General features: G+C 59.9%; 53 protein-coding genes, 1 tRNA gene, 1 other RNA gene and 1 pseudogene (1 of these 56 running past the window's edge). 27 read left to right on the top strand and 29 right to left on the bottom strand.

Annotated features, from left to right (window positions below; translation table 11 throughout):
- The 5 genes from NW858_RS00490 to sppA all read left to right on the top strand — a co-directional run.
- Positions 1-15 carry the end of a PIN/TRAM domain-containing protein gene (locus NW858_RS00490; protein WP_414335111.1) on the top strand. It extends 1,119 nt beyond the left edge of the window, so the window shows 15 of its 1,134 coding nt (coding positions 1,120-1,134); the start codon falls outside the window, past its left edge; the stop codon is at positions 13-15.
- A gap of 45 nt (positions 16-60) precedes the next feature.
- Positions 61-1,806, top strand: a complete 1,746-nt coding sequence (locus tag NW858_RS00485) for a sensor histidine kinase (RefSeq protein WP_414519287.1) — start codon at positions 61-63, stop codon at positions 1,804-1,806.
- 37 nt (positions 1,807-1,843) lie between these two features.
- Entirely contained in the window at positions 1,844-2,674 is an 831-nt protein-coding gene (rsmA, locus tag NW858_RS00480) for a 16S rRNA (adenine(1518)-N(6)/adenine(1519)-N(6))-dimethyltransferase RsmA (protein WP_414335109.1), read from the top strand.
- An 82-nt stretch (positions 2,675-2,756) separates the two neighbouring features.
- The gene (fabG, locus tag NW858_RS00475) at positions 2,757-3,461 is read left to right on the top strand and encodes a 3-oxoacyl-ACP reductase FabG (RefSeq protein ID WP_414335108.1); all 705 of its coding nucleotides are present in this window, start codon (positions 2,757-2,759) and stop codon (positions 3,459-3,461) included.
- A 73-nt stretch (positions 3,462-3,534) separates the two neighbouring features.
- Positions 3,535-4,341, top strand: a complete 807-nt coding sequence (sppA, locus tag NW858_RS00470) for a signal peptide peptidase SppA (protein ID WP_414335107.1) — start codon at positions 3,535-3,537, stop codon at positions 4,339-4,341.
- A 532-nt stretch (positions 4,342-4,873) separates the two neighbouring features.
- Here sppA and NW858_RS00465 read toward each other — a convergent pair.
- The 6 genes and pseudogenes from NW858_RS00465 to NW858_RS00440 all read right to left on the bottom strand — a co-directional run.
- Positions 4,874-5,860 (bottom strand): annotated as a pseudogene (locus tag NW858_RS00465) (chlorophyll a/b binding light-harvesting protein); the annotation flags it as partial.
- A 30-nt stretch (positions 5,861-5,890) separates the two neighbouring features.
- Positions 5,891-6,376: an allophycocyanin subunit beta gene (locus tag NW858_RS00460; protein WP_414349198.1), complete on the bottom strand. Its 486-nt coding sequence runs from the start codon at positions 6,374-6,376 to the stop codon at positions 5,891-5,893.
- 254 nt (positions 6,377-6,630) lie between these two features.
- Complete coding sequence (apcD, locus tag NW858_RS00455; protein ID WP_414337776.1) at positions 6,631-7,104, bottom strand: allophycocyanin subunit alpha-B; 474 nt, start codon at positions 7,102-7,104, stop codon at positions 6,631-6,633.
- Positions 7,105-7,485: 381 nt separating this feature from the next.
- Positions 7,486-11,220, bottom strand: a complete 3,735-nt coding sequence (locus NW858_RS00450) for a PAS domain S-box protein (RefSeq protein WP_414519285.1) — start codon at positions 11,218-11,220, stop codon at positions 7,486-7,488.
- Positions 11,221-11,366: 146 nt separating this feature from the next.
- Positions 11,367-11,918: a hypothetical protein gene (locus tag NW858_RS00445; RefSeq protein ID WP_414337780.1), complete on the bottom strand. Its 552-nt coding sequence runs from the start codon at positions 11,916-11,918 to the stop codon at positions 11,367-11,369.
- Positions 11,919-12,111: 193 nt separating this feature from the next.
- Positions 12,112-13,404 (bottom strand): serpin family protein, encoded by a 1,293-nt coding sequence (locus tag NW858_RS00440; protein WP_414367927.1) that lies wholly within the window; start codon positions 13,402-13,404, stop codon positions 12,112-12,114.
- A 227-nt stretch (positions 13,405-13,631) separates the two neighbouring features.
- On the opposite strand from NW858_RS00440, the gene NW858_RS00435 reads away from it, so the two are divergent.
- The 8 genes from NW858_RS00435 (at position 13,632) to NW858_RS00400 (ending at position 22,269) form a co-directional block, all read left to right on the top strand.
- On the top strand, positions 13,632-14,174 hold the full coding sequence (locus tag NW858_RS00435) for a DUF192 domain-containing protein (protein ID WP_414335919.1): 543 nt from the start codon (positions 13,632-13,634) through the stop codon (positions 14,172-14,174).
- Positions 14,175-14,433: 259 nt separating this feature from the next.
- A complete protein-coding gene (locus NW858_RS00430; RefSeq protein ID WP_414333212.1) occupies positions 14,434-15,702 on the top strand; it encodes a bifunctional sterol desaturase/short chain dehydrogenase in 1,269 nt (422 codons plus the stop codon).
- Between the two features lie 185 nt (positions 15,703-15,887).
- Positions 15,888-16,670 (top strand): DUF4397 domain-containing protein, encoded by a 783-nt coding sequence (locus NW858_RS00425; RefSeq protein WP_414333210.1) that lies wholly within the window; start codon positions 15,888-15,890, stop codon positions 16,668-16,670.
- Between the two features lie 45 nt (positions 16,671-16,715).
- Positions 16,716-17,516: an FAD-dependent thymidylate synthase gene (gene thyX, locus NW858_RS00420; RefSeq protein WP_414347198.1), complete on the top strand. Its 801-nt coding sequence runs from the start codon at positions 16,716-16,718 to the stop codon at positions 17,514-17,516.
- Between the two features lie 158 nt (positions 17,517-17,674).
- Positions 17,675-18,424, top strand: a complete 750-nt coding sequence (locus tag NW858_RS00415) for a class I SAM-dependent methyltransferase (RefSeq protein WP_414519282.1) — start codon at positions 17,675-17,677, stop codon at positions 18,422-18,424.
- A gap of 154 nt (positions 18,425-18,578) precedes the next feature.
- Positions 18,579-20,015, top strand: coding sequence for a sugar transferase (locus NW858_RS00410; RefSeq protein ID WP_414519280.1), 1,437 nt, complete (start codon positions 18,579-18,581; stop codon positions 20,013-20,015).
- A gap of 9 nt (positions 20,016-20,024) precedes the next feature.
- Positions 20,025-20,822 carry a phosphoribosylaminoimidazolesuccinocarboxamide synthase gene (gene purC / locus NW858_RS00405; RefSeq protein ID WP_414519278.1) on the top strand — a complete coding sequence of 266 codons (798 nt, stop codon included), beginning with the start codon at positions 20,025-20,027 and terminating at the stop codon, positions 20,820-20,822.
- A gap of 7 nt (positions 20,823-20,829) precedes the next feature.
- Positions 20,830-22,269: a DUF2157 domain-containing protein gene (locus NW858_RS00400; protein WP_414519276.1), complete on the top strand. Its 1,440-nt coding sequence runs from the start codon at positions 20,830-20,832 to the stop codon at positions 22,267-22,269.
- A 12-nt stretch (positions 22,270-22,281) separates the two neighbouring features.
- On the opposite strand, the gene hemC is transcribed toward NW858_RS00400, so the two are convergent.
- Positions 22,282-23,268 (bottom strand): hydroxymethylbilane synthase, encoded by a 987-nt coding sequence (gene hemC, locus NW858_RS00395; protein WP_414337793.1) that lies wholly within the window; start codon positions 23,266-23,268, stop codon positions 22,282-22,284.
- A 270-nt stretch (positions 23,269-23,538) separates the two neighbouring features.
- Between hemC and NW858_RS00390 the strand changes: the two genes are divergently transcribed.
- The 4 genes from NW858_RS00390 to serS all read left to right on the top strand — a co-directional run bounded on the left by NW858_RS00390 (position 23,539) and on the right by serS (position 28,084).
- On the top strand, positions 23,539-24,000 hold the full coding sequence (locus tag NW858_RS00390; RefSeq protein WP_414333200.1) for a YlqD family protein: 462 nt from the start codon (positions 23,539-23,541) through the stop codon (positions 23,998-24,000).
- A gap of 186 nt (positions 24,001-24,186) precedes the next feature.
- A complete protein-coding gene (locus NW858_RS00385; protein WP_414367915.1) occupies positions 24,187-25,644 on the top strand; it encodes a glycosyltransferase in 1,458 nt (485 codons plus the stop codon).
- Positions 25,645-25,734: 90 nt separating this feature from the next.
- A complete protein-coding gene (gene ilvC, locus NW858_RS00380; RefSeq protein ID WP_414333196.1) occupies positions 25,735-26,727 on the top strand; it encodes a ketol-acid reductoisomerase in 993 nt (330 codons plus the stop codon).
- 34 nt (positions 26,728-26,761) lie between these two features.
- Positions 26,762-28,084, top strand: a complete 1,323-nt coding sequence (gene serS, locus NW858_RS00375) for a serine--tRNA ligase (protein ID WP_414337797.1) — start codon at positions 26,762-26,764, stop codon at positions 28,082-28,084.
- A gap of 19 nt (positions 28,085-28,103) precedes the next feature.
- On the opposite strand, the gene NW858_RS00370 is transcribed toward serS, so the two are convergent.
- The 12 genes from NW858_RS00370 to NW858_RS00315 form a co-directional block, all read right to left on the bottom strand.
- Positions 28,104-28,517: a hypothetical protein gene (locus NW858_RS00370; RefSeq protein ID WP_414333194.1), complete on the bottom strand. Its 414-nt coding sequence runs from the start codon at positions 28,515-28,517 to the stop codon at positions 28,104-28,106.
- Positions 28,518-28,597: 80 nt separating this feature from the next.
- Positions 28,598-28,695, bottom strand: an RNA gene (gene ffs / locus NW858_RS00365) — signal recognition particle sRNA small type.
- Positions 28,696-28,767: 72 nt separating this feature from the next.
- Positions 28,768-29,484 carry a carbon dioxide-concentrating mechanism protein CcmK gene (locus tag NW858_RS00360; protein ID WP_414333192.1) on the bottom strand — a complete coding sequence of 239 codons (717 nt, stop codon included), beginning with the start codon at positions 29,482-29,484 and terminating at the stop codon, positions 28,768-28,770.
- Positions 29,485-29,516: 32 nt separating this feature from the next.
- The gene (locus NW858_RS00355; protein WP_414333190.1) at positions 29,517-30,158 is read right to left on the bottom strand and encodes a hypothetical protein; all 642 of its coding nucleotides are present in this window, start codon (positions 30,156-30,158) and stop codon (positions 29,517-29,519) included.
- Positions 30,159-30,221: 63 nt separating this feature from the next.
- Entirely contained in the window at positions 30,222-32,204 is a 1,983-nt protein-coding gene (locus NW858_RS00350; protein WP_414519273.1) for a ribulose bisphosphate carboxylase small subunit, read from the bottom strand.
- A gap of 63 nt (positions 32,205-32,267) precedes the next feature.
- Positions 32,268-32,567 carry a EutN/CcmL family microcompartment protein gene (locus tag NW858_RS00345; RefSeq protein WP_414519271.1) on the bottom strand — a complete coding sequence of 100 codons (300 nt, stop codon included), beginning with the start codon at positions 32,565-32,567 and terminating at the stop codon, positions 32,268-32,270.
- Positions 32,567-32,908 (bottom strand): carbon dioxide-concentrating mechanism protein CcmK, encoded by a 342-nt coding sequence (locus tag NW858_RS00340; RefSeq protein ID WP_011433395.1) that lies wholly within the window; start codon positions 32,906-32,908, stop codon positions 32,567-32,569. Before NW858_RS00340 ends, NW858_RS00345 begins: the two co-directional genes overlap by 1 nt.
- Before the next feature lie 74 nt (positions 32,909-32,982).
- Complete coding sequence (locus NW858_RS00335) at positions 32,983-33,291, bottom strand: carbon dioxide-concentrating mechanism protein CcmK (protein ID WP_011430450.1); 309 nt, start codon at positions 33,289-33,291, stop codon at positions 32,983-32,985.
- A 528-nt stretch (positions 33,292-33,819) separates the two neighbouring features.
- Positions 33,820-34,545 (bottom strand): energy-coupling factor ABC transporter ATP-binding protein, encoded by a 726-nt coding sequence (locus tag NW858_RS00330; RefSeq protein ID WP_414333183.1) that lies wholly within the window; start codon positions 34,543-34,545, stop codon positions 33,820-33,822.
- Positions 34,546-34,552: 7 nt separating this feature from the next.
- Complete coding sequence (locus NW858_RS00325; protein ID WP_414519269.1) at positions 34,553-35,398, bottom strand: cell division protein FtsQ/DivIB; 846 nt, start codon at positions 35,396-35,398, stop codon at positions 34,553-34,555.
- A gap of 49 nt (positions 35,399-35,447) precedes the next feature.
- Positions 35,448-35,666, bottom strand: a complete 219-nt coding sequence (gene ndhO / locus NW858_RS00320; protein ID WP_414333180.1) for an NAD(P)H-quinone oxidoreductase subunit O — start codon at positions 35,664-35,666, stop codon at positions 35,448-35,450.
- A gap of 94 nt (positions 35,667-35,760) precedes the next feature.
- Complete coding sequence (locus NW858_RS00315; protein WP_414333179.1) at positions 35,761-36,165, bottom strand: hypothetical protein; 405 nt, start codon at positions 36,163-36,165, stop codon at positions 35,761-35,763.
- 1,589 nt (positions 36,166-37,754) lie between these two features.
- On the opposite strand from NW858_RS00315, the gene petE reads away from it, so the two are divergent.
- Positions 37,755-38,147: a plastocyanin gene (petE, locus tag NW858_RS00310; protein WP_414333219.1), complete on the top strand. Its 393-nt coding sequence runs from the start codon at positions 37,755-37,757 to the stop codon at positions 38,145-38,147.
- 199 nt (positions 38,148-38,346) lie between these two features.
- Complete coding sequence (locus NW858_RS00305; RefSeq protein WP_414333177.1) at positions 38,347-38,577, top strand: hypothetical protein; 231 nt, start codon at positions 38,347-38,349, stop codon at positions 38,575-38,577.
- 39 nt (positions 38,578-38,616) lie between these two features.
- Here the strand turns inward: NW858_RS00305 and NW858_RS00300 are convergent, their stop codons facing one another.
- The gene (locus NW858_RS00300; RefSeq protein WP_414333176.1) at positions 38,617-38,829 is read right to left on the bottom strand and encodes a DUF2997 domain-containing protein; all 213 of its coding nucleotides are present in this window, start codon (positions 38,827-38,829) and stop codon (positions 38,617-38,619) included.
- Positions 38,830-38,919: 90 nt separating this feature from the next.
- Here NW858_RS00300 and NW858_RS00295 point away from each other — a divergent pair, with 90 nt between their 5' ends.
- Positions 38,920-39,966 (top strand): potassium channel family protein, encoded by a 1,047-nt coding sequence (locus tag NW858_RS00295; RefSeq protein ID WP_414519267.1) that lies wholly within the window; start codon positions 38,920-38,922, stop codon positions 39,964-39,966.
- Between the two features lie 28 nt (positions 39,967-39,994).
- On the opposite strand, the gene NW858_RS00290 is transcribed toward NW858_RS00295, so the two are convergent.
- From NW858_RS00290 to NW858_RS00260, 7 genes are all read right to left on the bottom strand, one after another.
- The gene (locus NW858_RS00290; RefSeq protein ID WP_414519264.1) at positions 39,995-40,663 is read right to left on the bottom strand and encodes a PHP domain-containing protein; all 669 of its coding nucleotides are present in this window, start codon (positions 40,661-40,663) and stop codon (positions 39,995-39,997) included.
- 143 nt (positions 40,664-40,806) lie between these two features.
- Positions 40,807-41,967: a pyridoxal-phosphate-dependent aminotransferase family protein gene (locus tag NW858_RS00285; protein WP_414333171.1), complete on the bottom strand. Its 1,161-nt coding sequence runs from the start codon at positions 41,965-41,967 to the stop codon at positions 40,807-40,809.
- Between the two features lie 30 nt (positions 41,968-41,997).
- Positions 41,998-42,069 (bottom strand) — tRNA-Cys (locus NW858_RS00280).
- 157 nt (positions 42,070-42,226) lie between these two features.
- Positions 42,227-43,393, bottom strand: a complete 1,167-nt coding sequence (locus tag NW858_RS00275; RefSeq protein WP_414519262.1) for a CO2 hydration protein — start codon at positions 43,391-43,393, stop codon at positions 42,227-42,229.
- A gap of 54 nt (positions 43,394-43,447) precedes the next feature.
- A complete protein-coding gene (locus NW858_RS00270) occupies positions 43,448-44,965 on the bottom strand; it encodes an NADH-quinone oxidoreductase subunit M (protein ID WP_414347188.1) in 1,518 nt (505 codons plus the stop codon).
- Positions 44,966-44,978: 13 nt separating this feature from the next.
- Positions 44,979-46,814: an NAD(P)H-quinone oxidoreductase subunit F gene (locus NW858_RS00265; protein ID WP_414347190.1), complete on the bottom strand. Its 1,836-nt coding sequence runs from the start codon at positions 46,812-46,814 to the stop codon at positions 44,979-44,981.
- Positions 46,815-46,906: 92 nt separating this feature from the next.
- Positions 46,907-48,124 (bottom strand): lipid-A-disaccharide synthase-related protein, encoded by a 1,218-nt coding sequence (locus NW858_RS00260; RefSeq protein ID WP_414519260.1) that lies wholly within the window; start codon positions 48,122-48,124, stop codon positions 46,907-46,909.
- A 60-nt stretch (positions 48,125-48,184) separates the two neighbouring features.
- Between NW858_RS00260 and NW858_RS00255 the strand changes: the two genes are divergently transcribed.
- The 3 genes from NW858_RS00255 to NW858_RS00245 all read left to right on the top strand — a co-directional run bounded on the left by NW858_RS00255 (position 48,185) and on the right by NW858_RS00245 (position 51,332).
- Entirely contained in the window at positions 48,185-48,520 is a 336-nt protein-coding gene (locus tag NW858_RS00255; protein WP_414333165.1) for a hypothetical protein, read from the top strand.
- Positions 48,521-48,568: 48 nt separating this feature from the next.
- The gene (locus NW858_RS00250) at positions 48,569-49,615 is read left to right on the top strand and encodes a thiamine phosphate synthase (RefSeq protein WP_414333163.1); all 1,047 of its coding nucleotides are present in this window, start codon (positions 48,569-48,571) and stop codon (positions 49,613-49,615) included.
- 163 nt (positions 49,616-49,778) lie between these two features.
- Positions 49,779-51,332 carry an AAA family ATPase gene (locus tag NW858_RS00245; RefSeq protein ID WP_414333217.1) on the top strand — a complete coding sequence of 518 codons (1,554 nt, stop codon included), beginning with the start codon at positions 49,779-49,781 and terminating at the stop codon, positions 51,330-51,332.
- A gap of 13 nt (positions 51,333-51,345) precedes the next feature.
- Here the strand turns inward: NW858_RS00245 and NW858_RS00240 are convergent, their stop codons facing one another.
- The gene (locus tag NW858_RS00240; RefSeq protein ID WP_414333161.1) at positions 51,346-52,314 is read right to left on the bottom strand and encodes a 30S ribosomal protein S1; all 969 of its coding nucleotides are present in this window, start codon (positions 52,312-52,314) and stop codon (positions 51,346-51,348) included.
- A gap of 217 nt (positions 52,315-52,531) precedes the next feature.
- On the opposite strand from NW858_RS00240, the gene obgE reads away from it, so the two are divergent.
- From obgE to NW858_RS00220, 4 genes are all read left to right on the top strand, one after another.
- Positions 52,532-53,569: a GTPase ObgE gene (gene obgE, locus NW858_RS00235; RefSeq protein ID WP_414333215.1), complete on the top strand. Its 1,038-nt coding sequence runs from the start codon at positions 52,532-52,534 to the stop codon at positions 53,567-53,569.
- Between the two features lie 60 nt (positions 53,570-53,629).
- Positions 53,630-53,998, top strand: a complete 369-nt coding sequence (locus tag NW858_RS00230) for a hypothetical protein (RefSeq protein ID WP_414333159.1) — start codon at positions 53,630-53,632, stop codon at positions 53,996-53,998.
- 21 nt (positions 53,999-54,019) lie between these two features.
- Complete coding sequence (locus tag NW858_RS00225) at positions 54,020-54,715, top strand: L-threonylcarbamoyladenylate synthase (RefSeq protein ID WP_414333157.1); 696 nt, start codon at positions 54,020-54,022, stop codon at positions 54,713-54,715.
- A gap of 73 nt (positions 54,716-54,788) precedes the next feature.
- Positions 54,789-55,394, top strand: coding sequence for a PAP/fibrillin family protein (locus NW858_RS00220; protein ID WP_414333155.1), 606 nt, complete (start codon positions 54,789-54,791; stop codon positions 55,392-55,394).
- Positions 55,395-55,399: 5 nt separating this feature from the next.
- Here the strand turns inward: NW858_RS00220 and NW858_RS00215 are convergent, their stop codons facing one another.
- Positions 55,400-56,230, bottom strand: a complete 831-nt coding sequence (locus NW858_RS00215; protein ID WP_414337825.1) for a hypothetical protein — start codon at positions 56,228-56,230, stop codon at positions 55,400-55,402.
- Between the last annotated feature and the right edge of the window lie 259 nt (positions 56,231-56,489).

Below are 56,489 nucleotides of genomic sequence, written 5' to 3'. Positions count from 1 at the left end.
TCAGGGAAAACCTGAGCTCTGGGCCTGTGTTTCCCCGACGCGATGGTGGCCTCTTCCCACATGGGCGTGCTTCGACCCACTCCGATTTTCTACACACAGGATCGCCAGAGGCGCTTCTGGGGTTTTTATTGGGAAGAGGCTGAGAAATATGGCATCCACCCTCAGCACATCGTGAGTGGACAGCAAATCTGGGAGGTGGCCAACGCCGGGGAGTACGAAGCCCAGCTCAACCAGGTGTTTGAGACTGGGGATCCCCTTTCCTACCAATGTCAGGTGAACTCGCCCCGCTACAAGTTGCACTTGCATCTCTCCCTCAACCCGGTACGGGACATGGAAGGGGCGGTGGTAGCCGTCTCGGTGGTGGGCAAGCTGTTGGGGGCAACGCCTTTCAACTTGGCCGGCGGAGCCAGCAGCCCCACTGCCCAGCCCCATCCCCTCTTGGCTGATCCGGTGCAGGGGATCACGGCCCAGTTGCTGCGCAACATCGGCCACTCCCTAGACATTCGCGAGCTGTGCCAGCAGACGGTGGAGCAGTTGGGGCAATTGTTTGGGGTGGATCGCTGCCTGCTGGCCCTCTACGAAGTGGGGCAGGATTCCCTCACGGTTAACGCCGAGTACCGCCGCAACCCAGGGGATCCCTCGCTGCTGAACCAGACCTTGCGACTGGCGGATTATCCCCATCTGCTGCAGGCCCTGAGGCAGGAAGAGCCGGTGCTGATGGAGCGCCGTCTGGCCATCGCCATGTCCTATCGCGGCTATGCCAACAGCCTGCTCTGGCTGGAAGTGTTGCCCCCCAACGAAGCCCCCGTCTGGCAGGCCGGCCACCTCCAGGTGCTGCAGAGCATTGCCACCTATCTGGGCACGGCGATTGCCCACGCCATCTTGCTGGATCAAAGCCGCCAACTGGCCACCCGCCTGCAGTTGGCCAACCAGACACTGCGTCAGAAAAACAAAGAGCTGGAGCAGGCCCGTGCCCAAGCGGAATCGGCCAACCAACTGAAAAGTCAGTTCTTGGCCAATACTTCCCATGAGCTGCGCACCCCTCTCAATGGGATCATCGGCTTTATCAAGCTGGTGCTGGACGGGATGGCCGAAAGCCGCGAAGAGGAGCTGGACTTTTTGCAGGAGGCCTATCGCTCGGCCCTGCACCTGTTGGCCTTGATCAACGACGTGCTGGACATCGCCAAGATCGAGGCGGGCAAAATGCAGTTGGAGTTTCAGCCCTGCGACCTGCAAGCTTTGTTTAAGGATGTGGCAGCCAAAACCAGCCTGCAGGCCAGCCAAAAGGGCCTACAACTGAGCTTTCAGTTGCCCAACACCTCAGATCAGATTTTGCTCTTGGGCGATTACCAACGCCTGTTGCAGGTGATGCTTAATTTGGTGGGCAATGCCATCAAGTTCACCCCCAAAGGCTCGGTGACCGTGCGGGCGGATATCCTTCCCGGCAACCCGGGTTTGGCCCGCATCCGCGTCATCGACACCGGCATCGGGGTGTCGCTGGAAAAGCAGCAAAAGCTGTTTCAGGCTTTTACCCAGGTGGATGGTTCCACCACCCGCCAATATGGGGGAACGGGCTTGGGCCTGGCCATCAGCCAGCGGCTGGTGGAGGCGATGGGGGGGGAGATCAATTTCTACAGCTTGGGCGAAGGGCTGGGATCCACCGTTACCTTTACGGTACCCCTCTACCGCCGGCCGCTGCTGGGCGGGGATGCAAGCCCAGAGACAATTGCCGCCGGATCAACCCAAGATAGACCTGAGGATACCGATCCCACCTTGATTTCTGTTCCCCACCCGGCCCAGCGATGATCCGTCCGGCCATTTCTTCTCGATCATTCGCCTAACTATGCCCCATCCTCGCAAACGGTTTGGTCAGCATTGGCTCAAGGATCCCGCTGTCCACGCAGCCATTGTGCGGGCTGCCCACCTGGATGGCTCTCAGGCAGGCGCAGATCCCATTTGGGTGCTGGAGATCGGCCCCGGCACCGGGCAGTTGACGCAGCGATTGCTGGCCCAGGGCGTCCAGGTGGTGGCGGTGGAGATCGACCGGGATCTGTGCCGGCTGCTGCAAAAACGGTTTGCCGACCAGCCGCGTTTTCACCTGGTGGAAGGAGATTTTCTTCGCCTGCCGCTCCCGCCTCAGCCCCGCCTGCTGGTGGCCAACATCCCCTACAACCTCACCGGCCCGATTCTGGAGAAAGTGCTGGGATCCCCGGCCCAGCCGGTCAGACAGTTCGAGCGCATCGTCCTCTTGGTGCAAAAAGAGCTGGCCGAGCGCCTTCAGGCTGGCCCCGGCAGCAAAGCCTACGGTGCCCTGAGCCTGCGGACGCGCTATCTGGCCGATTGCGAGCTGATCTGTAAAGTGCCTCCCACCGCTTTCCAGCCGGCCCCCAAGGTGGAATCCGCTGTGATTCGCCTCACCCCCCGCCCCGCCCCCACCCCTGCTCGGGATCCCCGCTGGTTTCACCAACTCCTTCGCCAAGGGTTCTCCACCCGCCGCAAGAAGCTCACCAATGCCCTGGGGAGCTTGGTGGAGCGAGAGGCGGTCGCAGCAGCGTTGGCTCAGCTCCGCCTCAGCCCCGATGCCCGCGCCGAAGAGCTGGATCTGCCCCACTGGCTGGCCTTGAGCGACCTACTGCTGGAGAAAGCGCCCAAGGCTGCCCCTCAAGAGGAATAAGAATCGCGGTAGGGTGGGAAAAGACGGTGGCTGGATGCCCAGCGCTTTTTGGCTTGAGGAAAGGCTTTTTAAGGGCGAACCTATGCTCGACAACCAAGGCAAACAGATTCTTGTAACCGGTGGCACCGGCGGGCTGGGGTTGGGGGTGGTTCCCGTAGTGCTGGCCAGCGGGGCAGAGCTGACCCTGACCTACCGACAGGAGGAGGAGCTAGCCGTGCTGCGGCAGCGCCTGCCGGCCAGTGCTCTGGATCGGGTGCGCTTTGTGCAAGTGGATTTGTTGGACGAGGCGGCGGTTGCCCGCGCCATTGCCGACCTGCCCCGCGTAGATGGGCTGATCCACCTGGTGGGCGGCTTTGCCATGGGCCCCACCCACGAGTACAGCTTGGCAGACTGGCGGCGCGACTTTGACCTCAACCTCACCACCACTTTCCTAGCTTGCAAGCACAGCCTGCGCAAGATGTGGCAGCAGGGCTATGGGCGGATTGTAACGGTGGGATCCCGCGGCGCAGTGGAGCCGGGCTCGCAATTGGCGGCCTACTGCGCTTCCAAAGCAGGGGTGGTGGCTCTGACCCGCACCATTGCCGCCGAGACCCAAGGCACCGACATCACCGCCAACGTCATTCTGCCCAGCATCATCGACACGCCGGCCAACCGCGCCGCCATGGGATCCGCGCAAGCCGAGCGGTGGGTAAAGCCGGAGTCCATTGGGCAGGTGATCGCTTTTTTGGTCTCGGAAGCGGCGCGGGATCTGAGGGGCGCGGTGATCCCGGTGTATGGCAGCGTCTAAGCGACCGGTTGACCGGGCCACGAGCCGCCATTCATGATACAAATATGTACTTATCCCAATCCAGTTCTTGTCTATGCTGAAGCGATTATTCTGGGGTGGTTTGCGTCGGCAAATTGGTCGCATCGAGGTGGCAGGGGCCATTGATGGCAAAGCCCGCGAGCGCGTTCTCAAAGCCCTAAAAGAGGTGGAAGAAAAACAGCTCCCTGCTCTAGTGCTCCGCATCGATAGCCCCGGCGGAACAGTGGCCGACTCCCAAGAAATCTACAGTGCTCTCTTGCGTTTGCGGGAACAAAAAGGCACCCGTATTGTTGCCAGCTTTGGCAACATTGCCGCCTCTGGGGGGGTTTATATCGCCATGGGAGCGGAAAAAATCGTCGCCAACCCAGGAACGATCACCGGCAGCATCGGCGTGATCATTCGAGGCAATAATATCGAGCGTCTTTTGGATAAAGTGGGGATTTCATTTAAAGTGATCAAGTCTGGCCCCTACAAAGATATTCTCTCGTTTGATCGCGAGCTGACCCCAGAAGAGCGAAACATCTTGCAAGAGTTGATCGATATCACCTACGGTCAGTTTGTGCAGACGGTTGCTGCTGCCCGCAAGTTGAGTTTGAATGTGGTCAGGACTTTTGCCGATGGCCGCATTTTCAGTGGAGAGCAGGCCCTCCACCTAGGCGTGGTGGATCGCTTGGGCACGGAAGAGGATGCTCGCCTCTTGGCGGCAGAGCTGGCGGGGTTGCCGACAGATGCCAAATTCTACGATCTGCTCCCCCGGCGCAGAGGCTGGTCTCGGTTTCTGCCGGCAGCAGAAGCTCTGGCGCGTTTGCAGTTTGAAGTGAGCACCTCGGGCTTGCCCCTATGGCTCTACACCGGTTCTTGAGTCGGAAAAAACTGTATAGTCGTTTCAAGAAGATTGAGGCGCTTCAGCCCCTCTCCCAAAAGAGGAGAGAGGAACCGGGGATCAGCCAGCAAGCTGTTCTATCACGGCTGGCCACAGGTTAAGCCTGTACCTTGCCGGGCTCGTAGAAGACTTTGGGCAGGGGTCGAGCAAACTTCGAGAAATCGGTCTCCGGCCTAGGCGAACCATAGCCTGCCTTCAAGTTAGAACGATTGAAAGTACTTTTCCCTCTGGCAGGCTCGTAGAAGATCCACCTTCTGAGGGTGTAGTTCACTTCATAGAGAGTTTGCCGAACACCGTTGATCAGCGATGGAGAGCTGAAGCTGCGGGCTCTGGGCGGCTGATACCAGTAGACATCCCCCGGAGATACAGATAAAGGCTCTGGATCGGCAAAGGGAGGATCGTAAAAAATTGCAAAGTTGGGCTGAGGTCGGCACTGAAATTGAACCTGATATACCCCTTGAGAGGTCATTTCCTGCCGGCCCTGTTGCCACGACTGCAGCATTTTGCCAACATCAAAGCCCATAGCTCGCTGAAAATGCCACAGGGATCCCTGGAGGAAAAAGAAGGCCAAATAGAAGTGGGCATTGGCCAGCCAAACCCTCGAGGAATAGTTCCACGCCCCGGTTTGATTTGGATCGAAGTAGTAAGGGGTGAACGCGGATTTCAGCTCTAGGGTGGGGCCGTAAAACTCCACCGGGTAGGCCAGCGAGTTAAACCCACAATAATAAGAGGCCGCAAAGCCGGCCAGAGCAATGCCAAATAGAGAGTAGGAGAGGATCCCGTCTGCCGAGAAAAGAAAGCGAGCTTTAACCCACTCAAACGGCGGAACCAAAATGTGCCACACCCCTCCCAGCAAGAGAAGAGCTGCCACATAAATATGGCCCCCCACCAAGTCTTCCAAATTGTTGACATCGAACAAATGGGTGCGGTAGTCCCAAAGGGTGGCAAAATCTAAAGTTGGAGCCGTAACCAGGCGTACCTGATCGCTATTGGCATCGTACAACCCCCCAAATAGCATTGCCTTGGCCACCAACAACAGGGATCCCAAGCCCAAAACTAGCAGGTGGTGCCCCAAAATTACCCCCAATGTTTTGGCATCATCCCAAGCAAAGTGAAACTTGGCGGCCCTGCCAAATTCCATATCTAAGCTGGGGGGAAGTCGGGTTTGGTGGAAGTAGGCCCCCCAAGCCAACACGCCCGCAGCCACCAGGTGAATGGCAGCAATGGCCACGTAGGGAAAGGTATTGACAATCTGGCCGCCGCTGCCGACCCCCCATCCCAACGTGGCCAGGTGGGGCAGCAAAATCAGCCCTTGCTCGTATAGGGGCCGCTCTGGCGAGAACTTGGCCAGCTCAAACAGGGTGAAGACCCCTGCCCAAGCCATGATCAAAGCCGCATGAGCCACATGCGCCACAATAAAAGTATTGGAGAGGTTCATCAATCGAGCGTTACCTGCCCACCAGGGATAGCCTGATGGGTGCGTCTTTCTGGTTTTCATAGGTAGTTCCTCAGTCAGCTACAGGCAGGTTTAGCTCAAACCGGCAATAATGTGGTCAAGATAAACGGCCATCTCTTGACCTGCCTCTGTGCCAAGACTTTCCGTCAGCACCTCCTTCATAGCATTCAAGGCTTGAATGACACGATCGATGGGAACGCCGAGAGTGATGTAAGTTTCTTTCAAACCCTGCAACACCCGCTCATCCAAAATAGAAGTATCGGCAGCCAACATGGCGTAGGTGGCATAGCGCAGAAAATAGGTCAGATCCCGCAGGCAGGCCGCGTAGCGCCGGGTGGGGTACATATTGCCCCCCGGCAGGGTGATATCCCCATAGAGCAAGCTTTTGGCAACGGTTTGGCTGATAATGCTGCTGGCGCTGGAGCTGATGGTTTTAGCCGCCTTGACGCGCATGTTGCCACTCTGGAAATAGCGACTTAACTGTTCCAGAGCTGCGGCATCTAAGTAGGAGCCTTTCTCATCGGCAGGGTTAATCAGGGAAGTAATGGTGTCTTTCATGGCTTTTCCTCCAAGCACTGATATGGACTATTTTTTTGAGGCAATTGGACAAATTCTGCTTGCGTTAGCGGGACGGGATCCTTGCACCGCTTGCTCAGGCATTGCCTGTGAGAACTTTTATTGAGTTGCAGCTTAAGACATCAGAGCCTGCAAGCAAGCTTAAACCTCAAACTCGCAAATCTTAAGGGCAACACAACTCAAGTCCTCAACAAAATCGGGCAACCGCGCAGCAAAGTGTCTACTAACTTATCCATTCAAAAAGCGCGAATCAGTCGATCGAAGTAGGGGGCTGCCAAAGCCATTTCCTCCGAAGAAAGAATACCGGCGGCTACTTCTTTTAGACAGCTCATGGCCACCCGCAGGTTCGGCAGCGGCACGCCCAAAGATGTATACATTTCGCGCATTCCGTTCAGGCCGATGTCCTCTAGCGGCTTATCGTTTCCCGCCAAGATGCAATAGCTAACCAAGCGGATGTACCAGCCTTGATCCCGCTGACAGAGGGCTGTCTTTTGAGGATTGCCTTTATTGCTGGGGGTGTTGGGGCATTTGGCCCAAAAACGTTTGCTGCCTTCCTGGACAATTTTTTGCTCGTTCTCCGCTAATTTTTTGGCGGCTCGGATACGCACTTGACCCTTGCTGAAGAAATCTTCTAGCTTGGCAATCTCGGCACTGCTGAGGAAGCGATCAGCCGCATCCGACTGCGCGATGACTTGGGCAACAATGCTCATAGGTTTTTGGCAAGGAACGCTCTACAGGTAACAAAGTAAGCTATATCCTCAAGAATCGAAATCACTTATTAAGAAAAAGTTGTGAATTGAAACTTACTCGCAACAAACCCTCTCTGCCCCGTGTTTTCAGCACCGTGACCAGATCGAGAGGGCTGGGTTGGCGGCCAATCGGGATCCCGGATACAAACGCGACTCACAGGGATCCGCTCAGCACCCCAGTTCCTCGCCGGCGAAGCTTTTGGGCAGTTGGAGGAATGGTGCTGGGCACGAGCCGAGGGGGTTTGCAGGTGCAACTTCCCTTGGGATCCCCTTCGAGTCAGGTGCCCTCTTACCTGGCTGGATCCTTCTCAGCAAGGGAAGCACGAGAGTTTGGGTTCTGTGTCAAAGTTGGGGCAGATGGGGCAGGTGAAGCGTAAAGGTCGCCCAGCCGGCAGCGCTGCTCACCTCGATGGATCCGCGCAACTGATCCACCATCTGTTTCACCAAAGCTAAGCCCAGCCCCGTGCCCCCTTCCTTCCAGGGATCCTTGCTGGGAATGCGGTAAAAGCGCCCAAAGATGCGCGTCAGCTCCTCGGCAGGGATCTCTTGGCTGTTGCTGACCTGGATGCGGCTTTGACGATTTTCCGTTTCAATTTGCAAGCGGATGGATCCCTGGGCTGGGGTGTATTTGACGGCATTGTGCAAAAGCTCGCGCAGGATCCTGCTCAACAGCAAGGGATCCGTCGTGAGGCTGCTTTCGAGGGGAACACTGGCGTGAAAGCTCTGCCCCTTGGCGCGGGCCCGCTCCTCGGTAACGGTCAGCAGATCCCCCAGCAGCTCCCGCCAGGTGAGGGCTTGCACCTCCAGAGCGTAGGCCCCCGCCTGCAGGCGCTGCAGATCCAGCAGGTCGTTGATGAGCTCGATTTCCCGCTGGCATTCTCGCTCGGCAATGCTTAGATATTGAGCTCGCTTTTCGGGGGAGGGAGCCATCTGCAGCATCTTCAGAGCCATCTTCAAGCTGGTCAGGGGGGTGCGCAGCTCGTGGCTGACGGTGCTGATAAAGTCATCTTTGAGACGGCTAAGCCGCTCCAGGGCTTGCACCTGCTCTTGGGCAGCTTGGAACAGGCGCGCCTGGCGCAGCCCAATGGCGCATTGGTTGGCCACTTGCTGGATCAGTTGGATCTCCTGGTTGTCGAAAGGACGTGCAGCCGAGCGAAAAATCCACAGATCCCCTAGCACCTGGCCTTTGTCTAGCAAGGGACAAGCCATCACCACCTGGCGGTTTTCCGGGGCCCTCCCTGAGAAGCAAAATAGACAAAGCTGCCCTCTGAGCAGTTGCCGGTGAATGTCGTCGTAAGGCCCTCCCACTAGGGGTAGAGAAACGTTCAGGTGGGAAGCGGAGCGGGGGCAATACTCGTAGCTGATGGTGGAAAGGGTGAGGTCGGCGTTGTAAAGACCGATATCGCAGCCATCGGCATCTAGACTCTCTCCCAGCTCGCGCACGGCGGTGTTGAGGATCTCGGCTTCGTCGAGAGCATCGCGCACGCGGTCGGTGATGCGTTTTAAGATGGCCTCAAATTGCAAAGCCCGCTCCAGCTCGGCGGTGCGCTGCTGCACCTTCTCCTCCAGCGTTTGGTTCAGGGCTTTTACCTGTTCATAAAGCTGGGCTTGCTGCAAGGCAATGGCCAATTGCTCCGCCAGCTCTTGCAAGAGCTTAATTTCCCACTCCTGCCAAGGACGGCTGGCCCGGCAGTGCTGCGGCACCAAGAGGCCCCAGAGCTCCTCCCCCTGCCGAATTGGGATCACCAAGTTGGCCTGAGCCTGAAAGGATTCCAAAAGCTCCCGATAGCAGGGATCCAAAGGGGCCGTGGCCACATTGTCGATGGCCTGCACAAAGCCCTGCTGGTACTTGCGATAGCAGGGATCCTGATGAAAGTAGGAATCCCACACGGAGCGGCCTAAGTGGCTGGGCCAGGGATCCAGGACGGACTCGGCGGCTACAAATCCCCCTATGCCCTTCTGCAACTGGTAGATTATCACCCGATCCACCTGGAGAAACTCTCGCACTTCCGCCGCCGTGGTTTGTAGGAGGGGCTGCAAGTCCAGCTTCTCGCGGATCCGGCGCAGCAGGGATCCCAGAAGTCTTTCTCGCTCTGCCTCTTGCAGCAGCAGATCCCGGGCTTCTTTGAGAGGGGTTATATCCACAGCAATGCCGCAAACGGCATAGGGATCCCCTTGCCAATCCCGCAGGGCAAACTTGGTGATCCACGTTTCTTGCTTTTTGCCGTCTCGACAAATGGTGCGCTCACAGCTGATGGGAGCGGGAGACTGGATGGCCCTTTGATCTCCCTTGCGGAACTCCAGAGCTTCCTCTGGCGAGAAGAGCTCCGTATCGGCCTTGCCGAGAACTTCTTCTGGGAGTTTACCCTTTTTCTGCAGGTAAGCTTGATTGACCTGTAAGTAGCGGCCCTGCAAATCTTTAACAAAGATGGGAAAAGGGATCCCGTCGAGGATGGCCTTGAGACGGGCCTCGCTCTCTTGCAGGGCCAGCTCTGCCTCTTTTTGCTCGGTGATATCTTCTGTGATGCCGGCAATGCGGATCACTTCTTGCTGCTCATTGAAAATAGGTCGGCAGGAAGTTCGCAACCAGCGCACCCGACCATCTCGATGGAAAATGCGATAGGTAACCGGCTTCTCTCCTCGGATAACTTGAGCTACGGCTTGCAAAACCTGAGGCAGATCTTCGGGGTGGAGCCTGTCTTTCCACAGATCCGGCTTCTGGTAAAACTCCTCCGGCGTGTATCCCCAAATCTGTTCACAACGCGGACTTACGTAGGGAAATTGACCAAAATCTGCTGAACTTAGGAAAAAGCTTACAGGAACAACTTCCGCAATTTCCCGGAAGCGGGCTTCGCTTTCCCGCAGCGCCAGTTCCGCCTCTTTTTGCTGGGTAATGTCGCGGGTGCTGCAGACGATTCCTGCCACCGCAGGATCCTGCAAAAGATTAGTACAGCGGCTCTCTAGCCATACCCAATGGCCATCCGCATGCTGTGCCCGATAGATAAAGCTGAGCGTTTCGCCAGGTCTAGCCTTGAGTTGTTCAAGAGCACTAGCAACAATCTCCTGATCTTCTGGGTGAACCCAATCCAAAGGTATAGGTTCTCCCTCCTTAGGACAACGACCTAAAATTTTCTCAGCAACCGGGCAATTGAGAGGATAGACCAAGCCTTGGGCATCGATCCAGCACAAAATGTCGTGGCTGTTGTTGAGAAAGGCGCAAAAGCGCTCCTGTTGTTCTCGCACCTGCTGTTCCAGCCGCTTTTGTTCCGTAATGTCCAAGGCAATGCCGAGGCACCCCAAACCTTTGGACTCATCCTGCAGCTTCACGGCCAGGCGATAGACATAGCGCTCTTGGCCTTGAATGATTTCCTTGCCCTCCACTTGGGAAACCCCTTGCCGCTCTATGTCGGCTAGAGTTTGGGGAGCGCGCTCCAGCCACCGGGGGTACTGCTGAGCCATCTCTTGCAGGGAAGTGCCCAGCAGGTCGCCAAACCAGGCGCGGTCGGTGGCATTTTGCAAAATCAGCACCCCCTGGGGATCCCTGGCCCATATGGCTGCCGGCAGGGCGTCCAAGAGGGCTTGCAATTGGGCTTCCCGCAGCCGCAGATTGTCTTCCAGTTGCTTCTGCTTGGTGATGTCTCGGCCGACCCCGCGAATAAACCGCAGCCGGCCCCGCCGGTCGAAGATGCCCTGGTTGATCCACTCAAACCACCGCACCTGTCCCGCCGCGTCCACCATCCTATCAACCCTTGTGAAGGTGGGCTGCTGAGGGGTGAGCTGGGCTATTTGCTGCCGCACCTGCTCTTGCTCCTCTGGCAACAAGGCCTCGATCCAGCGCCGGCCCCGCCAATTGCCAAAAACCCTCTGGCAGACTTCGTTACACTCCACCAATGTCGTATCGGGCCGCGCCAGGGTGACGATATCGGGAAAACCAACCTGGGCCTGATGTAGCCGCCGCCTTTGCCAGAAGACAAGCGCCAGGAAAGAGGCTGCCCACAAAAGCAGCCACGGCCAGTTGCGCAAAGCATCCCTGACGACTAGGCTAACGGTTTCTAGAGACTCCCCAGGAATAGTCATGACGGCTTAGCATTGCCGAAATTCTGTTCTGTGAAGGTACGCAAGAGCACCTATCCAAATTCACGGCACCTATCCAAATTCACACCCATTCTCGACAGCTTTCCAAGGATTGCCAAGTACTGCAATCAACAGCTTATGAGGCAACCTCACGGGTTCATATAGGCCTGAATCCAGCCTGCCAGCCGCTGCGCCAAGGCAAGGGCTTCCGGCTCGCCTTTTTTGATCGCCGATTGGCTACTGAAACAAGCGATCACTTCTTCAAGCTCTTGTTCAAAAACCTGGGGACGGAACTGCAACCGCACCTGAGCTTGTAGCTGAAAGCTTTCCTGTGCTTCTTTATCCAAGATCTCTTGTCCCAGCCGCTGCAGCCGCACCCCTTGCAATTGGGCGAGAGGATAAGAGAAGACCTGCTGCCGCCAGATCCCCCAAGGGCCACCCAGCCGGGTCAGGGTCACCCGCTGCCGCTCCCGATCCACACTCAAGATCTGCCCCAGCCCCCAAGGGATCCCAATCCCCAGGCCCGCTGCTACAGCCAGTAGCCCCAGCAGAGGGGAAGGCTGCCAGAGCTGGGATCCCAGCGCCAACAACCCCAGCCCCGCCCCCACCCGCCAGGCCAGTTGCTCAGAGGTAAACCTTTGCAGGGCAATCCGCAGCCGTCTGGGGGTGCGCTCCAGAACTTGCAGGTAAACCAGCGCCATGGAAGGGGATCCCGTTTTTGGAGCCAGTTTACCAGGTGCCGCGGAACCCTGAAGGCTTTTGTTGCTAAGTTGGCAAAGAACTAAAACTTAGGTTCGGCAAAAAACTCTGACAAATCCAAGGCAAACCCAGGGATCTTTTCTTGTTCCAAAACCTCGATTATCATGACCTCCGCAGTCAGCATGAGGGATCCCCTTATCCAGGATCCACCAGGGATCCCATAAACAGCACAGTTTGCGCCTCGGGGTTGTCGCCGGATCTAGAAGCGACAATGGCAAACCAGAAAGGTCGATCCGCTACGAATTGGAAGGGCTCCTGCCGGTCGCTGGCGGTGCGGGAGACGATTACCCCGGTGGCAGCAGCCGCCTCGGATCCCTTTTCATCCACTTCGATGGCCGCCTTGTGCAAGACTCTGCTGACCTGCGTCGGCTCTGAGGTCATCTGGCTGAAATCGGCCCGGCGAGAAAAGGCGATCCCCATACCCAACTGCTGCAAAGCCGGCACCAGATCGGTTGCGTAGGCCAGCTTAAACTTGGGGATCCGCACCGAGCCGGGGCGGGTGGGCAGGGATCCCGTCCATTCTTGCCAAGTTTCTGGGCTGAGCTCCTGTTGCAGGGTTGCCAAGCTCACCCCTGGTTTGGGCAGCAGGATCAGCAGGGCCAGCTCCCCTTCCCCATAGGGCAGGCGCACCACCTGGAGCTGCTCGGTCTCCCGGTAGCCGTAGCGACCGGATTGGGCCATCAGCGGCACTTGGACACGGCGGCCATCAGCTCGGGTGAAGGGCTGGGGCTTGGTCAGGGCCGGATCGAAGGGCTGGGTCCACTCTCCCTTGAAATGGATGGCGTTGAGCAAAACCATCACGTCCTCGCGGCTGAGGCGATCCACGATGCGGTCGATCTGGCCCTGGGTGCGCTCGGCTACCCAACGGTTAATCGCCTGCACCGTCTGGCGGGATCCCAGCTCCACCCGATTGACCACCGCTTGGTAATAGGTAGCCAGCGCCTGCAAAAAGGGAGGCCGCAGGGTGAGGATTTGATCGACCCAAAGGCCGTTGGCCACTTGCACCTGGATCGGCCCTTCTGCTTGGGATCGCTCCACCAGCCAGCGCGCCATCTGGGCGTTGGTCCAGTTCAACTCATTGAGGGAGAGTTCTTGGGCCTCCAGCACCTCGGCCATGGCCGCTTGGGTCTCTCCAGCGGCGCCGTTGTACAGCATGCTCAGGGCCAGGCGAAGGCTCAAGGGGGAGAAAAAGAGGTTCTCTTGCGGCTGCTGCTGGAGTAGGTGAGCGAATAGCTTTAGCGCAAAGCGACTTTGGGCTTGTTGGGCCACAGCCTCTTCTCCATACCCTTCCCCATAGGTCACGGTCGGCTCAAACGGGATCCGCACCGGGGTTTCCCCGTGCGTGGGCCAGAGACCCAAAAGCAATAGGCCAAACAGAGCCAGAAGCGGGATCCGGCTCGCCGAGGACATGCTCAAAAGGTCTTTCATTGGGTCTCTCCTGGCCGGGTGGGGAACGATAGATAGACTCTATAGGCTATGGTATCGGGTTGGGGGTGGATGGCTCTTGCCCAGGCCGGCCATTGCGGCTGCGCTTGAGGTGAGATCGACAGGCCAAAGCCCGCAGGAGATCCCGGCAAACTTGCCGCGGATCCCCTCCCTCTTCAGTCCAGAGAGCAGGGTAGGATCAAGCCTGCACAGCTCAGCAGGAGAAAGGGATGAGTTGGTGGGCAAGAGAGCGCCAGGCTGTCACAGCGAGCGGGATCGCCTTGGGCCTGGCTCTGCTGCTGGGATGTACTGCTGGAGGAGAAGCCCAGGAGACGGCAGCCGTTGCCAGCTCGACCCCGGCCAAAGGGCAGCCCCAGCACCTGCCGGTGGAAGCGGAAGTAACCATTGCCGGCAAGCGCTTTGAGCTGGAAGTGGCCCGCACCCCCGAGCAACAGCGGCTGGGCCTGATGTTTCGCACCGATTTGCCGCCTGATCGCGGCATGTGGTTTCCCTTCGACCCGCCCCAGCCGGCTGCCTTCTGGATGTTCAACACGCCGCTTAACCTGGACATTATCTTTCTCCGCCAAGGTCAGGTGGTGTACATCGCTGCCGATGTGCCCGGCTGCCCCGCCCAACCCTGCCCCGTCTATGGGCCACCCTCTGACCAGTTGGTAGATGGCGTGCTGGAGTTCCGCGGCGGGACGGCTGCAGCCCTGGGCTTGCAGGTGGGAGACGCTGTAGAGATCCGCAAGCTTCCGCCCCCCACCCCTTGATCTCTCTCCCCCCTCTCCCTCAGGGAGAGGGGCCGGGGGTGGTCGCGTGAGCGGCGCGGAGCGCTTGGGTGCCTCAGGGAGAGGGGCCAGGGGTGAGGGAAGGGATCCCAAAGGCTGCCGTTGGCCGTCTTGCTCGCGGTCTAGGATGGTCTTTATCAACGATCTTTGCGATGATTTTTGAGGGTCGCCAACTGTGTGAGGTTGATGCCAAGAGGCGACGGCGAGCCCAGGATGGTTCGGCTACTGTCGGCAAAGCCCTATGGATGTTAGCAGCGTAACTCAGTGGCTAGCGGTGGGAGCCATTGCCTTGGCTTCCGTCCTTTGGGCGGAGATCGTGCGAGATGTGCGCCATTGGCTGGCCCACCTCTGGCCCTGGCTGATGCCCAAGCACACCCTGCACCACCGCCTGTTCCGCCCCGATCTCAGCGTGGTAGACCCGAAGCTGTACCGAGAATCCCAGTGGCACCACGATGTCCCCGAAGCGGCGACGATGGTTCTAGCCGGGATCCCCTGGGTGGTGCTGTTGGGCCAGGGATCCCTCTTCTACGGCCTGGCAGCAGTAGTGGGAGTGCTCTATTCGGCCAGTTTCTGGGTGGCCGGCATGTTGCGGGGCTATGGGCTGGCTCTGCAGACGGATATCACCCACCAGCCGGGGCCTTTCCCCGCTCCCCCCAGCCAGTGGCATGTGAACCGCGCCTACCACTGGCGGCACCACTTCGACGATACCAACGCCTACTTTTGCGGCACCTTGACCTTGGTGGATCGGATTATGGGCACCAGTCTCTCCCTGAAAGGCAAGCGTGTGGCCATCACCGGCGCCTCCGGCACCCTGGGCCGGGCCCTCTTGCAGCACTGTCACCGCTACGGCGCCAAAGTCATCGCCCTCAGCTCCCATGCGGATTCGGTTGCCATCGAAGTGGACGGCCAGCCCCAGCCGGTGGAGACCGTTCGCTGGCAGGTGGGGCAGGAGGGATCCCTGGCCGAACTCCTGGAGCGGGTCGATATCTTGGTGATCAACCACGGCCTCAACGTGCATGGGGAGCGGGATCCCGAGTCTGTCCGCCAGTCCTACGCCGTCAACACTTTCTCGGCTTGGCGGCTGATGGAGCTGTTCTTCCAGACAGTTCGCAACAACCCAGAGATGGCCACCAAAGAGGTTTGGGTGAACACCTCAGAAGCCGAGGTCAGCCCTGCCTTCAGCCCCCTCTACGAGCTCTCCAAGCGGGCCCTAGGAGATTTGGTTACCCTGCGCCGCCTGGACGCTCCCTGCGTGGTGCGCAAACTCATCCTCGGTCCCTTCAAGAGCCAGCTCAATCCCATTGGAGTGATGTCAGGCGATTGGGTGGCCGCCCAGATCCTGGCCCAGGCCAAACGCGACTGCCGCAACATCATTGTCACCATCAACCCCCTCACCTACCTGCTTTTCCCGCTGAAAGAGTTGGCCGTCAGCACCTATTTCCGCTTGTTCAGCCGCCGCTCTTCTCGCCCAGTTCTTCTTGATCCTGTCGCCGGGATCCCTTTGATTTAGGGGGGCCGGCAAATCCTGCCCGGCTCTATGGCATCAGGCGCAAAACTGGGGTAAGACAAGAGCAGGTTCTTTGGCGTCAGTGGAGGGGATCCCTTGCGCCGAACCGAACTTTTGGGGAGCGAGAGGGCCCTTCTGCTCGATCCCTACTGAGCGTTGGGTGTGAGGAGTGGGAGTGAGCATAAACTATGGTGCGACAGTGGGTGAGCGCAGTCCTCTGCGTGGTGGGTGGGGCTTTAATGCCGGGGCTTTTGTCCGGCTGTGCCATCCCGATGCCTTCGGCATCTGCGGGAGTTTCTGAGGTCCAGGTGCGCTTGGTGCATGTGGCCCCCAATGCCCCTCGGATCGACTTGGAAGTGGGAGGGGTAAGGGCTGCTCGGAGCATAGCCTACGGCGCGGTGAGCGAGTACGTGCGCATGCCGGCGGGCGAGTACGACATTGTTTTGTTTTCAACACCTGAGAACCCCGGCCAGCCCGCAAGTTCTCAGGACTCCGTTCCGCTAGCGCGAACGGTTGCGGCCAGAACTGTGGCTAACCTCAGGGGCGGGGGAGTGTTCTCGGTGGTGGCTGCCAACGAGCCAAATCGCATGACAGCCCTGGTATTGGAAGACAACATCCATCCGCCGTTTGATCAAGCCCTGGTGCGGTTTGTCCACGCCGCCCCTGATGCGCCGGCCCTGCAATGGCAAGGGGAGCAAGGGCGGGTGCTGCTGCCCCAGTTGGCCTTCGGACAAGTATCCACCTTTCAAGCCATGCGCCCCGGCTTTACCCAAATTCAGGTGGCCATAGCTCCTTCAGCCCCCGCGCCAGGTGTGCAGTCGGCTCCCAGCCGGAGCATTCCCTTGCAACGGTTTGACCTCCAGTTAGAGGCGGGGAAAGTCTATACCCTTTACGTGGCGGGGCTGATGCGCAGCAATCCGGGCTTGAACATGGTGCTGGCAGAGGAGACGCGGGCCCGCCGCCTTCTCTAGGTGTCTTCCCTCTATACTTTGGGGAAAGGGTACGGCTTTCTGACAGTGGATGCCTTATTTCAAGTGGTGGTGCTTAGCCAAACTCCAGATCCCGAACGGGTGATCTGGCAGGCGATGCACCAAGATTACAGCCCCGATTTTGTTACCCCAGAGGGCCGGATCCCGGAAAAGTATGGAGAGGCCGTGGTGCGGCATCTGCTGGAGGGCAATCGTGGCCACTATGGGCCTCTTGAGCACCCTCAGATCACGTTTGGGGTGGGCTATTTTCCCCATGCTGTCATGCAACAGGCCCGTACTCATCGAGTGGGAGTTTCTTTCGACGTTCAATCTTTTCGATATACAGGCCGGCAAATTGCCGATTTGGGCAAAAGACTCTTGTCTGCGCCTCGGAGCACCAACGAAACCGCTGCTCTTGCCGACAAAACCGGCGCGGAGCCCTCGTTATCTTTGCAAGAGTTGGAAACTCTGTTTTACGTTCCTGCCAGCGTCAAAGAAGGCAAGGCCAAAACCCGCCAAGGCTTCAAGCCCATCTCTCCCGAGGCCCTGAACATCATTCTTGAGCAGTATCGCAGTCAGGCCATTGCCTATTATCGCCTGGTCGAAGAGTGCGGATTGCCTTATGAAGATGCTCGTAACATCATCGGCTACGGGATCCGCCAACATTTTGTAGTCTCTTTTAATTGCCGCAGCTTGATGCATTTTCTGGATTTACGAGCTAAAGAAGATGCCCAGCGAGAAATTCAGTATCTGTGTGAACTGATTTGGCCCCACTTTGAGGCCTGGTGCCCTCATGTTGCCGCCTGGTACCGCAAAAATCGCTGGGGCAAGGCTAGGCTTTCTCCTTGAAACCTAAATCGCGTAAGCGGGACGGAGTTCTCTAACACCGGAAAAGTATAGGATAAGGTCATCTTTCGACCCTCACCCCCAACCCCTCTCCCCTCGTGGGAGAGGGGAGCAAGGGATCAACTAACAAGCTGTTTCCCAATATTTGGAACGACTATTGTATGGATCCCAGAGCTTATGAACAAATGGCGGGCTTAGAAGATCGACATTGGTGGTTTGTGGGGCGCCGCCGCATTCTCAGGCAGGTTATTGCCGGGATCCCTCTTCCGCTCGCGGCTTGTATCTTGGAAGCCGGCTGTGGCAGTGGCGGCAACCTAGAAATGTTGTCTCAATTTGGCCAAGTCTGGGCCATGGAAAGAAGCGAAATAGCATTGCCTTTGGCCCGGGCCCGCGGCATTGGGATTGTGGCCGAAGGTGAATTGCCGCATCGGATCCCTTTTGGTTCCCAGCAATTTGACCTTATTGCCCTACTGGACGTTTTAGAACATTTGGAGGAAGACAAAGCAGCTCTGGAAGCTCTCATCCAGAGGTTAAAGCCATCCGGCTACCTGGTGATCACGGTACCGGCCTACCCCTGGCTGTGGAGCGCCCATGACGAGCTCAATCACCACAAGAGACGCTACACAGCAGCACAACTTCTCTCTTTACTCAAGAGTGCCGGCCTGCAAATTCATACCTTTACCTTTTTCAACAGCTTTCTCTTTCCATTAGCAGCAGGGATCCGCCTAGCCCAAAAGAGCCTTCGCCTCAAGGAGAAGCAGGATCTAAACATGCTCTCGCCTTGGATCAATTGGCTTTTAACCGAGATTTTTGCTGCGGAAGCCTATTTAATTTCTAAGTTCTCCCTACCCTTTGGCCTGTCTTTATTAGCGGTAGCCAGCCTTAAGAAAATTGCTCCTCTGAGAAACTGAGCCTCTTAATCCTCAACTTCTCGCCGTTATTACCAGTTTTTTCAGTCAACATCGATTTTGCCGTTCGCGCTAGCGAGACGGAGTCCTTGCAGCCTCAAATGGATAGCTTTTCTGTAGGATTGTTTCCAGTCTTAACTGCTGGAGGAGATAGCTCTTGGCCAATCGCGCTGGCGGGACGGGTTTCTTTCGCGGCTACACCCTGAGCTTGGATCCGCATCGCCTGTGGGTGCCCTTGGCTTGTTTGGGGGATGGGCTCTGTATTTGGCTGGCCTTCGGGGCGGCTTATTGGCTGCGCAGCTTGCGCCCCCACCAGCTTTTGCCCTGGGATGTTTATGCTGGCCTGGGGTTGTTGACAGTCCTTAGCTATTGGGGCGTTCAGGCCGGCTTGGGAGGATACGGCGAATCGAAGCGCCTATCTCGCTTTGAGGAATGGGTCAGTTTGCTGCTGGGGCTGGGGGTGACCTTTGGCTTGGTGTTGGCGGGGGCCTTTTTCGTGCGCTCCGTCTCGCTGTCGCGCTTGGTGGTGGGCTATGCCGGCCTGCTGGCCCTGCTCGGCTTGACGGGGATGCGGGCGCTGCTGCGGCTGGGCATGGGCTGGCTGTATGCCCACGGCCAGGGGCGGCGAAGGGTCATCTGGGTGGGATCCGGCCTGCTCTTGGCTGAGGTGCTGGAGCGGCTGGAGCGCTGCCCAGCCTTGGGGTTTGAGATTAAGGCTTGGGCCGTGGCCGGGGATCCCTCGGCACCGGAACCAGAGCCTTTGCAGAAGCTGGAGCGGCTGGAGCCCAGCCACCTGGTGGCCTATGTGCAGGCTCACCCCGAGATCGAAGAGGTGTGGTTTGGGCAGCCGGAGCTGGCCAACGCACCTCTGTTGCTCAGCTTGCAGGCCCTGTCGGTGCAGGTGCGGCTGGTGCCAGATATCCTCGGTTTTTTGACGGTGAACTTCAGCCTCCAGTCCCTGGACGGGATCCCGCTGCTGACGCTGCGCCAGCCCCCTCTGCGCTACGCCCACAACCGTTTCCTCAAGCGAGCGGTAGACATCCTGGGGGCCTCCCTGGGCCTGGTGTTGCTCAGCCCCTTATTTTTGGTCATCGCCCTGCTGGTGGCCTGCAGCAGCCCCGGCCCCATCTTGTATTGGCAGGAGCGGGTGAGCTTGGATGGGCGCCGCTTTTGGATTGCCAAGTTCCGCACCATGCGGGTGGATGCCGAGGCACCCGGCCAGCCGGGCTGGACGCGCCCTGGGGATCCGCGCCGAACCAAGATAGGAGCCTTTTTGCGCCGCACCAACCTGGACGAGCTGCCCCAGCTTTGGAACGTCTTGAAGGGGGAAATGAGCCTGGTGGGCCCCCGCCCGGAGCGGCCCTACTTCGTGGAGCAATTTAGCCAGGAGATCCCCAAGTATCCGGATCGGCATTTGGTGAAAAGTGGCCTCACCGGCTGGGCTCAGATCCACGGCCTGCGGGGAGACACCAGCATTGCCCGCCGCACCCAGTATGATCTCTACTATGTGCAAAACTGGTCTCTGTGGCTGGATCTGCGCATCCTCGCCATTACCCTTTGGCAAGGGATCCGCGGACGGCTGACCGGCTATTAGGGGTTGCCCATGCCATCCTCACCCACGTCCCCAGAGCTCCTCTACGAGGGCAAGGCCAAGCGGGTCTACCGCACCGCCGATCCCCAGGTTTACCTCTGCCAATACAAAGACGACGCCACGGCCTTCAACGCCCAAAAGCGGGGATCCATCGCCGGCAAGGGGGAGGTCAACTGCACCGTCTCCAGCCGGGTGTTTGCCTACCTGGCGCAGCAGGGCATCCGCAACCACTTTTTGGCCCAGACCGGCCCTCGAGAGATGCAGGTGCGCGCCCTGCGGATCCTGCCCTTGGAAGTGGTGGTGCGCAACCGCACGGCCGGCAGCCTCTGCCGGCGCCTAGGCCTGGAGCAGGGCCTGCCCATCGAGCCGCCGCTGGTGGAGTTTTACTACAAAAACGACGCCTTGGGGGATCCCTTGGTAACCCCCGACCACATCCGCCTGTTGCACCTGGCCACGCCAGAGCAAGTGGAGAAGCTGGGATCCCTGGCCTTGGCGGTCAACACTCACCTTCGCAACTTCTGGCGGCGCTGCCGGCTGGAGCTGGTGGACTTTAAGCTGGAGTTTGGCCTGGACGAGCAAGGGGAGATCTGGCTGGCGGACGAGATCAGCCCCGACACCTGCCGCCTGTGGGATCTAGAAGGGACTGAGCCGCGGGTGCTGGATAAAGACCTCTTTCGCTTTGATCTCGGCGATCCAGCAGCCGGCTACCAAGAGGTGCTGCAGCGAGTGCTCCAGGCTACCGATTCTAATCTCCCCTCTCCCTCAGGGAGAGGGGCCGGGGGTGAGGGCTGGGAGAGGGGCAGGGGGTGAGGGTGCCATGACTTCCCCCCGCTCCTCTGGCCCCGACGACCGCTTCCGCCGCCAACTGGCCGACCTGTTGGACACCTGGGTGGAGCAGGGGCTGATTCAGCCGGCGCAGCGGGATCGCCTGCGGGAGTACTACCAACTCGATAGCTTGCCGCGAACAGCCGCCAGCCGCTTTACCCTGGTGCTGCTGCTGTTGGGCGCCGTGCTGGTGGGCTTGGGGGTGATCTCCTTCGTGGCCGCCAACTGGGACGCCATTCCCCGCTCGGCCAGAGCCTTGGGATCCCTGGCCCTCACGGTGGGACTGCAGGTGGCCGGCTTGCGACTTTGGCAGCAGGGATCCCCGCGCTTGGGCAGCGCCCTATTGATTGCCGGGGAGCTGGCCCTGGGAGCCGCCATTATTCTGATGGCCCAGTGGTTCCAAATGGGGGGATCCGCCGCGGGCTTGTTCTTGGCCTGGGGGGCGGGCAGCTTGGCCGTGGCCTACAGCTTGTTCCACACCCCCAGTGGCGTCCTGGCCTGTCTCTTATTCGCCCTGGCCGGGATGACTGACCTGTGGCAGAGGGGGATCCGCTCGGCTCTGGATCCCCTCTACCCCTGGCTGGCCCTGGCCCTACTGCTGCCCCTTGCCTACGGGTGCCGCTCCCGCTGGATCTTTGCCCTGGCTTTGGTGGACTTCGGCCTGGCGCTACAAAGGTCGGCAGAGGTCTGGGACAGCTCTGGAGAAGGCTTGACCCTCTGGCTGCTGCTTGGCCTTGCCGTTGTCTGGGGGCTGGGCTTTTGGCACCAACGCCATGGTTACCGGCTAAGCCGGATTTTGACCGGAGAAAATGGCCAGGATGGCGAGCAGGAGCAAGTCTTGGATCTGATCCCGACGGCGGAGGGCCTGGCTTTGCTGGGGCTGGGTTTCTTGCTCTACGTCTGGAGCTTCCGTGACCCCTGGGACTGGGATCCCGACCCCTCACCTCTGTTCCAGGCTGTGGATCCCTGGGCAAGCTTGTCGGCGGCAGGGTTGCTGCTGCTGGCCGGCTGGGGCTGGTGGCAGGGGTGGCAGGCCAAGAGATCCCAGCCCATTTCCGCCTGGCTCAAGGATGCCGTCGTTTTCCTCTCCCTGATTACCCTGGCCCTTTTGCTGGTGATCAGCAATGCTGTTTCTAGGAACTTGACCTCAAGAGTGGCCCTGGCCTTCTTGGCCCCCTGGATCCTGACCCTGCTGCTGGTGGGATTGTCGGCGATCCTCTGCTGGGAAGGGTTGCAGCAGGGGCTGCGGGGGCGCTTCTGGCAGGGGCTATTGGGGCTAACCCTGGTGGTGCTGACCCGCTTTTTCGAGTACGAGACCGGCCTCTTGGCCAAGTCGGCGGTGTTGGTGGCCTGCGGGATCGGCGTGATCTGGGTGGGGCTGAAGGTTGAGCAGCGGCTAAACCGATCCCTACCGCCGGCTCCGCGACCCTGAAAACCAGGCAGTCTAGCGGCGAGCCTGGGCAAAAATGGCCTGCAGGATTTCGTCGGCCCCCTGTTGCTTCAGCTTTTCCGCCAGGGAGATTCCCACCGCTTCCGGATCAGCAGTGGATCCCGTTTGGGTATCGCGGATCAGCCGTCGCCCCTCTAGGTCGGCCACCATGCCGGTTAGGTGCAGCTCTTCCCCCTGGACTTGGCTGTGGACGCCGATGGGCACCTGACAGCCCCCCTCCAAAGCCCGCAAGAAAGCTCGCTCGGCCAAACAGCGGGCTGTGGCCTCCCCATCGGCCAAGGGTTGAATGAGCTCCAGGATCCGCTCGTCCCCCTGCCGGCACTCGATGCCGAGGGATCCCTGGCCAACGGCGTACAAGGACACGCTGGGATCTAGCACCTCGTGGATCCGCTGTGCTTGGCCCAGGCGCTTTAGCCCGGCCACCGCCAAGATCAGGCCGTCGTACTCCCCCCGATCCAGCTTGGCCAAGCGAGTGTTGAGGTTGCCCCGCACGTCCTTAAACTGCAGGTGGGGAAAGGCGTGGCGCAGTTGGGCCAGTCGCCGCAAAGAGGAAGTGCCGATCACCGTCCCTGCTGGTAGGGTGGCCAGGTGGTAGCCGCGCAGCTCCTCCCGCACCACCAAAGCGTCCAGAGGATCCTCCCGCCGGGTGATGGCCCCCAACACCAAGCCTTCTGGCAAGCGGGTGGGCAAATCCTTGAGGCTGTGCACCGCCAGGTCGCTGCTGCCGTTGAGCAGGCTAACCTCCAACTCCTTGGTAAATAGGCCCTTGTCGCCGATTTTGGCCAGCGCCACATCCAGGATGATGTCTCCCTGGGTGGAAAGGGTGTGCAGCTCTAGGGGCAACCCCGGATGGTGGGCCTGCAACTGCTCCATGACCCAGTGGGTCTGGGCCAAGGCCAGCTCGCTTTTGCGGGAGGCGATCCGCACCGGCCGGGCAGCCCCAGCCGAGGGTTGCCAGGGAGTTGAGGCCAGTTCGCTCATGGCTGCTGCAAAATCCGAGAACACCGTCTTTCACGCTAGCCGAATCTGCGCCGCCGCAGGGCAGCGGCCTTCAAGATCCTTAACCAAAACCGCCATTTCCCCCCAGCCGAGACTTTACTGCGGGGATCCCAGCCAGTAGGATAAATAGATGGATTCTCCGGCTCGGCGGGGGAAAATTCCTTCTGTTGAGCTCCTCTTCCCCAAACCCAGAGCTTTTAGGGGAGATTTCTACAATCCCAGTTTGGTTGGTCGTCTGCCTGGATAGGTTCTATGGAAGAAAACAACGTCAGCAACGGCACTCAGCTACTGCTTAAGCGCAACATCCCCATCAAGGTGGTGGTCACCCCCCTTTGGAAAAAGGAAATGCAGGAGCAATTGGAGCGGCAGATCGAAGCCACCGATGCTCAGATGCAACAACTGGAGTTTCAGGGCAAGCGGGCCATTGCCGAACTGGAAAAACAGAGCTCTAACCCCAACAGCCCCCAAGTCCTCCAACAGGTGGAAGCGGTGAAAAGCCGCGTGAATGAGCAGAAGATCCGGCTCTTGGATCAGAAAAATCAACTGTTGCAACAGATCAACCAACTGACCACCCTGGAGCTCAACCAAGAAGTGCTGCAGGGCAACGTGGAGAGCTTCTTCCGCGTCCAAAAAGGAGACAACCTGATCCAGAAAATGCAGGTCGAGATCCTCCTGGAAGATGGGGTGATCAAGGAGATTCGCGGCAACCCCTAGGCTCCTCGCCTCTTGCCGGAGAACCGGAGCTAGGGATCCCCAACTTTTCTCGCCTGCAGAAACTCAAGAACTCTGTTTCGCCGGCACAATAGGTGACAATAAGTAACAGCCTCTTAACAGCCTTCGGAATAAAGTCCCGATAAGTTGGCGGGGGTGGTTAACATTGGCGCCCGTGGGAGGATTCCTGTGTCTGAGTTCGTCTGGTCAGAGCCGGAGCCCCTTGAGGATCTGCATCTTCCCGACTGGCTGCTGACCTCGGCCCAACGCCGCCGCCTCAAGGCTCTGCTGGTTCTGGCCATGGTGTGGGGAGTGGTCAGCCTAATGCATGTGCTGCCGACGGCTCGCTGGATCACCATGGGGTTGGCCACGTTCATGGTGATCCACATTAGTCGGTTATTTCGTCTGCAGCCGGCAGCCTCCCCACCCCCCCTGCGACTTCCTTCTGGCGACGTGACCTGCCGGGATCCTGGATCAACGGATAAGGGCTCCGTCCCACCGAGGCAGCCGGATGCGGAGTTGAGTGGGCTGGCCCTGCCCCGCGTGGCCGTTTTGATCCCGGCCAAAAACGAAAGCGCAGTGCTCCCGCGGCTGTTGCACAGCTTGACCCAGCTCCGCTACCCCACCAGCCATCTGGAGCTGTGGGCCATTGACGATGCCAGCAGCGATGCCACCCCTGACGTTCTGCGGGAAGCCCAGAAGCAGATCCCGCACCTACGGGTCTACCGGCGGCAGCCGGGGCAAGGAGGAGGCAAATCTGGTGCCCTCAACGAGGTATTGCCCCTGACCCAAGGAGAGATCATCCTGGTCTGCGATGCCGATGCTGTGGTGCCCTCCGATTTTCTTGTCCGCACTCTGCCCTTGTTTGTTCAAGTGGGAAGGACTCCATCCCGCTTGCGCAGCCGTTTCAGCAGACGGGCAGTGGGCGCCGTTCAGGTGCGCAAGGCCCTGGGCAACCCCAACGTCAACTTCTGGACGCTGGGCCAGGTGGCGGAAATGGCCTCCGATGCCTACTTGCAGCAGCAGCGGGTGGCCGTAAGAGGTATTGGCGAGCTACGCGGCAACGGCCAATTGGTGCGGCGAGATGTCTTGGAAAAGTGCGGTGGTTGGAACGAGGCCACACTCACCGATGATCTGGATCTCACCTTTAAGCTGCACCTGGCGGGCGTAGATATTGCCTTCTTGACGGAGCCGGCCATTGTTGAAGAAGGAGTCACCTCCTGGAAAAGTCTCTGGCATCAGCGCTGCCGCTGGGCGGAAGGAGGCTATCAGCGCTATCTCGACTACTGGCCGGGGATCCTCGGTCGCCGCATGGGCATGGCCAAAACGGTGGATCTCTGGGCCTTTTTTATTTCTCAGTATCTGCTGCCGATGGCCTTGGTTCCCGATACCCTCTGGGTGCTGTTGACAGGCCACTCTTCTGTGCTGCTGCCTTTGAACGCCCTGGTGATGGGCTGCCTGACGGTGGCCTTTTACCGGGGGCTGCGTCACGTGGAAGGCTTGCGCGGACGGCAGCTTTGGTGGCACACTGCCCTTGGCTTGGTCTACATGCTCCACTGGCTGCCGGTGATGATCGCCACAACCGCTCGCATGTGTGTGCAGCCCAAGCGCCTGAGGTGGGTGAAAACCGTTCATCACGGAGTCTGATCTGGGCAACTGGAGTGTTCAGGGATCCCTTGGTTCCTGCTATCCTAGTCAAGCACCTGCTCACAAGACACCCAGTACCCCTGCTCGACCATGGCTCGCCTCTACTACGACCCCGACGCCAACCTGGAGCTTCTGGCCGACAAAACCGTTGCCATCATCGGCTATGGCAGCCAAGGCCATGCCCACGCCCTTAACCTGCGCGACAGTGGTGTCAACGTCCTCGTCGGCCTCTATCCCGGCAGCCCCTCTTGGCCCAAAGCGGAGCAGGACGGGTTGACGGTCAAGACCGTAGCAGATGCTGCGGCTGCCGCCGACTGGGTGATGATCCTGCTGCCCGATGAGGTGCAAAAGGCCGTTTTCCAGAGCGAGATCCGCCCGCATTTGCAGCCGGGGAACGTGCTCCTCTTTGCCCACGGCTTCAACATCCACTTTGGCCAGATCCAGCCGCCGGCAGATGTGGATGTCATCATGGTCGCCCCCAAAGGCCCTGGACACTTGGTGCGGCGCACCTACCAAGAAGGTCAAGGGGTGCCCTGCCTGTTTGCCGTCCATCAGGATGCCTCCGGGATGGCGCGGGAGCGGGCCATGGCCTACGCCAAAGGGATCGGCGGCACGCGGGCCGGTATTTTGGAGACCAGCTTTCGGGAAGAGACGGAAACGGATCTCTTTGGGGAGCAGGTGGTGCTCTGTGGCGGCCTCACGGCTCTGATCAAGGCGGGGTTTGAGACCCTGGTGGAAGCGGGCTACCAACCGGAACTGGCCTACTTCGAGTGCCTGCACGAAGTTAAGCTAATCGTGGATCTCATCGTCGAAGGTGGCCTGGAAAAGATGCGCCACAGCATCTCCAACACGGCAGAGTACGGCGACTACACCCGTGGCCCCCGCATCATCACGGAGCAAACCCGCGCCGAAATGAAACGGATCCTCGCCGAGATCCAAAGCGGTCAATTTGCCCGCGAGTTTGTCTTGGAAAACCAGGCCGGCAAGCCAGGGTTTACGGCGATGCGCCGCCGCGAGGCGGAACACCCCCTCGAGCAGGTGGGCAAGGAGCTGCGGGCCATGTTCAGCTGGCTGAAGAAATAGGTTGGGTATCTGGAGCCGAGGGTAGGCAATCTCTGTGCTGGATCTGAAGCTGCTGCGGGATCGCCCAGAACAGGTACGCCAAGCCCTGGACAAGCGCGGGGCGACGGTCGATCTGGACGGGATCCTACAGTTGGATCGGGAGCGGCGCCAGTTGGAGACTCGCCGCGGATCCTTGCAGGCAGAAAGCAACAGCCTCGGCAAGAAAGTCGGCGAGCTCATCCGTCAGGGAGCGGATCCCCAAGGTTCCGCAGTGGCGGCTCTGCGGCAGCAGGGGGCAGATCTCAAGGCCGAGATCGCCCAACTGGAGCAGCAAGAACGGGAGCTGGAGGAGGAGATGCGCGCCCGGCTGCTCACCCTCCCCAACCTGCCCCTGCCCAGCGTGCCGGTGGGCCGAGATGCGGCCGACAACGTGGAGGTGCGCCGCTGGGGAGATGAGCTGAAACCCGCCCATCCCGTCCTTCCCCACGACGAAATTGCCGAGAACCTGGGTCTCTTGGAGATTGGCCGCGCCGTCAAGGTGGCCCAGAGTCGCTTTGTAGCCATGGTGGGGGCGGGGGCGGCTCTGGAGCGGGCCTTGATCGCCATGATGCTGGAGCGCCACCTTGCCGCCGGCTACACCGAGGTGATCCCGCCCTTGTTGGTCAACAGCGCCGCTTTGCAGGGGACGGGGCAGTTGCCCAAGTTTGCCGAGGAGAGCTTTCGCTGCGCCGACGATGACTTGTGGCTGATCCCGACGGCGGAGGTACCCCTCACCAACCTGTACCGGGATGAGGTGATCCCTGCGGAAGCTCTCCCTCTCTACTTTTGTGCTTACACCCCTTGTTTTCGCCGCGAGGCCGGCAGCTATGGCCGCGACACCAAGGGCCTGATCCGGCTGCACCAGTTTCAAAAAGTGGAGTTGGTCAAGGTCACTCGCCCAGATCAATCGGAAGCCGAACACGAAAAGCTGGTGCAAGATGCCGAGGCCATCTTGCAGATGTTGGAACTGCCCTACCGGGTGGTGGAGCTGTGTACCGGCGATCTGGGATTTTCAGCGGCCCGATGTTTTGATCTGGAGGTGTGGTTCCCCTCCCAAAATCAGTACCGCGAGATCTCCAGTTGCTCCAACTGCTGGGACTTTCAGGCGCGCCGCGCCAACCTGCGCTACAAAGAGGCCGGGCAAAAAGGCACCTACTTCGTCCACACTCTGAACGGCTCCGGCTTGGCGGTGGGGCGCTCCCTAGCTGCCCTGTTGGAAAATCACCAACAGCCGGATGGCTCGATTCGCATTCCCCAGGCGCTGCGCCCCTTTCTCAGCTCTCGCTTTCTCTCGCAAGATGGGATCCTCCAGGCTGCTCCCTCCGGTTGGCCTCACTAGCAAAGTCGGGATGGCGAACTCAGGAGTTTCTGGCTTCCTTCTTGATGCGGTCTAGTTCTGCCTGCAATTCGGCAATTTTCTGGCGCAGACGGGCTGCTTCCGAAAGTTCGATGGCAGTGCTTGCCTCCACCTCGGCATCGCTGATGTCATCGATGTTAATCCTGCGGGGGCCGGCAGTTTGCCTTTCCTCCCCCTTGCGATTGGCATTGGCAGCAATGGCATCCATGTAGGCCCGCGCCTCTTCAGCAGTCATCGCCCCCCGCTCCACCAGTTCGTCCACCAAAGCTTGTGCCTGCTTGCGCAGCTCCAGCAGACGGCTACCCGCCTTGCCGGCCACCTTTGCGGCGTTGTCTGCCGCCACAGCAGCCAAACCCATGCCGAAGTAGAAAGCCTTCTGTGCCCAATTGGCGAGGGGATTATCTGTCTCGGACATAGCGTGGTGGGCTGCCAGGACAAAAGGAAGAAAAGCTTGACCGAGAATGACCCAGCAGAAAGAAACATGGAGAAGCAAGGGGCGACCCGGGTTGACGCGCCTGCTCTGAGCATCCCGTGGTGCTGCTATCTTCCGATCCTGACACGGTTTGGGCGTCGGAGCTGCACGGACCCAGGTCTTTGATTAGCCTAGCACTTTTCCCCTCTGCCTTGCTCGGCTTTCTTGGGTGAGGATGGATCGGTCGGCGGGGCTAGGGAGTTTCAGGCGGCTCCAGGTAAACCGGGATCCGCTCCACAGCCGCATCGCTGCGCCGCACTTCCTGTTCCTGAACTTGAGGAAGGGTTACCGGCAGGGTAACGGGCTGGGCCACAAAACAACTGGCCACCGGCAGCGCCTGCTCCAACTCGTCGAGGGGGCGCGGGATCACGGCCACCGCGTTCAGCTCGCCGATACGTTCCGCCTCGTACATACCCGCATCGATGGCAATGGCCACGTTGGCCACCGTGCCTCGAATGATGGCCGTACAGAGGCCGTCTCCAATGGTCTCGTAGGCCGCCAACTGGACATCCGCCGTTTTCAGCATCGTGTCGGCAGCCCCCACCATGGCCGGGAAGCCGCGGGTTTCCAACAGGCCCACGGCCAAGTTGCTGAGGCGGCTGTAGCCGCGGTTTTGGGCCAGTTGAGACAGCTTGCTGCTAATCGGCAGCACCGCTTCTAAGTTGGGCAGGGGGCGCGGGATCACCAAACTGGAGATCTCCTCTTGCTCGAACTGGCGGGCCAGCTCAATTCCCTCCTCAATGGCAATGCGCACGTCGGCAATTCCCCCCCGCACAATCGCCGTACAGTAGCCTCCTGAGATCTTCTCGAAGCCGATCAGGGTCACGCCTGCCGATTTGGTCATGGCGTCGGCAATGCGCACAATGACCGGAAAGCTGCGCGTCTGAATCAGGCCCAGAGAGGTTGACATCGGCCTCCTAACCACTCATGCCAGTTTAGCCGTCAGAGCCGGCCATCCCCAGAAGAAAGCACCTGCCGATAGGGATAGATCTTGCCCAAGAGGCGATCCAATTCCGAATGGCCGGGGATCCCGTTGAGCTTGCGCGTCTTGGTCTTGGGGGAGCCGGATTTTTCTTGGGTTTGCTTTTCGACGTTGGCCACCGGAGAACTGGGAGGAACCGGCTCAGGCCGCGTTGCTGGAGCCATTTCCCCTGTTGCTGGCGAGGGCTCTGCCTGGGTGGGCTTGCCGTCCTGGAGAGCGAAACCATAGGTGGGATCCCCAAGCAGGGAGCCGGGAGGGATCACCGCTTGGCTGAGCACCGAACAATTGAGCAGCGTGGTTTCCGAGCCAATGCAGGCATTTTTGCCGATGGTGCCCTGCCCGATCACCAGCACCCCCATTCCCAAGGTTGCTCCCGCCTCCACGATGAGGGATCCCCCACAGGCGTGCAGAACAGATCCCATGCCGATACAGACGCCTCGCCCAATCTGGATCCGACAGCCGGGGTTGGCCCGCAGCAGCACCCCTGCCCCAATGCCTGCCCCCGCCTCCACCTGCACCTCACCACTGACAAGATAGCGAGTTTCGTCGTTCTGGCCGGGCAAGGCGCGGAGCGTCATGGAGTCGGGCAAAGTCGAGGCCAAGGTGCTCCTCATCGCTGGGGGGTTGGGCTTGAGCCAACAGAGGTCAAGAAAAATGGAGATCCCTCAAGGAGTTTGGATGATCTGCTCCAGCACCCGCCGTTTGGCCTTGGGATCAATCCCCAGCAGGCGAACGTATTCGCCGCGATGTTCCTCCAGGCAGGCTTCCAGAGCCGCCACCACCTGGGGCACCTGGGTGGCCTCGATGGGGCTGCAGCTTTGCCAAGAAGACGTGCGAAAACGGCGCTTGTCCGCATGTTCGGTGCCGATGCGGTAGCCTTGGCTGAGCAATTGCTGCACCTGAGCCACCACTTCGCTGCTGAGGCGGGTGCCAGGGGTGGGAGAAAAAGAAGCACCGGGAGCAGCGGATCCTTGAGTTGCGGGGGCGGAAGCCGTCGCCGACCTGCCGCCAGGGGTTTGGATGATGCGCTCGTAGACCCGCCGTTTGGCCTTGGGATCGATCCCCAGCAGGCGCACATACTCTCCCCTATGTTCGGCCAGGGCAGCCGTCAGCTTGGCCAACACCTCCGGCCCGCGGGTGGCACGAATGGCCGGCCCGCTCTGCCAGGAAGAGGTTTTGAAGCGACGCTCGTCGGCATACTCGTAGCCGATGCGATAGCCCTGGGCCAGCAGCCGGTGCACCTCCTCCTGCACCTCCAGATCCAGGCCAGCACTGCCACCTGCCGCAGGAACTGTATCTGTCATCGCGCCCCCGCCTGCAGGACTGCCGCTCACCTGGCCTTGCGGGGTTTGAATCACCTTCTCCAGCACCCGCTGTTTGGCCTTGGGATCGATCCCCAGCAGGCGCACATACTCTCCCCTATGTTCGGCCAGGGCCGCCTGTACAGCGGCCAGGATCTCTTGGGCCGAGCCGCTCCAATTGCCCAAAGTCTGCCAGGAAGAGGTGCGGTAGCGGCGGACATCGGCCACCTCCAGGCCGACGCGATACCCCTGCGCCAAGAGCGTCCGGATCTCCTCCTCCAGCCCTGCGTCAGAGCGAAAGCCAGATGTACCAGAACCTGGGGCAGCAGCTGCCGAGACGCGGCCGGGGATCCCAGAGACCAGCGCCGGCCCAGCAGGGGTTTGGATGATCTGCTCCAGCACCCGCCGTTTGGCCTTGGGATCGATCCCCAGCAGGCGCACATATTCGCCTTGGTGCTCCGCCAGGATGGCCCCCAGCGATTGCACCACCTCCGCCTCGTGGGTGCTGGCAATTGGGCTGCCGCTTTGCCAGGAGGAGGTGCGGAAGCGACGCTCATCGGCATATTCCAGGCCCACGCGATAGCCTTGGGCCAACAGGGCGCGAATTTGCTCCACCACCTCCGGCTTGAGAGCCGATCCGCCGCCGTTCCGGCCATTGGCGCGATGGGAGGAATGGGTCATGGGTGCTGTCTCCGTAGCCGTTGAGTTAGAAGCGCGCGACTGCAGTTCGTTGCGAATGGGGGCGATACAGACGAGGTTTTCGCTGCACTGGTAGCCCTCCCGCAGGGCTTGGTTGATGCCGATCACGTGCTGGGCAAACTTGGCGTCGCTATCTTGGACGTCCGGCAGCCGGTCGGCCTCCGCCTGCGTGGTGATGATGGATCCAGAAGGCACATACTTGCCGGGGGGGATCTCCACATCCTGGATCAGACAATGCAACATGATGATGCAGCCATCCCCCACCCGAGCATTGAACACCGTGGAGCGGAAGCCGATAAAGCAATCGTTGCCCACGTAGGCAGGCCCGTGGATCAAAGCCATGTGGGCAATAGAGGTGTTTCTGCCGATCCAAACCGAGTAGGGCTGGCCGTCTTCTCCTATCACCCGCCCCTGTTCCAGACCGTGGATGACCACCCCATCCTGAATGTTGGATCTGGCGCCAATGTGGAAGGGGGATCCCTCGTCAGCACGAATGGAAGTTCCCGGAGCGATCAGCACCTCCGGTTCCACCCGCACATCCCCAATGAGGTTGGAAAAAGAATGCACGTAGGCGGTGGGATCGATCTGGGGCTCCGCCAGTCGGCGAGACCAAGGCGTTGGCGGTGCAGCATAGGTGTGAGCAGGCATAACCGTGAGCCTCTAGAACACAGTAGGGCGGACAAGGGCAGCAAGAGAGCTAAGGGATCCCAGCTAGCGTTGATCGCGCTTGTTGTAGAGGGGGCGACCGCCAACGCTGACGGTATCGATGATCGCCATCACCACCGCATCCAGCGGGCGGGTCTGGTTTCCCTGCGGCTGGCGAGCAGCGCTGCCTTGGCTGATCAGCACCCACTCGTCGGTGCCCGCCCCCACCGGATCGGCAGCCACTGCATAGTCGGGTTGCGGCTGACCCTCGAGATCGACATACTGCACCAACAAAAACTTCACGCCCGTCAGGCTGGGATCCTTTTGGGTGCTGGTGACGGTGCCCCGCACAATGGCGATACGCATCAGGGACGGGTGAAGGGACGGATGGCATTCACCCCTTCGCGGAACTGGGCCACATCCTCGGTGTAGCGAATGGGCAACACGTACTCGAGGTTTTCGTGAGGACGGGCGATAATGTGCCAAGACAACAACTGGCCGCCGTTTACCCGCTTCACCGAGTCAATGCCGGCAGCCACCGAAGCTTGCACCTCAGAGACATCCCCCCGCACGATCACGGTGACCCGACCGCTGCTGATTTTTTCGTAGCCCACCAGGGTAACGCGGGCTGCTTTGACCATGGCGTCGGCAGCTTCCACCACTGCCGGGAAGCCCAGGGTTTCGATCATTCCAACTGCAATAGCCATAGGTACTCCTTACGCTGAAAATGGGGTGCGAACTCTAGGGATCGGCGGCAGCTTCTGAATCCTCTTCAGAGGAACTAGGTGCGGAACTGCTCCACCGCCTCGGTGTAGCGGATGGGCAGCACAAACTCCAGGTTCTCGTGGGGCCGGGCGATGATGTGGTGGGAGAGAATCTCACCGCCACTCACCCGCTTGGCAGACTCCAAACCGGCAGCCACCGAGGCCTGCACCTCCGAGACATCCCCCCGCACGATCACGGTGACCCGACCGCTGCCGATTTTTTCATAACCCACCAGGGTAACGCGGGCTGCTTTGACCATAGCGTCGGCAGCTTCCACCACTGCCGGGAACCCGCGGGTTTCGATCATTCCAACTGCAATAGGCATATCAACTCTCCACTTTTGAACACTCAGTTCCTGAACGTTGCCGAACCCGGCAATAAGGCCAATCGATCTGCAAATTGATTTGGCTTATTGGGTTCGATCCTGCACTCTCCCTCGGACTCATCTGAGAGATCCTCTGCCCAAACCTCGATGGACAGCTTTTCCCAGAACACCTACCCCCGCCGACACAGACCTCCCCACAGGGAAGGCCCTGCCCAGCCGCCGACCTCAGACCCAATCAGACTGAAGCCAGAAAAGGTCGTAGGAGCCATCAGCGTTAACCGCAACTGTCACTCCGGCGGGCAAAGCTGCCAACTCTAAGCTAAGTCCCCATCTTTCTTGCACAAAATCGATCATACAAAATCGATGAGGACGGCCCAGAGAAGGGATCCCCCGACTTAACAAAATGATATCCCCATTTAATCCTGGACGAAAATCAATATTTTTAATTAGCGCGATAGCTTTTGATTAAGAGAGGCAAAATTGTTATCAATTCAAAAATAATTCTTGACATCTGTTCAATTTTTGCCGTTATCGGCGCAGCGAGGGGGGCACTTCCAAGCCATGGGCTTCCATGAGGTCGGCTTGGCTCATCAGGTGGGCCGGGGATCCCTGGGCCCAGATGCGGCCTTGATCTAGGAGAATCACCTGATCGCACACCGCCAGGATCAGCTCCAGATCGTGGGAAGCCAGCAGAAAAGTGTGGGCAGCCTGTTGCAAAAAGGTCATCAACCGTCGCCGAGCTCGCAAATCGAGGTTGGCCGTTGGCTCGTCGTAGAGCACCAACCGGGGTTGCATCGCCAGGATCCCGGCAATGGCGACCATGCGCTTTTCCCCACCGGAGAGATGATGGGGTGGGCGAGCGGCCAGGTGCAGGGTGCCGGTCATCTGCAGGGCGGCCTCAACTGCAGTCGCGATCTCCGCCTCAGAACGTCCCAGGTTGCGCGGCCCAAAGGCCACATCTTCGGCCACCGATGGGGCAAACAATTGGTCATTGGGATCTTGAAACACCAAGCCCACCTCGGGGCGAAACTGGCCGGGCTGCAGCGGCTGGCCAAACAAGCTCACCTGGCCAGAGCAGAGGGGCAACAGGCCACAGAGGGTGAGGAACAGAGTGGTTTTGCCGGCGCCATTGGGGCCGATCACCCCCAGATGCTGCCCAACCTCGACCCGCAGATCCAGCCCTTGCAGCACCGGCGGATGGCCGGGATAAGCTATCCACAATTGGTTGACCTCCACCGCCGGCACCGGGTTCATGGCAAGGCTAGGGCTTCTGCAGGTGTTTCCAGCGCTCCTGGGTGGCGGCAGGGGTGAGCTGCAGGGTGGGCACGCTGGGGCTGGTCAGGTCGATCTGGAGAATGTCGTCGGGTGTACACTCGCAGTAGCGGCGCAGATCCCGCATTTGGTTAAGGGTCTGAATTTGCAAAGGCAAGCGGTCGGAAATCGGCCCCAGGTAGACCTTGCCCAGCTCGGTATGGAGGGTAATCCCCTCTCCAGACTGCCAATCCACTGCCTGGATCTCAATTTCCGACTGCTGCAGGGCCTGGAGCAACCGCGCCCATTGCTCCGGGGCCTGGTTCTCCCACCCCAGCAACTCCAGCTCCGGCCAAGAAGAGTGAGATCCGCTGGGGCCAGGGGGCCGAAACGGATCGGGAGGCAGCCAGTTGCCCTGCCGATCCACCCAGCCCATCCGGTCGCCCCATCGCGCGCGTGCAACCGGTTGCCGTTCCCGCACTTGGACGATCACCCCCACCGGCAGCAGCCGCCGCCGCACCTGGACGCTTTCGATGGGAGAAGGCCGGGCCGGGGATCCCAGCAGGGCTCTCTCCAAAACAGCCGGCTGCACCTGCCAAATGTTGAGGGGATACCGCAGGGGCAATTGCGCCCGGATCCAGGTGGAATCGACCCAGTGGGCACCTTCAACCTGAATTTGTTCCGGACGACGAATTTGCCAGTAGGGCTGCCGCAGGCCCAGCACCAGCAGCGTCAAGACGGCCATCGAACTGGTCAAGCGCCAGGATCCCTGCCAGAATTGGCTGCGCCGCTGCCGACGCAAAAGTCGCCTGCGCTGCAAAAGTTGCTCACGGGTAGGAGCAGCCAAAAGTGCCATTGAACCCTCTTCACCCCATTACAGGGTGTGGAGCATTCCCTGCTTCTATTCAACCTGCAATCTCCTGAACCTGATCCGCCCGCAGCCAAATGGTAGGAGTGGGAACAGACCCAAACTTAATCTGCAGGTAGTCATCTTTGATATCCACCACTTCTCCGGCGGTCTCGAAAACGTAGTTGGGGATCAAAGAATCGCTTGCCTGGGCTTCTAGGCTGCCCTCCAGTTTCTCGCGGATGGCCCGCACCAGGGTGCCTCGCTTAATCGCCATTGCTCCTTCTCCAGTTCAGTGTGGATTCGATAGCAGTTGTATCACGCCTGTCGCTGCCGCAAATTGGCTTTGACCGGGATCAATCTGAATTCGCCTATTTTCGTTTCAGGCTGCGGGCCATGTTGCGGAACAGATCCATGTCTGATCCGCCCTGGCGCCGCGGGCCGGCTTCGCTGCTGCTCGAAGTCGCGGATCCCTGCTCAGAAGCGGCTTCAGGAGTTTTGGCTGGCTCTGTAGACAGCTTAACTTTGCCAAGAGAGGAGACCTGCTCCACCACCTCCACCTTCTCCTTGCTGCCGAAATCCTGGAAGGTGTGCTTCACAATCCTGGGGGTGCGCATGTACTCGATGTTGCCAAGGGTTTTGGCCTCGTCTGGATCGAGAAAAAAGGTATTGTCGTTCTTCTCTTTCTTGGGGGTTGGCTTGGCAACAGTTTTCGTTGAGGGTGGGGAATCTGCTTGGCCACGAGAGCCAAACAAGCGCTTGAAGATGCCTACCATGGTTGTTTTGCCTGCAACGCGAAGGAAGTTGATCCGGATCCCTGGGCACTGAGTTGGCCGGGTAAGGCCAAGCCCAGTCTTGACTTCTCCCCTCCTTGAAAGAGAGAGGATTCCCAAAGGGCGCTAGGCAACAGGCTGAAGCCACATCGCTTTGCTTGCCCTTTGAGCTGTCACCCACGGATTAAGGTGGGTGGGAGCAGTCAAAAGCCCCCTACCAACTCTGCTTGGATCTAGTCCAAGCATTGTTGCTAATTCGACCTTGCTAGGGGCTAAAGCCCCTTGGGTTGGCTGTATCCCCTCGCTGAAGCAGAGGGGTTTTAGCCTGTCTACTTCATTGATGTTAAGCTAACTTAGAGCGTTATGCTTGCCTGGGCAGACGGTTTTCTCGGCCAAGTGGCCACTCCGAGCAGTTTGAGTTTCCTCGCCAAGCCACCCTCAGCAAGCCAACAAAGCAGAGAAACAACTGGGTTGAGCAAAACTTATTCAGAGCTTATTCATGTGCTTGTGGAGTGTAGTGCACCTCAACCCTAAGGGGAGCGCCCAGGTTCAAGGCAGTGCCGATACAGCGAGCCAAGATTTGAATGTTAAGCCGCTGCTCGGTCGATTCTGGGCTTTTTATAAGGTGGCTCTTGGCTGAGCTAACTATGGGTGAACGCTGTACATTCATCTCAACAAGCTCGCGATTGGGTGAGGACTCAGTAACCGACTGCTTTCAGATGATCTTAAGAGGGCCAGCAAAGAATATCGAAGGGATATAACCAGCAGTATTCAACAACCTGCTCTTTAAGGCTATGACGGTCTGGCCTTCTTTTGCATCGGCAGCCCCACTGATTGCATCGAGCAAAGTAGCCTTGGGCTTTCAGGGATCCCACGGAGAAAGAATCTCTATCTCCAAGGGTTTTCGAGTAGGCGTGAGCGCAACCTGGAAAACTTGCTCTTTGCGGGGCCTAAAGATGGGATCTGGAGTTTCCCTTCCCCAGATCTTGGGGCACTTCCCAACCCGCCCAATCCCACCATTTGAGCCGCCGCCCGTGCCAGCCAGGGCCACGATGTCCCCGGCCCAACAACCGTTTGTTGAACCTGCACCCAACCCACGCCGGCGGGGAAAGCAACTGACCCAACGCGGCATCCACCTGTGGAAGGGTTGTGCTGTTCACGGGTTCGGTCTGCTGCCGCTCCCTGTCAAGGAGGTAACGTTGCTGCCCCCCGGTTGGGCATGCTCTACTTTGCGATGAGCCTAGTTATCAAAGAACCTGGGTCTAAAACCCCACCGTTCATAGCGGCTTTGTGCCAAACTAAAGTTGGAAACAAAAGCTAAGTTTCCAGCTTTCCAACCCAAAGTCGCGGTGAGGCAAAGCGCCGCGCGCCAGCAAAGCCGAACGCCCAACTCCAAGATAGATGTGGAGATCGTGTAGGGCTGGCTTGCCAGCGACGGTCGCTGAAGCTCCAAGAGTCCTCCGGCTGTCGCTTGCGGAAGCAAGCTAGAGTTGGGGTAGGTACGTCAAAACTTGGAAAGTGGCAACTAAACTGCAGAGTTTGGGATAACTGCTGTCACGTTTTGAGAGGAATCCATGTTTCTAGTTTTCAACCTGGTGAAGCGTTTGCAGCTCATCCTGCTCAGCCTTGTGGTTGGGGTGGTGGCTGTAGCGTTCTTGTCCAGCCCTGCGGCTGCCGAAACCTACACCGTCAAGATGGGATCCGACAAAGCCCAGTTGGTCTACGATCCGCCCTCTCTGACCATCAACCAAGGGGATACCGTTCGGTGGGTGAACAACAAGGTCTATCCCCACAACGTCGTCTTTGACAAGGTGCCCGGTGGGGATGCCGCTTTGGCGGCCAAGCTCTCCCACAAAGCCCTGCTCACCGCTCCCAACCAAGCAGTAGAATCGGCCTTTGTGGATGTCCCTCCGGGTGAGTACACCTACTACTGCACGCCCCACCGTGGGGCCGGAATGGTCGGCAAGATCATCGTAAACGGCTAGATCGACACCCTAGCCCCCAGAAGCCTCAGGGATCCGCATTTTGATTTGGCCTTGCTGGCCAGGGATCCCTGCTTTTAGCATGTAAAGACAGCCCTCTCAGGAGTGGGAGGGCTTTTTGGCGAATGGACACGCATTCGACCGTCTTGCCTTGCTGCTGCGCAGCTACAGTCCACAAAAATAGTCCACAAACGAGTTCTGTATGACCACCAGCGTTAAAGGTTACCTGCTCTTGGCCGTTTCCTGCCTCAGCGCCATTGCTGCTGTTGGCTCGATTTTCGAGCTGGCTTCTGGCGAGCCGGATTTTGGCGTCGGCCCCACCAGTATCATCTTGGTTGTTGCTGCTCCGTTGGCGGTTTGGCTGTTTCAGTCGGCAGTTGGGGCGGCGCGGTCCAGCGGCGCTGCTGGCAGGGGGGGCAAGAAGCGAAAGTAGGCAGGTAGATAGGGGAAAACTGGGGGCAAGGAGACGGAGTCAGCAGGTTTGCGGTAAAGAGACTTGCGATTCTATCTCGGCTTCTGCTGGCTGATGAAACTCCGGCAACAGCTTTCGTTCTTGCACAGTTCCAAGGGCTGCTTCTAGCTCTGCCGTGGCTAGAGTACAACTGGAGCCAGATCCGTTCAGTACGGTCTCGGTAACCTGTCCGTTTTTGTCGATCCGATATTCCACCTTGATGTACTCAGGCATCGGCACTCCACTCGCTACCGAGTCAGCAACTGACTTTCTTCCCATTTTAGTTTCTGCTTCCTCTTCCTTGGCCAGATCTGGCTAGGCTCTATGGCTTCCTCTCGTATCTTTCGGGCTGCCAAAGGGGATCCCGGCATCCGTCGCGATCTGGGATTGGGGGTAGGGGCGCTGCTGGGCGTTGTCCTGATCGGCACCCTCTGGTACCACGGGGTGGAGCAGTGGCCTTGGGTGGAAGCTTTTTACATGACCGTTATCACCTTGACCTCGGTGGGCTTCATGGAGGTGAGGCCGCTGGGGGAGCGGGGGCGTTTGTTCACGGTGGCCTTGATCCTGATGGGGGTTCTGAGCATTGGGTTCATGGTGAATCGCTTTACGGAGGCCCTCATCCAAGGGCATTTTCAGGAAGGGATCCGGCAGCGGAAGTGGAAGAAACAGATGGAAGCGCTGAACAACCACTACATCGTTTGCGGTTTTGGACGCATTGGGCGGCAGGTGGCGCAAGAGTTTCAGGCAGAGGGAGTGCCGTTTTTGGTGATCGATCAATCTGCCGAGGCAATTCAGGTGGCGCAAGAGCTGGGATATATCGCTCTCCAGGGGGACAGCACCCTGGATGCCACCTTGCTGGCAGCGCGGGTGCAGCAGGCCGAGGGGTTGATCGCCGCCCTCTCCAGCGATGCCGAAAACCTCTATGTGGTGCTGTCGGCCCGCACCTTGAACCCTCGCATCCGCACCATTGCCCGCGCCAACACGGAAGAGGCTTTGCAAAAGCTGCAGCGAGCGGGCGTTGCCCACGCCATTTCTCCCTATATCACAGGCGGCAAGCGGATGGCGGCGGCTGCCTTGCGCCCCCGCGTGGTGGACTTTGTCGATGGGATCCTGTCGGGTCGGGATCGCACTTTTTACCTGGAGGAGTACGAACTGGCGGCCCAAGAATGCCCCTATGTCGGCCAAACCTTGGGGAAAGCCAATTTGCGAGCCCGCTCTGGCGCTTTGGTGGTGGCGATTCGGCGGGCAGATGGCCAGTTGATTGGCGGCCCCAGTGGAGATACCCTGCTGCAGCCGGGGGATCTATTGCTGTGTATGGGCACGGCCGAGCAGTTGCGTCGCCTGGGCCAGTTGCTCTATCCCCGCCCCTAGGAGCCAGTTTTCTATTGGGTGGCTTTGCTCAAATCCGCCTCAGGATACTGGGGCCATGAGAATCGGTGCCGCAGGTTTTCAAAAGTCCGTAGGTCTCGGCCAACTCTTCGGCCTTCCCCGTCACTTCGGGGCAGGGGATCCAAATCTCCGGGTTTTTGTAGGCGTAGTAGACCTCAAGGCCGTCCAATCCTAGCTCCACGGCTTCCGGAACCAGCTCTTCCGCAGGCAACCCGTAGCGAAAAGGATGGGCCAGCACTGCCAGGCCCCCAGCCGCTTGAATGGCCCCAATGGCCTCAGCAGCGGCCAGGCCGGGAACTTGCTCCCCTTGGATGTAGGGATCCAAAACAGGGTCGGCAGGATCAAACCCGTAGCCGAGAATATGCACCTCGCAGCCCAGCAGGTTGGCTGTAATCTCGATCCCCGGCCACAGAATGGGATCCTCGGCGCGATCCAGGTGGGCGCGGGCCTGTTCGTAGCCCTTCAGGGTGTGGTGATCGGTGATGGCCAGGCCCTTGAGGCCGTGCCGGCGCGCCTGCTCTGCCAAGTCTGCCGGATCCATGCGCCCATCGGAGCAGCAGGTGTGCAGATGAAAGTTGTACTGCAAGGGACAAGAAAGAGGGCCGATCCCTTGCAGCACCCGCCGCAGCTCCACCGCAGAAGCCACTCTACAGGGATCCCATTGCAAACCAACCAGCATGGCTACCCTTGCCTCCCCAACAGGCGCTGCTCCAGAGAAGCTAAGCTCCGAAGTTTTATGTTTTGTTAAGGATGTCCACCCATTCTAGCCGGGGTGCAGGAGGGGTGCCAGGTGTGGAGAACTACAGTAGTGGCCAGGGATCCCTAAGGGTTGGTCAAGATCTCTTCAGCAGCCTTGAGGGCTGCTCCAGGAGAGAAGTCGCTGTAGCCCAGTGTGTGCAGGGTTGACTCGAGAGCAGCCAGCGTGGTGAGAATGTCTCGGTCGCTCACAAAGCCCAGGTGGCCGATGCGAAAGATCTTGCCCTTGAGGTGGTCTTGGCCGGCGGCAAGGGCAATGTCGAAATGCTTCTTCAGGGTGCTGCGGATAGTGTCGGCGTTGATCCCTTCGGGAGCCAGCACGGCTGTCACCGAGGGGCTGGCCGCCGACTCTGGGTTGACCAAAAGCTTCAGCCCCAGCGCCTTGACACCGGCGCGGGTGGCCTGGGCCAAGCGGTCGTGGCGACGGTAGATGGCCTCCAACCCTTCCGCCCGCATCAGGCGCAGGGTAACTTGCAAGGCGTAAAACAGATTTACTGCCGGGGTAAAGGGAGTGGTGCCCTGGCGTAGGGCTTTTTGGGCCAGCTTGAAGCTCCAGTAGTACTTGGGAAAGCGAGAGCGCTCGGCAGCAGCCATGGCCCGCGGGCTGACGGCCACAAACCCCAGCCCCGGCGGGATCATGTAGCCCTTCTGGGATCCAGAGGCCACCACATCCAAGCCCCACTCGTCCATGGGCACTGGCATCGCCCCCAAACTGGTGACCGCATCCACAATTACCAGCGCTTCCCCATGCTCGCGGGCGGCAGCCGCAATGGCCTGCACGTCGTTGGCCACGCCGCTAGAGGTTTCCGAATGGGTGAGAATGACCGCCTTGATGGTCTTCTCCCGGTCGGCGGCCAGCTTTTCTTGGAAGACCTCGACGGGATAGGGCACGCCCCAGGGGGTTTCTATCCGCTCGCACTGCAGGCCAAATTGCTCCGACATCTCGGCCCAGCGCTCGCCAAACTTGCCGTTGACCCCCACCAAAACCCGTTCCCCTGGGCTGAGGGTGTTGAGGATCCCGGCTTCCATGGCCCCGGTGCCGCTGGAGGCAAAGACAAACACATCGGAAGTAGTCTGGTGCAGCCAACGCAACCCCTCCGTCACCTCTTCCAGAATGGCGGTGAACTCTTTGCTGCGGTGCTCGATAGGCCCCCGCGCCATAGCCAGCAGCGCACTCTCGGGAACGGGAGTGGGGCCGGGGATCATCAACATCAACTTGTCTTTCATGCGTGTCCCGCCAGGGAGGTCAGGTTTAAGAGGTGGCGGCCAGATTCGAACTGGCGCATAGAGGTTTTGCAGACCTCTGCCTTACCACTTGGCTACGCCACCCTACTCCTCAATCAGACAAGACATTGTATCCGAAAATGGGATCCCCTAGCCACCGCTGCGTGGGAGCTACAGACGTAGGATGTTACAAAGCAGCCCCTGCTCTTCTGGCGAGCCAGATATCGCTCCAAGCGTCCCTGGAAAAACGACAGAACCAACATTAGTCTTGCACACTTAACAGACGGGATCCCAGCAGGCGTTGCAGCCAAGGGGCAAGGAACTCGCGGTTAGCCGACTGCTGCTCTGGATCCTGGGTTTCCAGAGGAAAGGGGGCAAGGGCCCGCAGGGCGGCAGTGGTAACGCAGAACATGGCCTTTTGGAAGCTGAGGCAGATTTTCACCCTGAGGTCATCTTCCCCGCGCGGCTGGCGGCGGTAGTGCTCCCGCAAAGACTCAGGCAGGTGGCGCATCATATCCTGCATCAAGAGGGTGGGTGGGATCCCGGCGCTCCCCACCGGCAGCGGATCGGCATAGAGGGCTCCATAGGCGAAGTCCGCCTGCTCGACTGGGATCTGGTGCGCCTGGGCGTTGTAGGAGACTGTGCCCATGAAGGGGAAAGAGCGGAAAAACACGGCTTCCACGTAGGGCAGGGCCGTGTCGGGCAGGAAGGTCAGCCCCGCCGACAGGGGGATGATCTCGTAGCGGTGGCCCCAGATGCAGGGAGCGTAGGTGATGGGCTTGTTGGCGGCTGCCACCAACCCCTGCTGGATGTGGGCCACCACGTCGGCAAGGGTGAGCTGGGGTTCGCTCTCGTGGCGCTTGGCCAGGGTCAGGAAGAGATCGCTCATCACCCGCCAAAACTGGCCCAGGCCGCTGTACATGGCCAGCATGCGCACCTGTTCCAGCGCAAAGTCGGGGCAGAGGAAGTTAAGGCCCTGCAGAAGGGGGTTGAAGCGGAACTTGGCCCGAATGGCCACCTTGGCTCGCTCGACAAATTCGGGAGTATCCAGATAGCGATCCAGACCGCCCCCCCCATGCCAGAGCATGGCTTTCATGCAGTATTCGGCAAACTCGTAGTTGATGCGATCGTGCCAGAGGTAGCGCAGCCATTTGCCCGGCGTAATTTCGCCGTTAAAGTACTTAAAAGCGGGGAACAGCTCCAAAAATTGGTGGTCGGCAATGAAGATTAAATTCTGGGAGTAGGCATCCAGCACCTGGCCGTAGCTATGGAGGATGCCGATCACCTCCAGCCGGTTGCTGGGGGAATCCGGCACAAGGGCTCCCCCTGCCTCTAGGCGTTGGACAATAGGAGCCAGTCGCCATTGCTCTAGAGGATCTAAGCCGGCCAGAAAGAAACAGGAAGGAGCGGGAACCAGGGTAGCAGTCATGGGAGAAGCAGCAGTTGAGACAGCAACAAAAACCCAGTTGATCTCACCAAATCGTCACAACGAAGATGACCCAGGCCCGAAAGCAGTGATCGGCCTGCCTGCTTCAGCAAGATTGAGGGCCACCGGCCTGGCCCAGTGAGCGGCGGTGGACTCCACCCAATGGGTTGCCCAGGCAGGCTGGAGGCCGAGCCACACCACCAGCACTGCTAGAACTACAGCAGGCAGGCGTTCTCCGGCGGCATGTCGTTGCATGGCAATGGCCACCTCCGAGAGGCGCCCGAAAAAGACACGGTTCACCATTAGCAGAAAGTAGGCCGCCGTCAATCCTGTCCCCACCATGCACAGCAGCGTCTGCAGGGGGAAGACGGGAAAGCTGCCCCGAAAGAGGGTGAACTCGGCAATAAAGCCCACCAGGCCGGGCGTGCCGCCGCTGGCCATCACCCCCAACACCGTCAAGCTGCCAATAAGCGGCAAGCCCCGCTCCGGGTTGAGCAATCCCCGCAGCAACCTGAGATCCCGCGTGCCGGTATTGGCGTAGACGGCACCCACCAGCAGAAACAGCAGCGAGGAAATCAGGCCGTGGCTCACCATCTGGAATAGGGATCCCACCAAGGAGAGGGGGGTGGCCGCCGCCGTGGCCAGGAGAATGTAGCCCATATGGGCAATGGAGCTGTAGGCCACCAGCTTTTTCATATCTTGCTGCACCAAGGCGTTCAGGGATCCATACAGCACATTGGCCACCGCCCAACTGGCCAGCCAGGGCCCGGCTTGCTCCCAGGCAGCCGGCAAAAGCTGTAGGCCAAAACGCACCAGGCCATAGGTGCCCAACTTGAGCAAGAGCCCCGCCAAGAGCACCGAAATGGGGGTGGAAGCCTCCACGTGGGCATCCGGCAGCCAGGTGTGGAAGGGCACCAAGGGGATCTTGATGGCCAGCCCCAGCAGGATGGGAACAAGCAACAAAAGCTGCTGCAGCAGGGGCAAGGGGTGGGCCTGCAGAACGGTGTAACTAAAGCTGTGAACCTCGCTCAGCCAACTGAGGCCGAAAAAGCCAATCAGCAGCAGAATACCAGAGACAGCGGTGTAGACCAAAAACTTGGTGGCAGCATAGGTGCGCCGCGGCCCGCCCCAGATGGCAATCAGCAGATAAAGCGGGATCAGCTCAACTTCGTAGAACAGGAAGAATAGCAGCAAGTTCTGGGCCAGAAAAGCCCCCGCAATGGCGGCTGCCAGCAGCAACACCAAGCTGTAGTAGAGGCGAGGCCGCTCCACCTGGCCGCTGGCCCAAAGGGCAATCAACACCAGCAAGCCAGTCATCACCACTAGCGGCAGGGAGATCCCGTCCACCCCCAGCTCATAAACCAAGCCCAACTGCGGGATCCAGGCCACTCGTTCGGCCATCTGGATCCCTTGCTCTTGAGGATCCAAAAGCAGCAGCAATCCCAAGCTCAGCCCCAACAAAGCCAGGCCAAACCCCAAAGCCAAAGTCCGGTGCAGGCCCTTCCCCGCTCGCTCGGGGATCAGCCCCACCAAGATGCTGCCCAACAACGGGATCCCGACCAAAAGGCTGAGCATCGCTTCCTCCCACTCAATAGGCCAATCCCAAATGGGGCGAACGCAGCAGCCAAGCGGTAACCACCACGACCCCAATGACAATGAGCAGCACGTAGAGCTGCATCCGCCCCGACAGGGTGTACTTGAGGGCTTCGCCGCTAAACCAAAAAGCCAGGCTCACCCCGTTCACCAGGCCATCCACCCCGTTGCGATCCAGCCATTCCAGTCCGCGGGAGAGGGCGCTGACCGGCTGCACCAGCAGCGCCTGGTAGAGCTGCCCGGTGTAGAAATCCTGGGCCAAGAGATCCTGCAGCTCCGGCCAGGGCAGGCGCAGCCGCCGCCGGCCTCCCCAGTACAGCCAGGCACCAACACCGCCTCCCAGCAACCCTGCGGTCCCCAGCAAGACAGCCATCTGCTGCAGCTCCGGGATCCAAGCGGGATAAAGCCCCCAGCGCCAAAGCAGCCAGGGCATGAGCAAGTTCTGCACCGTCAGGATAACCATGGGCAGGGCCATCAGCCAGCCCACCTCAGGCGCGCGGCGCGTCTTGGGCTGCGGGGATCCCAAAAAGACCAGACCAAACACCCGCGCCAGGTTCAAAGCCGTCAGCCCGTTAACCAGCAGCAACACCCCCATCAGGGCCGGCTCGCTGTACACCAGCGCCAGGCGAATGAGAGTCCAAAAGCACCCCAGTGGGGCCACCATCCCCAGGGATCCCACGGCAAAGGCGGCTAGGGTAGCCGGCATGCGGCTCCCTAGGCCCCCCAGCTCCGTCAGATCCTGGGTAGCAGTGGTGTAGATGAGGGATCCCACCCCCATAAACAGCAGCGCCTTGGCCAGGCCGTGCGTGAGCAGCAGCTCCAGGGCCAAATCCGGCTGCCCCGTCCCCACCGCCACAAACACCAAGCCTAGGTAGGCACTGGTGGAGTAGGAGAAGGTGCGCTTGAGGTCGATTTGCGCCAAGGCCACTAGGGATCCCCCTATAGCCGTAATCGTGCCGATGGCCACCAGCACCCCATCGGTGAGGGGAGAGAGAGCCAAAAGGGGCTGCAGCTTGATCAAGACAAAAGCGCCGCAGGCTACCACCGCCGAGTTGCGCAGGATCGAAGCCGGGTTGGGCCCCTCCATGGCCTCATCCAGCCACAGGTGTAGCGGGAACTGGGCGCACTTGCCCAGCGGCCCTGCAATCAAAGCCAACCCCATCAAGGCCGCCCAAGTCGGATCCAAGCTGGTCGTAGCCGCCCAATCCCGCAGGCCGGAAAAGGTCAAAGAGCCGGAGAAGTTGGAAACCGCCACCACCCCCATCAACAGCAACAGGTCTCCCACCCGTTTGGTGAGAAAAGCATCCCGCGCTGCAGTGACCACCAGCGGCTGGGCGTACCAGAAGCCCACCAACAGATAGGTGGAAAGCGTCAGCATCTCCAGCAGCGCGTAGCTGAAAAACAGCGAATCGCTGAGGGCGATCCCCGTCATCCCGCCCTCGAAAAAGCCCATCAGGGCGGCAAAGCGACCCAGGCCCCAGTCCTTATCCAAATACCCCAAGGCATAGATCTGGGCCAGCAGGCTCAAGCCGCTGAACCAGACAACGGTTCCCAGCGTCAGAGACGAAACCTCCAAAGACAGGGTCAAATCCAGATCGGCCACCCGAAACCAGAGGTAGTTCAGGATCTGGGGATCCCGACCCCAAACCTGCCGCAACAGCCAAAGGCCATGAGCAAGGGCCACAAAGGTCAGTAGGATATTGAGGTAAGCTGCCGGGCGCGGGCCACTGCGCTTGATCCAGCCACTGGCCCAAGGGAGAGCCAGCGCCGTTCCCGCCCACCCGTAGCAAGGGATCCACCAACTGCTCTCCAACCCCAAAAGGTTTGACATTACCCAATAAATTGAACAATGACAACGAACAGAAAACCAACGGAGATCAGTCAGGATTTTTAACTCGTTCTCTGGTTAAGGATTTGAGATCACTATATACCCGGCTCGGACGGTTCCAAAACCGGGTCGGGTGGCTTGAGCCAATCTCGAACCTGGGCGGCAATCCGCCGGGCAGCGCCTGGAGATCCCATGCGGCGGCGTCCGTGGGCCTGCAACTCAGCCGTGTAGTTGGGATCGGCGGCCAGACGCTCCAGAATCCGGCCAACCACAGCGGGGGCCTGCTCCACCGAGGTCAAGTGGACGGCGGATCCCAGCAGACGGGTTTGGGCTTCGGCAAAGCGGAGCGTAAACTGTGGCCCCCCGCCCGGCAAAGTGACCACCGGCTTTCCCAAGCCCACACATTGCTCGGTGGCCGTTCCCGCCATGGCCAGCACCACCGTGGCCCGGTGGGCACAGGCGCCGAAGTTCCCCCAAACCAGAAGTACATCGCTGCGCTGAGGTGGGATCCGAGCCTGAAGCTGGTCTGGTTCCAGGTTGGGGCTGAGGGCAGCATAAACTTGAACCTCCCTTGGGATCCGCTCCACCACCTGCATCATCAGGGCCCAGTTGCGGTAGGCTTCCGGCGGACGGGATCCCGGCAAGAGCAGCAAGGCCGGTCGGTGCGGATCTAAAGGTAATGCCCCGCGCGGCTCCAGGCCGTCCATCATCGGGTTGCCCAGGTAGAAGGCCCTCAGGCCCCGTTTTTGCAAAGCGGTTGCCGTCAGCTCATCCCGCAAAAAAGAACCCAGGCAGCGCCGGTGGGCCATCAGCCAGCGTTCCCAGGGCAGGTAATCGGAAACCGGCTGCCCCATCCAAGCGCGGCGGTACGGCCCCCGTTCGTCCCGCCAGTAATAATCCGACTTGGCCGTGCCCACGAAAACATAGGGGATCCCGCTCCACCAGGCCATCGCCAGGGGCACAATGTCTCCCACCGCCAGCACCAGCTTCATCTGAGCCGCCGCCCGCCGCACCAGAGCCAGTTGCCGCCCCGTCAGCCCCAACAGGCCAGCCCGCAGATCCCGCCACAACTGCCGCCAATCTTGATAGATAAACCCCCCCGACGGCATCACTTGAGCAACGGGCAGAAGGGGGATCCCTTGGCGTTGGTAGGCTGTCCCTTCTCCCACAATTGGCAGGGCTTGCACCGGGATCCCCAGTTGGATCAGGGCCAGGGCAAGGCGGCTGCCCACCTCATCTTCCCCGTGTCCATTGCTCAGACACAGCACCGGCGGCGCCAGGCGCAATTGGGTTCCCGGTCTGGGCTGAATCAAGCGGGATCCTCCAGAAATCTCCTCCTACAATAGAGCCAATCCGAGAGGGGAAGCCGGGAGATGATGCGAAATGAGCGACAACGAGCCGAGTTCATTGCGGCAGTAGAGGCCCTCCAGCTCGAAGGCCCCTATTTCGTAGAAGAGCGCCTCACCCGCCATCGTGGCCCTTTCTTACGGGCAGTGAAAGATGTGCCCGTAGGCGGAACTTGGTGGGAGATCCGTTATTTTCCCGCCTGTGAGTGCTACGCTTGGGCCTACCTGCCGGAAGGGGCCGGCCCGCGGGAGTTTGCCTGGGGCCACACGCTGCAGCAAGCTTTTCTCAACGCCTTGTGGCATCAACCCCTTTCTGCCGAAAGCCAAGAACAGCTGCGGAAAAACCATTCCGATTTACAGTAGAGATCAAGATTCTCCTAAACTTCCCTCTTCTTCCCACGTGCAGGGAACATGAAACCGCAGGCCGTCGCCCGTATTCTGGATGCCAACCTCGACCGCGCTCGCGAAGGGCTACGGGTGCTGGAGGAGTGGTTTCGTTTCGGCCTGGAAGAGGAAAAGCTCTCTGCGGAATGCAAGGCCATGCGCCAAGCCCTGGCCCGCTGGCACAGCGACCCGCTGCGGCTGGCCCGCGATACCCCTGCCGACCCAGGCACCCAGATCTCCCACCCGCAAGAGGAGCAACGGCGGGATCTCGGCCACCTGTTGCAGGCCAATTGCAGCCGTGTGCAAGAAGCGCTGCGGGTGCTGGAAGAATACGGCAAGTTGGCCGAGTCCAGTCGTTGGGTAGCGCCCGGCCTGGCCAAGCTGGCCAAAGACATGCGCTATCGGCTCTATGTTCTGGAAAGTGAGCTGCTGGGGGGATCCCTGCGGCAGCGTCTCCTGGCAGCCCATCTTTATTTGGTTACCAGCCCGGTGCCCCACTGGCTGGAAGTGGTGGAAAAGTCCCTACGCGGGGGGGTAACACTGGTGCAGTACCGCCGCAAAAACCTTCCCGACAGAGAGATGCTCTGGGATCTCAGGCAGTTGCGGCAACTGTGCGACCGCTATCAGGCGTTGATGATCGTCAACGACCGGGTGGACTTGGCTTTGGTCAGCCAAGCGGATGGGGTACATCTGGGGCAGACGGATCTGCCGGTTGCCCAAGCCCGGCAACTGCTGGGAGCGCAGCGGCTGATTGGCCTGTCGACCACCAACGCTGAAGAGCTGGCCCAAGCCCTCAATAGCGGCGTGGACTATATCGGCGTCGGCCCTGTCTATGCCACTCCCACCAAAGCGGAAAAACCCCCTGCCGGCCTGGAGTACGTGCGCCTGGCCGCCGAAAAGGCCCATCTGCCCTGGTTTGCCATCGGCGGCATCGATCTCCACAACCTGGCCGAGGTGCGCCAGGCAGGCGCCAGCCGAGTAGCCGTGGTGCGGGCCCTGATGGAAGCGGCGGATCCCACCCAGACCGCCCGCGCCATGTTGGCCGAACTGCAAGGGATCCCTGCTCTATCCTGAAGATAGACCCCGAATCTTCTCAAGACCCTTCTAACTCCCGATGGCAGAGGCCGCAAAAGATCTCAAAGAGCTCCCCGATCGCAATCGGCAAAGCAGCGGGGATCCCGGCTTGAGCGGGATTGCCACCGAAGTGCAAGGGGAGCTGGTGCGGGAGCTGGACTTGATGATCCGGGCCCGCTACCCCCTGCTCTACCTGGTTTCCCCCGAAGAGGAGCCGGCGGACGCCGTGCTCGTGCAAGTAGCCAAGAGAACCGATCCGCCGCGGCGGCTGCTGTTCTGGGACGTGGTGCGGGGCTGGCAAGATACCGGCGAAGACCGCGGCTCCATCATGGCCGCTCTAGGGCGGGTGTGGCGCTCGGCCCCCCAGGAAGACACCCTGTTTGTGCTGCGGGATCTGCACTTTGTGCTGCGCAACGCCAGCAGCGACAAAAATGCCCCCATCCTGCGGGAGCTGAAAAACCTCAGCCGCGAGCTCAAGCGCACCCGCAAAATGCTGATCCTGCTCAGCCACACTCTGGAGGTGCCCAGCGACCTGGCCGAGGAGATCACTGTTGTCGACATTCCCCTGCCCAACAGCGAAGAGATCAGCCGCCTCATCCAGCTCTACGTGGCCCCGGAAAAACTCAAGCTCAGCCCCCTGGCCCGCGAGCAACTGGTCAAAGCCTGTCAGGGGCTGAGCCGGGAGCGCATCCGCCGCGTCTTGGCCCGCGCCTTGGCCGCCAAGCAGGAGGTGAACGAGGCCGATATTGACCTGGTGTTGGAGGAGAAAAAGCAGGCCATCCGCCAGACGGGCATCCTGGAGTTTTTCACCGCCCGCGAGACCCTGAAAAGCGTGGGCGGGCTGGACAACCTCAAGGCCTGGGTGCGGGTGCGCCAGGAAGCCTTTACCGAAGAGGCGCGGCGCTACGGCCTGCCCAACCCCAAGGGCGTGCTGCTGGTGGGGATCCAGGGCACCGGCAAGTCCCTCTCCGCCAAAACCATCGCCAACGAGTGGCGGCTGCCCCTGCTGAGATTGGATGCCGGGCGGCTCTTTGCCGGCATTGTGGGGGAATCAGAAAGCCGCGTGCGGCAGATGATCCAACTGTCAGAAGCCATGGCCCCCTGTGTGCTCTGGATCGACGAAATTGACAAGGCCTTTGGCAACATCACCAGCAGCGCCGACGGGGATTCGGGCACCAGCCGCCGGGTGTTTGGCAGCCTGATTACCTGGATGCAGGAGAAAACCAGCCCGGTCTTCATCGTGGCCACCGCCAACAACGTGCCCCTGCTGCCGCCGGAGCTGTTGCGCAAGGGCCGCTTTGACGAGATCTTTTTCCTCAACCTGCCCACCCAAGCCGAGCGCAAGGAGATCTTCCGGGTGCACCTGCAGCGGCTGCGCCCCAGCCGCCTGCGGGAGTTCGACCTGGATGCCCTGGCGGCAGCCGCTCAAGACTTCAGCGGCGCCGAGATCGAGCAGGCGATCGTGGATGCGATGTACAACGCCTTTGGGGGCGGCGGCAGCGGCGCTCGGCGCGATTTCACCCAAGAAGACATCCTGCAGTCCATCCGGGAAACTGTACCCCTGGCCGCCATCGCCCGCGACCAGATCGAAAGCCTCAAGTGCTGGGCTGCCCAAGCGGGTGCCAGGACAGCTTCTCAAGATGCCCAGGTGCTACAGGAAATGAAGCAGTGCTTTGCTTCCCAGCATCCAGCTTCACCGTTGCCCACCAGCCCTTGATCCCGAAACCACCTTATTCCACAGCCGTCGCTGCGTATTCCAGCTCTTCCTCCGCCACTTCCGCTGGGGCTTTCTCCGCCTGTCCTTGCTTGGCAGCCAGCATTTGCTCGCGGTACTTGGCTGCCATTTCCTCGGCTTTCTCGTACACCAGCTTGGGATCCCGAATCATGTCGCCGGGATTGGGCTCCAGTTGCTTGGTGGACAGCGAGATCCGCCCCCGCTCCGCATCCAGATCGATGATCATCACCTTCACTTCGTCGTTGACGTTGAAGACACTGTGGGGCGTGTCGACATGATCGTGGGAGATCTCGGAAATGTGCAGCAGGCCGGAGACGCCGCCAATATCGATAAAGGCGCCGTAGGGCTTGATGCCTCGCACCGTGCCGACTACCACCTCGCCCACTTCCAGCTTGTTCATCTTCCGCTCCACCAAGGCGCGGCGATGGCTCAGCACCAAACGGTTGCGGTCTTCGTCCACCTCCAGAAACTTCAGGGGCAGCTCTTCACCCACCAGCTCTTCTTTCGGCTTGCGGGTGCTGATGTGGGATCCGGGAATAAAGCCCCGCAGCCCTTCGATCCGCACCAGAGCCCCACCTCGGTTGGTGGCAAAAATGGTTGAGCGGACGGTGGCATCTTCTTTCTGGAGCTGTCGTACCCGTTCCCAGGCCCGCATGTACTCGATGCGGCGGATAGAGAGGGTCAGTTGCCCCTCCTCGTTCTCTTCGGTGAGGATAAAAAATTCGCGGGTTTCTCCGGGCTGCAGCATCTCGTGTGGATCTTCCAGGCGGCTAATCGACATCTCCTGGAGCGGCAGAAAGGCAGCCGTTTTGGCCCCGATATCGATCAAAGCACCGCGCGGCTCCACCGAGAAGACCGTACCCGCCACAATTTCACCGGGGCTAAAGTGATAGTCATACTTATCCAGGAGAGCGGCAAAGTCTTCAGTGGTAAAACCTACATCGGCAGCGGTGAATCGACTCATAGGGGTGCAGTAACAGAATTAGTTGCGCGGAATCAATGGGTAGAAGGCCAGTCGAGTTTGGCAAAGCCCCAGATGAGAGTATGTTTACTCTCCCACTTTCCCACCTGCGGCGGATGTGGCTGGGGAAATACCATAGTAGCTCAGCGGGGCGTCTTTTGTGGCAAGTTTCCCGGCGATCTTGCCAAGCTAGAGCATAGAAGATTTGGGAGAAGAACGATTGCACTTTATTGACCAAGCCGAAATTGAAGTGCAAGGGGGAAATGGCGGAGATGGCATCGTGGCCTTCCGCCGCGAAAAGTATGTGCCGGCTGGGGGGCCATCCGGTGGCAATGGTGGGCGGGGCGGCTCGGTGATCCTGGTAGCAGATCCCGGCCTGCAGACCTTGCTGGATTTTCGCTTTCAGCCGGTGATCAAGGCAGAACATGGGGCCAAAGGGGGGCCCAACCATCGCAGCGGGGCTGGTGGTGCGGATCGGCTGGTGCGGGTGCCCTGTGGCACGATGGTGTTCAACGCTCAAACCGGCGAGCTGCTGGGGGATCTAGTGTGTGAGGGGGATCGAGTGTTGGTGGCCCGCGGGGGCAGAGGCGGCCTGGGCAACGCCCATTTTTTAAGCAACCACAATCGTGCCCCCCGCCGATTTACCAAGGGCGAACCCGGAGAGCGGGTGCGCCTGCGCCTGGAGCTGAAGTTGATTGCCGAGGTAGGCATTGTCGGCCTGCCCAATGCGGGCAAGTCCACCCTGATTTCGGTGGTCTCTTCTGCCCGGCCTAAGATTGCCGACTACCCCTTCACCACCCTGCAGCCCAATTTGGGGGTAGTGCCTCATCCTTCCGGAGATGGGGTGGTGTTTGCCGATATTCCGGGGCTGATCGAGGGGGCCCACTTGGGGGTGGGGCTGGGCCACGAGTTTTTGCGCCATGTGGAGCGCACCAGGGTGCTGATCCATTTGGTGGATGGCACAGCGGCGGATCCCGTCAGAGATTATCAGACCATTCAGCAGGAGCTGCGCGCCTACGGCCACGGGTTGATCGATAAGCCGCAAATTTTGGTTTTGAACAAGATCGACGTTCTGGATCCTCAGCAGGTTGCCGAGCGCACCCAGAGGCTATCGGCTGCCGCCGGCACTTCGGTGGTGGCCATTTCTGCGATTGCCAGGCAGGGGCTGGATCCGCTCTTGCAGCGGGTGTGGCAGTGCCTGGGTCGGGGATCCCCTGCGGAGCTGGATCTCGTGGGGGCAAAATCCATCCAGTCCTGAGGCGGAAGCATCCTAGAATGGGAGAGCCCATGCCTTGCCAAGCTCCAGAGATAAGTGGCTATGTATATCTCGGCGGAGGATCTGCCACCGGATTTGCGTCAGATCATGTTGGCTGTTGAACAGGCAGCCCAGGCGAGGGCAGGAGCGTGTGTGGAGCTGTTGCTGCTCCTGCGGCTGCTGGAGGAGATGCACCGCGCAATCCTGGAGGGTGCCTTTCGGGAGGCTTTGCCCAACACCCGTCAAGCTTTGTATCGGGTGCTGCAGGATCTAGAGGAGGCGGGCGACTGGCCCTACCTGCCACGTCTGCATATCCAAGCCCTGATGCAACAACTGAAGGACTGGCCGCAGGGATCCCTGCCGGTGCCGCCCACTCCCCGTTCTGCAGGGGTTGTGGAAGTGGCGGAAAGCCCTAGCTGCCCCGAATCTTGAGATTTTGCTTTTTTCTCCCGAATGGCCGAGTATTTTAAGCTCCATCCGCAGCATCCCCAGGCCCGCTCCATCCAACGGATTGCAGCCGCTCTGCGGGAAGGGGCGGTCATGCTCTACCCCACTGATACGGTCTATGCCATTGGCTGCGATGTGACCCACAAGCAAGCGGTGGAGCGGGTAAGGCGTCTCAAGCGGCTTTCCAACGACAAGCCCCTCACCTTTTTGTGCCCTTCGCTTTCCCAAATTGCCCAGTATGCCCAGGTGAGCGATCCCGCCTATCGACTGATGCGGCGGCTGATCCCAGGCCCGTTTACGTTTCTGTTGCCGGCCACCAAGCTGGTGCCCCGGTTGGTGATGGATCCCAAGCGGAAAACCACTGGCATCCGCGTGCCCGATTCGGCCATCTGTCAGGCGCTGTTGGCCGAGTTAGGCAACCCCATCGTCTCCACCTCGGCCAAGCTGGGCGGGGATCCCGTCGGCTCTTTGGAGGTGGGTTTTGACTCTGTTGGGGATTGGGAAGAGGGGGGAATCTTTACCGCCGAAGAAATGCGACAGTTGGAGAAACAGGTGGATCTGGTGCTGGATGACGAGGCTCCCTATCGGGCCCAGGTCTCGACGGTCATCGATCTCACGGGGCCGGAGCCCCTGTTGGTGCGGGCAGGCCTGGGGTACGAGCAGGTGGCAGAGCTCAGGCGGGTGGAAGAGCTGACTGGCTGAGGGCCGGGATCCCCCTTTCCCTACTCGGCTGCCACCAACTCCTAAAATAGGGTCGTGCTGCTGCGGTAAGCCCATGCCTGGGTCTTTGGCTGAGCAAAAACTGGCCCTGTTGCGCCTGCTGGAGGTGGCCGACCGAGGCCGGAAGGTTTCCCCTGACCAGAAAGCCCAAATCTTGTCTCACATTGCTGCCCTGGAAGTGCTCAACCCCACCCCCAGGCCAACCTCTGCCCCTGAAAAGTTGGAGGGGAACTGGCTCACCCTATTTACCACCAGCACAGACCTGCTGCGGCTGGCCAAGTTGCCCTTTCTGACCACCGGCGAGATCTACCAGTGCATTCGGGCCAAAGCTGGACGGGTCTTCAACGTGGCGGAGATCCAGGGATCCGGTTGGCTGCCACGGGGAGTTTTGGCGGTGGCAGCCCGCTTCTACCCGGAGTCGGAACGCCGGGTCAGGGTCATTTTCGAGCGCTTTGTGCTCGGCTCCCAAGCGTTGATGAGCTACGAGATCGAGAGTTTTCTCCATTTGCTTGAACGGGCTCCAGAGCGGATCCCGGCGGTGAAGATCGACCTTCGCCGCCGCGAGCCAACAGGCTGGCTGGACATTACCTATTTGGATGAAGACTTACGGATGGGTCGGGGCAGCGAGGGGAGTGTGTTCGTGCTCAAGCGGGTGAGTTGAGGCTGCTAGCTGGAGGTTCCAGAAGGCTCCTTTTCTGGGATCTCAGGGAGTGGCTTCTGGGCTAAGGTAGCGCCTATTTCTTGGAGAACCTGCAAGGCACGGTAGGACTGCCGTAAAACCTGCAGCTCCTGTTGAGTTTGCTCCAGTTGCCGAGCCCATTGGTCATGTTGAGAGCGCAACTGCCGATTCTCGCATTTTGTGCGCTGCAGGAGGCGCTTGAGCTTTTGCTGCTGCTGCTGGAGCTGGGCCCGCTCGGCTTCCGACTGCTGCAGTTGGATCCCTTGGCGTTCCAGCTCTATTTTTAGGGCGGTAACTTGCGATTGAAGCTGGCGGAGCTTTTGGTGCAGTTCCCGCCCTGGTGTGGGTTTGGCCGGTTTGGAGTTTGGGGAAGAGGGCGGGGGTGATGTTTGGAGATTTTGCAGATGCCGTTGCAACTGTTGGGCTTGGGCCTGCAGAACTCGGCACCGCTGCTGCTCGCTGCGCAGTTGCGCTTGGGCGCGTTCGCAGGTTTGGATTTCGGCTTTCACCTGCTGCTTGATGCGGTCGAGGATCTTTTGGTGGCGGAGCTGGGTTTGGCGGATCTCCTCAGCCACTTGCAGAGGACGCGGATCCACCTCGGGTCGCCGCGGCCTGCCACCGTGATCGGCGGGATCGAAGGGGGACACAGCCGCCAGCAGCGAGGCTCGAAAGTCAGGCCAGGAATGCGACTGCAGACCCATCTGAACCAGCCGCCAAACCCCGTAGGAGGCCCCAATTGCCGCTACCAGGCCAGGGATCCCGGCCAAGGACAGGGAAACCTTGGGCAGGGTCGGCAGGATCTGATCCAGCAGGCCCACCACCAATGCGAAGACAAAGAGCCCGCTCCCCGCGGCAGCGGCACCTGGGACCCAAGAGGAGCGGGAGGACATCATCGTTTTTGTTTATCAGAACCACCAGAGCGGGAGAACCAGGGCAGAGGTCAGGTTCAAAAATCACCTGTCTGCATCTCAGTTTATCCCACCGGCAACCTCTGTCTCTCATGAACTACCCCACCGCGCAGGCGGGTGGGGTTTCCCCATCCGCTTTACGGCGAGATTTTTGTCTCTTCCTCTGCCC

It is taken from the genome of Synechococcus sp. H55.10, assembly GCF_047502715.1.
GTDB lineage: Bacteria > Cyanobacteriota > Cyanobacteriia > Thermostichales > Thermostichaceae > Thermostichus.
Note: the sequence above shows the minus strand (reverse complement) of the source record. Positions and strands in the feature narration are given on the sequence as shown.

Excerpts from the sequence above, each read along its gene's own strand:
- apcD (WP_414337776.1), bottom strand. The coding sequence starts at position 7,104 with ATGAGCATTGTTGCCCAAGTCATCGCGCAGTCGGATGCGGCTGATCGC.
- NW858_RS00300 (WP_414333176.1), bottom strand. The coding sequence starts at position 38,829 with ATGCCTGAGTACATCAAGGTGGAATATCGGATCGACAAAAACGGACAG.
- NW858_RS00390 (WP_414333200.1), top strand. The coding sequence starts at position 23,539 with ATGGAAGAAAACAACGTCAGCAACGGCACTCAGCTACTGCTTAAGCGC.
- NW858_RS00305 (WP_414333177.1), top strand. The coding sequence starts at position 38,347 with ATGACCACCAGCGTTAAAGGTTACCTGCTCTTGGCCGTTTCCTGCCTC.
- NW858_RS00285 (WP_414333171.1), bottom strand. The coding sequence starts at position 41,967 with ATGAAAGACAAGTTGATGTTGATGATCCCCGGCCCCACTCCCGTTCCC.
- NW858_RS00360 (WP_414333192.1), bottom strand. The coding sequence starts at position 29,484 with ATGTCAACCTCTCTGGGCCTGATTCAGACGCGCAGCTTTCCGGTCATT.
- NW858_RS00335 (WP_011430450.1), bottom strand. The coding sequence starts at position 33,291 with ATGCCTATTGCAGTTGGAATGATCGAAACCCGCGGGTTCCCGGCAGTG.
- NW858_RS00425 (WP_414333210.1), top strand. The coding sequence starts at position 15,888 with ATGGTGCGACAGTGGGTGAGCGCAGTCCTCTGCGTGGTGGGTGGGGCT.
- NW858_RS00245 (WP_414333217.1), top strand. The coding sequence starts at position 49,779 with ATGATCCGGGCCCGCTACCCCCTGCTCTACCTGGTTTCCCCCGAAGAG.
- NW858_RS00330 (WP_414333183.1), bottom strand. The coding sequence starts at position 34,545 with ATGAACCCGGTGCCGGCGGTGGAGGTCAACCAATTGTGGATAGCTTAT.
- NW858_RS00225 (WP_414333157.1), top strand. The coding sequence starts at position 54,020 with ATGGCCGAGTATTTTAAGCTCCATCCGCAGCATCCCCAGGCCCGCTCC.
- NW858_RS00295 (WP_414519267.1), top strand. The coding sequence starts at position 38,920 with ATGGCTTCCTCTCGTATCTTTCGGGCTGCCAAAGGGGATCCCGGCATC.
- NW858_RS00370 (WP_414333194.1), bottom strand. The coding sequence starts at position 28,517 with ATGTCCGAGACAGATAATCCCCTCGCCAATTGGGCACAGAAGGCTTTC.
- ilvC (WP_414333196.1), top strand. The coding sequence starts at position 25,735 with ATGGCTCGCCTCTACTACGACCCCGACGCCAACCTGGAGCTTCTGGCC.
- NW858_RS00460 (WP_414349198.1), bottom strand. The coding sequence starts at position 6,376 with ATGAAAGACACCATTACTTCCCTGATTAACCCTGCCGATGAGAAAGGC.
- NW858_RS00350 (WP_414519273.1), bottom strand. The coding sequence starts at position 32,204 with ATGCCTGCTCACACCTATGCTGCACCGCCAACGCCTTGGTCTCGCCGA.
- NW858_RS00290 (WP_414519264.1), bottom strand. The coding sequence starts at position 40,663 with ATGCTGGTTGGTTTGCAATGGGATCCCTGTAGAGTGGCTTCTGCGGTG.
- NW858_RS00255 (WP_414333165.1), top strand. The coding sequence starts at position 48,185 with ATGATGCGAAATGAGCGACAACGAGCCGAGTTCATTGCGGCAGTAGAG.
- NW858_RS00400 (WP_414519276.1), top strand. The coding sequence starts at position 20,830 with ATGACTTCCCCCCGCTCCTCTGGCCCCGACGACCGCTTCCGCCGCCAA.
- NW858_RS00220 (WP_414333155.1), top strand. The coding sequence starts at position 54,789 with ATGCCTGGGTCTTTGGCTGAGCAAAAACTGGCCCTGTTGCGCCTGCTG.
- NW858_RS00325 (WP_414519269.1), bottom strand. The coding sequence starts at position 35,398 with ATGGCACTTTTGGCTGCTCCTACCCGTGAGCAACTTTTGCAGCGCAGG.
- NW858_RS00275 (WP_414519262.1), bottom strand. The coding sequence starts at position 43,393 with ATGACTGCTACCCTGGTTCCCGCTCCTTCCTGTTTCTTTCTGGCCGGC.
- NW858_RS00270 (WP_414347188.1), bottom strand. The coding sequence starts at position 44,965 with ATGCTCAGCCTTTTGGTCGGGATCCCGTTGTTGGGCAGCATCTTGGTG.
- NW858_RS00430 (WP_414333212.1), top strand. The coding sequence starts at position 14,434 with ATGGATGTTAGCAGCGTAACTCAGTGGCTAGCGGTGGGAGCCATTGCC.
- NW858_RS00450 (WP_414519285.1), bottom strand. The coding sequence starts at position 11,220 with ATGACTATTCCTGGGGAGTCTCTAGAAACCGTTAGCCTAGTCGTCAGG.
- NW858_RS00250 (WP_414333163.1), top strand. The coding sequence starts at position 48,569 with ATGAAACCGCAGGCCGTCGCCCGTATTCTGGATGCCAACCTCGACCGC.
- fabG (WP_414335108.1), top strand. The coding sequence starts at position 2,757 with ATGCTCGACAACCAAGGCAAACAGATTCTTGTAACCGGTGGCACCGGC.
- NW858_RS00240 (WP_414333161.1), bottom strand. The coding sequence starts at position 52,314 with ATGAGTCGATTCACCGCTGCCGATGTAGGTTTTACCACTGAAGACTTT.
- NW858_RS00415 (WP_414519282.1), top strand. The coding sequence starts at position 17,675 with ATGGATCCCAGAGCTTATGAACAAATGGCGGGCTTAGAAGATCGACAT.
- NW858_RS00445 (WP_414337780.1), bottom strand. The coding sequence starts at position 11,918 with ATGGCGCTGGTTTACCTGCAAGTTCTGGAGCGCACCCCCAGACGGCTG.
- purC (WP_414519278.1), top strand. The coding sequence starts at position 20,025 with ATGCCATCCTCACCCACGTCCCCAGAGCTCCTCTACGAGGGCAAGGCC.
- ndhO (WP_414333180.1), bottom strand. The coding sequence starts at position 35,666 with ATGGCGATTAAGCGAGGCACCCTGGTGCGGGCCATCCGCGAGAAACTG.
- NW858_RS00485 (WP_414519287.1), top strand. The coding sequence starts at position 61 with ATGGGCGTGCTTCGACCCACTCCGATTTTCTACACACAGGATCGCCAG.
- NW858_RS00230 (WP_414333159.1), top strand. The coding sequence starts at position 53,630 with ATGTATATCTCGGCGGAGGATCTGCCACCGGATTTGCGTCAGATCATG.
- NW858_RS00315 (WP_414333179.1), bottom strand. The coding sequence starts at position 36,165 with ATGGTAGGCATCTTCAAGCGCTTGTTTGGCTCTCGTGGCCAAGCAGAT.
- hemC (WP_414337793.1), bottom strand. The coding sequence starts at position 23,268 with ATGAGCGAACTGGCCTCAACTCCCTGGCAACCCTCGGCTGGGGCTGCC.
- NW858_RS00440 (WP_414367927.1), bottom strand. The coding sequence starts at position 13,404 with ATGAAAGACCTTTTGAGCATGTCCTCGGCGAGCCGGATCCCGCTTCTG.
- NW858_RS00435 (WP_414335919.1), top strand. The coding sequence starts at position 13,632 with ATGAGTTGGTGGGCAAGAGAGCGCCAGGCTGTCACAGCGAGCGGGATC.
- NW858_RS00340 (WP_011433395.1), bottom strand. The coding sequence starts at position 32,908 with ATGGCTATTGCAGTTGGAATGATCGAAACCCTGGGCTTCCCGGCAGTG.
- NW858_RS00265 (WP_414347190.1), bottom strand. The coding sequence starts at position 46,814 with ATGTCAAACCTTTTGGGGTTGGAGAGCAGTTGGTGGATCCCTTGCTAC.
- NW858_RS00345 (WP_414519271.1), bottom strand. The coding sequence starts at position 32,567 with ATGCGTATCGCCATTGTGCGGGGCACCGTCACCAGCACCCAAAAGGAT.
- rsmA (WP_414335109.1), top strand. The coding sequence starts at position 1,844 with ATGCCCCATCCTCGCAAACGGTTTGGTCAGCATTGGCTCAAGGATCCC.
- sppA (WP_414335107.1), top strand. The coding sequence starts at position 3,535 with ATGCTGAAGCGATTATTCTGGGGTGGTTTGCGTCGGCAAATTGGTCGC.